General features: G+C 64.1%; 52 protein-coding genes (2 of these 52 only partly in view). 22 read left to right on the top strand and 30 right to left on the bottom strand.

Going from position 1 to position 57,242, the window contains the following annotated elements:
- Positions 1-2,321 carry the 3' portion of a penicillin-binding protein 1A gene (locus GYK42_RS06835; RefSeq protein ID WP_205711296.1) on the top strand. It extends 7 nt beyond the left edge of the window, so only the last 2,321 of its 2,328 coding nucleotides appear in the window; its start codon lies beyond the left edge, outside the window; it ends in the stop codon at positions 2,319-2,321.
- Between the two features lie 63 nt (positions 2,322-2,384).
- Here the strand turns inward: GYK42_RS06835 and GYK42_RS06830 are convergent, their stop codons facing one another.
- Positions 2,385-3,065, bottom strand: a complete 681-nt coding sequence (locus GYK42_RS06830) for a TetR/AcrR family transcriptional regulator (protein WP_166446857.1) — start codon at positions 3,063-3,065, stop codon at positions 2,385-2,387.
- Between the two features lie 364 nt (positions 3,066-3,429).
- Here GYK42_RS06830 and GYK42_RS06825 point away from each other — a divergent pair, with 364 nt between their 5' ends.
- Both GYK42_RS06825 and GYK42_RS06820 read left to right on the top strand, forming a co-directional pair.
- Positions 3,430-4,344, top strand: a complete 915-nt coding sequence (locus GYK42_RS06825) for a lipase family alpha/beta hydrolase (protein WP_166446856.1) — start codon at positions 3,430-3,432, stop codon at positions 4,342-4,344.
- A 10-nt stretch (positions 4,345-4,354) separates the two neighbouring features.
- The gene (locus GYK42_RS06820) at positions 4,355-5,266 is read left to right on the top strand and encodes a lipase secretion chaperone (protein ID WP_166446855.1); all 912 of its coding nucleotides are present in this window, start codon (positions 4,355-4,357) and stop codon (positions 5,264-5,266) included.
- 3 nt (positions 5,267-5,269) lie between these two features.
- Here GYK42_RS06820 and GYK42_RS06815 read toward each other — a convergent pair whose 3' ends face one another.
- The 4 genes from GYK42_RS06815 to GYK42_RS06800 form a co-directional block, all read right to left on the bottom strand.
- Positions 5,270-8,047, bottom strand: a complete 2,778-nt coding sequence (locus GYK42_RS06815) for an ATP-binding protein (RefSeq protein WP_166446854.1) — start codon at positions 8,045-8,047, stop codon at positions 5,270-5,272.
- A gap of 51 nt (positions 8,048-8,098) precedes the next feature.
- On the bottom strand, positions 8,099-8,917 hold the full coding sequence (locus GYK42_RS06810) for a putative bifunctional diguanylate cyclase/phosphodiesterase (RefSeq protein WP_166446853.1): 819 nt from the start codon (positions 8,915-8,917) through the stop codon (positions 8,099-8,101).
- 71 nt (positions 8,918-8,988) lie between these two features.
- A complete protein-coding gene (locus tag GYK42_RS29540) occupies positions 8,989-10,584 on the bottom strand; it encodes a methyl-accepting chemotaxis protein (RefSeq protein WP_277346570.1) in 1,596 nt (531 codons plus the stop codon).
- A gap of 356 nt (positions 10,585-10,940) precedes the next feature.
- Positions 10,941-12,716, bottom strand: coding sequence for a methyl-accepting chemotaxis protein (locus tag GYK42_RS06800; protein ID WP_166446852.1), 1,776 nt, complete (start codon positions 12,714-12,716; stop codon positions 10,941-10,943).
- A 340-nt stretch (positions 12,717-13,056) separates the two neighbouring features.
- Here GYK42_RS06800 and GYK42_RS06795 point away from each other — a divergent pair, with 340 nt between their 5' ends.
- From GYK42_RS06795 to GYK42_RS06765, 7 genes are all read left to right on the top strand, one after another.
- Positions 13,057-14,001 carry a 5'-nucleotidase gene (locus GYK42_RS06795; RefSeq protein WP_046683016.1) on the top strand — a complete coding sequence of 315 codons (945 nt, stop codon included), beginning with the start codon at positions 13,057-13,059 and terminating at the stop codon, positions 13,999-14,001.
- Between the two features lie 87 nt (positions 14,002-14,088).
- Entirely contained in the window at positions 14,089-17,532 is a 3,444-nt protein-coding gene (gene mfd / locus GYK42_RS06790; RefSeq protein WP_166446851.1) for a transcription-repair coupling factor, read from the top strand.
- A gap of 55 nt (positions 17,533-17,587) precedes the next feature.
- Positions 17,588-18,430, top strand: coding sequence for a phosphoserine phosphatase SerB (gene serB / locus GYK42_RS06785; RefSeq protein ID WP_166446942.1), 843 nt, complete (start codon positions 17,588-17,590; stop codon positions 18,428-18,430).
- Between the two features lie 109 nt (positions 18,431-18,539).
- Positions 18,540-19,268, top strand: a complete 729-nt coding sequence (locus GYK42_RS06780) for a nucleotidyltransferase domain-containing protein (protein ID WP_166446850.1) — start codon at positions 18,540-18,542, stop codon at positions 19,266-19,268.
- Positions 19,265-20,185, top strand: a complete 921-nt coding sequence (locus GYK42_RS06775; RefSeq protein WP_166446849.1) for a TIGR04222 domain-containing membrane protein — start codon at positions 19,265-19,267, stop codon at positions 20,183-20,185. The genes GYK42_RS06780 and GYK42_RS06775 overlap by 4 nt, the downstream gene beginning before the upstream one ends.
- Complete coding sequence (locus tag GYK42_RS06770) at positions 20,175-21,029, top strand: multinuclear nonheme iron-dependent oxidase (protein ID WP_166446848.1); 855 nt, start codon at positions 20,175-20,177, stop codon at positions 21,027-21,029. The genes GYK42_RS06775 and GYK42_RS06770 overlap by 11 nt, the downstream gene beginning before the upstream one ends.
- Positions 21,026-21,283, top strand: a complete 258-nt coding sequence (locus GYK42_RS06765) for a hypothetical protein (RefSeq protein ID WP_166446847.1) — start codon at positions 21,026-21,028, stop codon at positions 21,281-21,283. The genes GYK42_RS06770 and GYK42_RS06765 overlap by 4 nt, the downstream gene beginning before the upstream one ends.
- A 4-nt stretch (positions 21,284-21,287) precedes the next feature.
- On the opposite strand, the gene GYK42_RS06760 is transcribed toward GYK42_RS06765, so the two are convergent.
- The gene (locus GYK42_RS06760; RefSeq protein ID WP_166446846.1) at positions 21,288-23,165 is read right to left on the bottom strand and encodes a serine hydrolase domain-containing protein; all 1,878 of its coding nucleotides are present in this window, start codon (positions 23,163-23,165) and stop codon (positions 21,288-21,290) included.
- Between the two features lie 86 nt (positions 23,166-23,251).
- On the opposite strand from GYK42_RS06760, the gene GYK42_RS06755 reads away from it, so the two are divergent.
- On the top strand, positions 23,252-23,614 hold the full coding sequence (locus GYK42_RS06755; protein ID WP_046683021.1) for a DUF4870 family protein: 363 nt from the start codon (positions 23,252-23,254) through the stop codon (positions 23,612-23,614).
- Positions 23,615-23,652: 38 nt separating this feature from the next.
- Here the strand turns inward: GYK42_RS06755 and GYK42_RS06750 are convergent, their stop codons facing one another.
- The 4 genes from GYK42_RS06750 to phaC form a co-directional block, all read right to left on the bottom strand.
- Positions 23,653-24,819 carry a cystathionine beta-lyase gene (locus GYK42_RS06750; RefSeq protein WP_166446845.1) on the bottom strand — a complete coding sequence of 389 codons (1,167 nt, stop codon included), beginning with the start codon at positions 24,817-24,819 and terminating at the stop codon, positions 23,653-23,655.
- A 96-nt stretch (positions 24,820-24,915) separates the two neighbouring features.
- The gene (gene rimO / locus GYK42_RS06745; RefSeq protein ID WP_180979539.1) at positions 24,916-26,271 is read right to left on the bottom strand and encodes a 30S ribosomal protein S12 methylthiotransferase RimO; all 1,356 of its coding nucleotides are present in this window, start codon (positions 26,269-26,271) and stop codon (positions 24,916-24,918) included.
- Between the two features lie 194 nt (positions 26,272-26,465).
- A complete protein-coding gene (gene phaR / locus GYK42_RS06740; protein WP_010399000.1) occupies positions 26,466-27,029 on the bottom strand; it encodes a polyhydroxyalkanoate synthesis repressor PhaR in 564 nt (187 codons plus the stop codon).
- Between the two features lie 225 nt (positions 27,030-27,254).
- Positions 27,255-28,970 (bottom strand): class I poly(R)-hydroxyalkanoic acid synthase, encoded by a 1,716-nt coding sequence (phaC, locus tag GYK42_RS06735; RefSeq protein WP_240943488.1) that lies wholly within the window; start codon positions 28,968-28,970, stop codon positions 27,255-27,257.
- A 114-nt stretch (positions 28,971-29,084) separates the two neighbouring features.
- Between phaC and GYK42_RS06730 the strand changes: the two genes are divergently transcribed.
- Positions 29,085-29,309, top strand: coding sequence for a hypothetical protein (locus tag GYK42_RS06730; protein ID WP_240943487.1), 225 nt, complete (start codon positions 29,085-29,087; stop codon positions 29,307-29,309).
- Positions 29,310-29,325: 16 nt separating this feature from the next.
- Here the strand turns inward: GYK42_RS06730 and pgeF are convergent, their stop codons facing one another.
- Entirely contained in the window at positions 29,326-30,111 is a 786-nt protein-coding gene (pgeF, locus tag GYK42_RS06725; RefSeq protein WP_166446843.1) for a peptidoglycan editing factor PgeF, read from the bottom strand.
- Positions 30,111-31,136 carry an RluA family pseudouridine synthase gene (locus GYK42_RS06720; protein ID WP_046683027.1) on the bottom strand — a complete coding sequence of 342 codons (1,026 nt, stop codon included), beginning with the start codon at positions 31,134-31,136 and terminating at the stop codon, positions 30,111-30,113. Before GYK42_RS06720 ends, pgeF begins: the two co-directional genes overlap by 1 nt.
- Before the next feature lie 89 nt (positions 31,137-31,225).
- Between GYK42_RS06720 and GYK42_RS06715 the strand changes: the two genes are divergently transcribed.
- Positions 31,226-32,029 carry an outer membrane protein assembly factor BamD gene (locus GYK42_RS06715; protein ID WP_046683028.1) on the top strand — a complete coding sequence of 268 codons (804 nt, stop codon included), beginning with the start codon at positions 31,226-31,228 and terminating at the stop codon, positions 32,027-32,029.
- A 35-nt stretch (positions 32,030-32,064) separates the two neighbouring features.
- On the opposite strand, the gene yaaA is transcribed toward GYK42_RS06715, so the two are convergent.
- Positions 32,065-32,835 (bottom strand): peroxide stress protein YaaA, encoded by a 771-nt coding sequence (yaaA, locus tag GYK42_RS06710; RefSeq protein WP_166446842.1) that lies wholly within the window; start codon positions 32,833-32,835, stop codon positions 32,065-32,067.
- A 30-nt stretch (positions 32,836-32,865) separates the two neighbouring features.
- Between yaaA and GYK42_RS06705 the strand changes: the two genes are divergently transcribed.
- The 3 genes from GYK42_RS06705 to GYK42_RS06695 all read left to right on the top strand — a co-directional run bounded on the left by GYK42_RS06705 (position 32,866) and on the right by GYK42_RS06695 (position 35,707).
- Positions 32,866-33,300 (top strand): putative toxin-antitoxin system toxin component, PIN family, encoded by a 435-nt coding sequence (locus GYK42_RS06705; RefSeq protein ID WP_166446841.1) that lies wholly within the window; start codon positions 32,866-32,868, stop codon positions 33,298-33,300.
- 83 nt (positions 33,301-33,383) lie between these two features.
- The gene (locus GYK42_RS06700) at positions 33,384-34,562 is read left to right on the top strand and encodes a pyridoxal phosphate-dependent aminotransferase (RefSeq protein WP_166446940.1); all 1,179 of its coding nucleotides are present in this window, start codon (positions 33,384-33,386) and stop codon (positions 34,560-34,562) included.
- A 41-nt stretch (positions 34,563-34,603) separates the two neighbouring features.
- Positions 34,604-35,707 carry an HD-GYP domain-containing protein gene (locus GYK42_RS06695; RefSeq protein ID WP_166446840.1) on the top strand — a complete coding sequence of 368 codons (1,104 nt, stop codon included), beginning with the start codon at positions 34,604-34,606 and terminating at the stop codon, positions 35,705-35,707.
- A 38-nt stretch (positions 35,708-35,745) separates the two neighbouring features.
- Here GYK42_RS06695 and GYK42_RS06690 read toward each other — a convergent pair whose 3' ends face one another.
- The gene (locus GYK42_RS06690; RefSeq protein ID WP_166446839.1) at positions 35,746-36,204 is read right to left on the bottom strand and encodes a nuclear transport factor 2 family protein; all 459 of its coding nucleotides are present in this window, start codon (positions 36,202-36,204) and stop codon (positions 35,746-35,748) included.
- Positions 36,205-36,312: 108 nt separating this feature from the next.
- On the opposite strand from GYK42_RS06690, the gene GYK42_RS06685 reads away from it, so the two are divergent.
- Positions 36,313-36,639 carry a hypothetical protein gene (locus GYK42_RS06685; protein WP_166446838.1) on the top strand — a complete coding sequence of 109 codons (327 nt, stop codon included), beginning with the start codon at positions 36,313-36,315 and terminating at the stop codon, positions 36,637-36,639.
- 49 nt (positions 36,640-36,688) lie between these two features.
- Here GYK42_RS06685 and GYK42_RS06680 read toward each other — a convergent pair whose 3' ends face one another.
- The 16 genes from GYK42_RS06680 to GYK42_RS06605 all read right to left on the bottom strand — a co-directional run bounded on the left by GYK42_RS06680 (position 36,689) and on the right by GYK42_RS06605 (position 50,857).
- Positions 36,689-37,606 (bottom strand): alpha/beta hydrolase, encoded by a 918-nt coding sequence (locus GYK42_RS06680; RefSeq protein WP_240943486.1) that lies wholly within the window; start codon positions 37,604-37,606, stop codon positions 36,689-36,691.
- Between the two features lie 25 nt (positions 37,607-37,631).
- Positions 37,632-38,705 carry a tetratricopeptide repeat protein gene (locus GYK42_RS06675; protein ID WP_166446836.1) on the bottom strand — a complete coding sequence of 358 codons (1,074 nt, stop codon included), beginning with the start codon at positions 38,703-38,705 and terminating at the stop codon, positions 37,632-37,634.
- Between the two features lie 17 nt (positions 38,706-38,722).
- On the bottom strand, positions 38,723-39,625 hold the full coding sequence (locus GYK42_RS06670) for an ExeA family protein (RefSeq protein WP_166446835.1): 903 nt from the start codon (positions 39,623-39,625) through the stop codon (positions 38,723-38,725).
- On the bottom strand, positions 39,626-41,410 hold the full coding sequence (mshL, locus tag GYK42_RS06665; protein ID WP_166446834.1) for a pilus (MSHA type) biogenesis protein MshL: 1,785 nt from the start codon (positions 41,408-41,410) through the stop codon (positions 39,626-39,628).
- A 38-nt stretch (positions 41,411-41,448) separates the two neighbouring features.
- Complete coding sequence (locus GYK42_RS06660; protein WP_166446833.1) at positions 41,449-41,850, bottom strand: MSHA biogenesis protein MshK; 402 nt, start codon at positions 41,848-41,850, stop codon at positions 41,449-41,451.
- Positions 41,835-42,533: a type II secretion system protein GspM gene (gene gspM / locus GYK42_RS06655; protein WP_166446832.1), complete on the bottom strand. Its 699-nt coding sequence runs from the start codon at positions 42,531-42,533 to the stop codon at positions 41,835-41,837. Before gspM ends, GYK42_RS06660 begins: the two co-directional genes overlap by 16 nt.
- On the bottom strand, positions 42,533-43,201 hold the full coding sequence (locus GYK42_RS06650; protein WP_166446831.1) for a PilN domain-containing protein: 669 nt from the start codon (positions 43,199-43,201) through the stop codon (positions 42,533-42,535). The genes gspM and GYK42_RS06650 overlap by 1 nt, the downstream gene beginning before the upstream one ends.
- Positions 43,198-44,157: an agglutinin biogenesis protein MshI gene (locus GYK42_RS06645; protein WP_166446830.1), complete on the bottom strand. Its 960-nt coding sequence runs from the start codon at positions 44,155-44,157 to the stop codon at positions 43,198-43,200. The genes GYK42_RS06650 and GYK42_RS06645 overlap by 4 nt, the downstream gene beginning before the upstream one ends.
- A 130-nt stretch (positions 44,158-44,287) precedes the next feature.
- Positions 44,288-44,740, bottom strand: coding sequence for an agglutinin biogenesis protein MshP (locus GYK42_RS06640; RefSeq protein ID WP_166446829.1), 453 nt, complete (start codon positions 44,738-44,740; stop codon positions 44,288-44,290).
- Complete coding sequence (locus tag GYK42_RS06635; RefSeq protein ID WP_166446828.1) at positions 44,737-45,630, bottom strand: prepilin-type N-terminal cleavage/methylation domain-containing protein; 894 nt, start codon at positions 45,628-45,630, stop codon at positions 44,737-44,739. The genes GYK42_RS06640 and GYK42_RS06635 overlap by 4 nt, the downstream gene beginning before the upstream one ends.
- Positions 45,627-46,184 carry a type IV pilus modification PilV family protein gene (locus tag GYK42_RS06630; protein WP_166446827.1) on the bottom strand — a complete coding sequence of 186 codons (558 nt, stop codon included), beginning with the start codon at positions 46,182-46,184 and terminating at the stop codon, positions 45,627-45,629. The genes GYK42_RS06635 and GYK42_RS06630 overlap by 4 nt, the downstream gene beginning before the upstream one ends.
- The gene (locus tag GYK42_RS06625) at positions 46,174-46,770 is read right to left on the bottom strand and encodes a pilus assembly FimT family protein (RefSeq protein ID WP_431190155.1); all 597 of its coding nucleotides are present in this window, start codon (positions 46,768-46,770) and stop codon (positions 46,174-46,176) included. Before GYK42_RS06625 ends, GYK42_RS06630 begins: the two co-directional genes overlap by 11 nt.
- A 104-nt stretch (positions 46,771-46,874) precedes the next feature.
- Positions 46,875-47,333: a type II secretion system protein gene (locus tag GYK42_RS29535; protein WP_166446826.1), complete on the bottom strand. Its 459-nt coding sequence runs from the start codon at positions 47,331-47,333 to the stop codon at positions 46,875-46,877.
- Positions 47,334-47,410: 77 nt separating this feature from the next.
- Positions 47,411-47,917, bottom strand: coding sequence for a type II secretion system protein (locus GYK42_RS06615; protein WP_166446825.1), 507 nt, complete (start codon positions 47,915-47,917; stop codon positions 47,411-47,413).
- Complete coding sequence (locus tag GYK42_RS06610; protein WP_166446824.1) at positions 47,917-49,152, bottom strand: type II secretion system F family protein; 1,236 nt, start codon at positions 49,150-49,152, stop codon at positions 47,917-47,919. The genes GYK42_RS06615 and GYK42_RS06610 overlap by 1 nt, the downstream gene beginning before the upstream one ends.
- Before the next feature lies 1 nt (position 49,153).
- On the bottom strand, positions 49,154-50,857 hold the full coding sequence (locus GYK42_RS06605; protein WP_046683043.1) for a GspE/PulE family protein: 1,704 nt from the start codon (positions 50,855-50,857) through the stop codon (positions 49,154-49,156).
- Between the two features lie 207 nt (positions 50,858-51,064).
- Here GYK42_RS06605 and GYK42_RS06600 point away from each other — a divergent pair, with 207 nt between their 5' ends.
- The 5 genes from GYK42_RS06600 to GYK42_RS06580 all read left to right on the top strand — a co-directional run.
- Entirely contained in the window at positions 51,065-51,793 is a 729-nt protein-coding gene (locus tag GYK42_RS06600) for an ABC transporter ATP-binding protein (RefSeq protein ID WP_166446823.1), read from the top strand.
- A complete protein-coding gene (locus tag GYK42_RS06595; protein WP_240943484.1) occupies positions 51,790-53,163 on the top strand; it encodes an ExeA family protein in 1,374 nt (457 codons plus the stop codon). The genes GYK42_RS06600 and GYK42_RS06595 overlap by 4 nt, the downstream gene beginning before the upstream one ends.
- Positions 53,164-53,270: 107 nt before the next feature.
- The gene (locus tag GYK42_RS06590; RefSeq protein WP_166446822.1) at positions 53,271-55,223 is read left to right on the top strand and encodes a type II secretion system protein GspD; all 1,953 of its coding nucleotides are present in this window, start codon (positions 53,271-53,273) and stop codon (positions 55,221-55,223) included.
- A complete protein-coding gene (locus tag GYK42_RS06585; protein WP_166446821.1) occupies positions 55,220-56,623 on the top strand; it encodes a tetratricopeptide repeat protein in 1,404 nt (467 codons plus the stop codon). Before GYK42_RS06590 ends, GYK42_RS06585 begins: the two co-directional genes overlap by 4 nt.
- 7 nt (positions 56,624-56,630) lie before the next feature.
- Positions 56,631-57,242, top strand: partial view of a GspE/PulE family protein gene (locus GYK42_RS06580; protein ID WP_166446820.1) — the 5' portion only. 1,092 nt of this gene lie beyond the right edge of the window; only the first 612 of its 1,704 coding nucleotides appear in the window; its start codon is at positions 56,631-56,633; its stop codon lies off the right edge, out of view.

Raw genomic sequence — 57,242 nt, 5'->3', positions numbered from 1 at the left:
CCAAACGAACCGGATTTCCCTGGCCTTCCCGCCGCGCCACCGTGCGCGGCTTCATCATCGCCGGCTGCGCCGCGCTGGCCGCTGCCCTGCTGCTGGCCGCCTACCTGTTCCTGTACGTGCGCCCCCGCCTGCCCGAACTGGGCGTCATTACCGACTACCAGCCGAAGATACCGCTGCGCGTGTACACGGCCGACAATGTACTGATCGGCGAATTCGGCGAAGAACACCGCGACTTCGTGCCGATTGCACAAGTGCCGGAAATGATGAAAAAAGCCTTGCTGGCCATCGAGGATGGCCGCTTCTACGAGCACCACGGCATCGACTTCGTGCGCGCAGGCGGCGCCGTGCTGTCGAACCTGCGCCATGGCTTTGGCCACGGCGGCGGCTCCACCATCACCATGCAGGTGGCGCGCAATTTCTTCCTGACGCGCGAAAAAGTCGCCTCGCGCAAGCTCAATGAAATCATGCTGGCCCTGAAAATCGAGGCGGCCCTGTCGAAAGAGCAGATTCTCGAGCTGTACATGAACCAGATGTACCTGGGCCAGCGCTCGTTTGGCTTCGGCAGCGCGGCGCAGACCTACTTCGGCAAGCCCTTGTCCGAACTGTCGATCGCGGAAATGGCCATGCTGGCCGGCCTGCCGCAAAACCCGTCGCGCCACAACCCGATCAGCAATCCGAAAAAGGCGCACGCGCGCCAGCGACTGGTCTTGAAACGCATGCGCGAACTCGATTACATCAGCGAAGGCCAGTACCAGCAGGCGCTGGCGCAACCGCTGCATATCAATAGCCGCGGCAAGCAAGGTTTCGATACGCACGCCGAATACGTGGCCGAACTGGCGCGCCAGGCCGTCTACGCGCAATTCAAGGAAGACAGCTACACCAAGGGCATCAGCGTCTACACGACGATCCTGAAAGCCGACCAGGACGCGGCCTACGCGTCGACGCGCCGCAACGTCATCGCCTACGACCAGCGCCACGGCTACCGCGGCCCGGAAACCTTCATCGACATGCCAGCAGACCCGGAACAGCGCGACGACGCCATCGACGCCGCGCTGCAAAAACGCCCGGACAGCGACGGCCTGATCGCCGCCGTCGTCACGGAAGTGGCCGGCGGCAAGGTGGTGGCCGACACGGGTGACGGCGACGCCAAGGCCATCACGGGCGACGGCTTGCGCTTTGCCGCTCCTGCGCTCTCAAGCAAAGCGAGCGCCGGCATCAAGCTGCGCCCGGGCGCCGTGATCCGCATCACCAGGGATGGCAAGGACAACTGGGCCATCACGCAAGTGCCGCTGGTGGCCGCCGCGTTTGTGTCGCTCGACGCGGACACGGGCGCCTACCACGCCATGGTGGGCGGTTTCGATTACAACCTGCAGAAGTTCAACCACGTCACGCAGGCATGGCGCCAGCCCGGTTCGGCCATGAAGCCGTTCGTGTATTCGGCGGCGCTGGAAAAAGGCTTTTCGCCGGCCACCCTGATCAATGACGTGCCTTTGGCACTGCAGGCGGGCGGCAAGGTGTGGGCGCCGCAGAATGACGACTTCAAGTTCGACGGCCCCATCACCATGCGCTATGCGCTGGCGCAATCGAAGAACGTGGCCTCGGTGCGCATCCTGCGCGCGCTGGGCGTGTCGTACACGCACGACTTCCTGGAAAAATTCGGCTTCGACCCGGCCCGCCAGCCAAACAACCTGACCATGGCGCTGGGCACGGGTTCCGTCACTCCCGTGCAGATGGCGGGCGCCTACGCCCTGTTCGCCAATGGCGGCCACCAAGTGGAACCCTACCTGATCGACCGCATCGTCGACGCCAAGGGCACCATCCTGATGCAGACCAAACCGCCCGCGCCGAACGACGACAAGACCCTGGCGCTGGACCCGCGCAACGCCTTCGTGATGGACAGCATGCTGCGCGAAGTGGCGCGCACGGGCACGGGCGCGGCGGCGACGAAAAAACTGGGCCGCAGCGACATCGCCGGCAAGACGGGCACCACCAGCGACGCCGTCGACGGCTGGTTCGCCGGCTACAGCGGCGGCATCGTGGCCGTGGCGTGGATGGGTTATGACGAGCCCAAGTCCCTGGGCGGACGCGAATTCGGCGCGACCCTGGCCATGCCGATCTGGATCGACTACATGCGCACGGCCCTGTCGACGCGCCCACAAATCACGCGCGCCGTGCCGGCTGGCCTGAGCCAGGTCGACGGCGAGTGGCTGTACGATGAATTCATCGACATGAACGGGATCAGGACCCTGGATATGGACATGGAGACGCCGACGGATCCGGCGGCCGTGCCGGAGACGCTGCCGGTGGAAACCACGAACTGATCAGTAGGTCGGGTTAGCCGGAACGGCGTAACCCGACAAGCACCGCCGTCAACGCCTGTCGGATTACACTGCGCTAATCCGACCTGCCTCCGGCGCCTTGACCATGCTCAGATACCCGCGCGCCGTACTGACGACACTGTCGGCGAAATCGTCGACATTGACCTTCGCGGCGCGGTACTTCCAGCGTTTCACGTACCAGTCCTGGAACAGGGCCAGGCAGTGCGCGGCAAGCAAGGTGGGATCTCCCTGCGGCTTCGGTTCGATTTCGGCGATGGTGGCGGCGATCAGGGTCTGCACATACAGTTCCGAATTCTTCGCCATGCTGCGCTGCTCGACCTGCAGCACGCGCGAATCCATGAAGACGAAATAAAACCACGGCTGCAGCACTTCGGACAGGTAGATCGACGAGCGTATCATCGCCTCCAGGCGGTCCAGCGGCGACTTCACGTCGGCAAACAGCAGCGGCAAGGCTTGCGTGGCGTGGCGCACCACGTCCTCGATCATTTCGGCCAGTTGATCCTTGCTGGTGATGTAGCCATACAGGCCTCCCATCGACAGCCCCGTCTCGCGGCACAGGTCGCGCAAGCTCATGGCGCGGAAGCCCACGTCATTGGCCAGGCGGAAGGTGGCGACGAAGATGCGTTCAAGATTTTCCAGCGCCGGTTTGCGGCGCTTGACGCCGATACGTTTCGCGTGGCGGTCAAGAATATATTCCCAGATGTTTTCGCCATTTAAAGGCGTCATCTGCTGAAACTGTTCAAAATTAAAATGGGTCGACAAGTGCATTCCCAAATAACGGTGTAAGAGCGATATCCATGCAATGCCTGGGCACGGCACTGCAAGACGGCGGGACGGCTGATGCGGGGCCGATTATAGCTCAGGAAAACAACTATTTTACTTTTCAAGTATGCAATGGGCGCATAAGCAACGCCAAATTCCCACAGTTATTGCGCTGCATCATGCAATTCAAATGCAATTTAGATCCAGCGGTGCTACATTCAAAAAACCGAGCGCTCGCTATATTTAATGCATCGATAGAATGTGAAGGCGCGCACGGCACATCGCTACAGCATCGACATTTCCATACTATTCAAATAACGGAGACAAAATGAAGACTCGCTTTTGGCAACTGCTATCGACCCTGCTCCTCGCCCTCGCCATCCTGCCCGGCAGCGCCAGCGCCGCCGGCTACACGCAAACGAAGTACCCGATCGTGCTCGTGCACGGCCTGTTCGGCTTCGACAAGCTCGGCCCCGTCGAGTATTTTTATGGCGTCCCCGATGCCTTGCGCAGCGGCGGCGCGCAAGTGTATGTGACCACCGTGTCGGCCGCCAACAGCACGGAAGTGCGCGGCGAGCAGCTGCTGTCGCAGGTAAGGCAAATCCTCGCCGCCACGGGGGCAAGCAAGGTCAATTTGATTGGCCATAGCCACGGCGGCCCCACGGCCCGCTATGTCGCTTCCGTGCGCCCCGACCTGGTGGCGTCCGTCACCAGCGTGGCGGGCGTCAACAAAGGCTCCAAGGTGGCAGACATCCTCAGCGGCGCCATTCCCAACACCAGCAATGCGCTGGGCAATGCGCTCGCCTCGCTGATCGGCATTTTGTCGGGCAACAAGGGCTTGCCGCAGAATGCGGGCGCCTCGCTGGCGTCGCTGTCCACCGCCGGCTCGCTGGCCTTCAACAGCCGCCATCCGCAAGGCGTGCCCACCTCCGCCTGCGGCGAAGGCGCCTACGAGGTGCAAGGCGTGCACTATTTTTCCTGGAGTGGCGCGCAGCCGTACACGAACGTGCTCGACGTGGGCGACCCGCTGCTGGCCGCCATCAGCCTGGCCTTCGGCGGCGTGAAGAACGATGGCCTGGTCAGCAGCTGTTCCAGCCACCTGGGCAAGGTGATCCGCGACGACTACGCCATGAACCACCTCGATGAAGTCAACCAGTTCGTCGGCATCGTCAACCTGTTCGAAACGAACCCCGTCACCGTCTTCCGCCAGCAGGCCAACCGCCTGCAAGGTCTGGGACTGTAAGGAGAAGCGCATGCACGCGAAATGGATCATCGGCGGCAGCCTGGCAGTCCTGGCCCTGTACCTGGCGCTGCGCCCGGGCGAGCCGCCCGCCCCGCCGCAGGAAAAGGCGGAACCGGACCTGTTCGCGTTCGTGCGCTCGATGGAAGGCACGCGGCCCGACGGCAACGTGACGGTGGCCGCCGGCGACAAGCTGGTGGTCGACGCGGAACTGGGCCACCTGTTCGACTACTACCTGGCGGGCCTCGGCGAAAAGCCGCTGGCCGCTATCCGCAGCCAGATCGAGGTGGAACTGGACCGGCGCCTGGCGCCCGTCCCCGCCCGCGAAGCCAAGCGCCTGCTGGGCGCGTATCTGGCCTACAAGCAGGCGCTGGCCGGGGCCGAGCAGGCCTTGCCGGCGCAAGCCGATGCGGCCCTGGCGGCGCGCGCGCGCCTGCAAGCCATGCGCGCCTTGCGCGGCAATTACTTTACGCCCGAGGAAAGCGCGGGCCTGTTCGGCGCCAGCGACGCGTATGACGACGACGCCGTGGCGCGCATGGCCATCCTCGGCGACACCACGCTCGATGAGGCGCAGCGCCAGGCGCAACTGATGGCGCTGGACCAAAAGATGACGCCCGCCCAGCGCGCCGCGCGCGATGCGCCGCTGCAGGTGGCGCAGCTGGACGCCTCCGTCAAGAGCTTGCGGGCACAGGGCGGCGGCGACAATGAAGTCTACCGCCTGCGCGCCAGCACCTTCACGCCGGCGGCGGCGGCGCGCCTGGCGGAACTGGACCGCGAAGAATCGCAATGGCAGCAGCGCATCATCGCGTATCAGGCACAGAAAGCCGCCCTGCCCGGCGGCGCGCAGGATGCGGCGGCCCTGCGGCAGCTGCGCGACGCCAGTTTCACGCCGGACGAGCAGCGCCGGCTGGGCGCCTACGAATAACGATCAAGCCAGCTGCGCCAGCAAAGCCGCCGCCGCCATCACGTCCGCCGTGCCGCGCCCCTGCCGGTAGCCCGCATGGACGGGGGCCAGCACCGCATGCGCCGCGGCGCGGCGGCCTTGCGCCTGCAGCACGGCCGCCAGGCTGGTGGCGCAGCGCAGTTCCCAGCCCGGCGCCTGCTGCTCCCTGGCCAGCTGCAGCGCTTCTTCCAGCTGTACCCGCACCGCGTCCAGCCCGGTGACATCTTCTTGCGCCAGCGCGCGCCAACGGTAGTGCGCGTCGCGGCGCAGCACTTCCGGCGCGCTCCATGGCGCCTGGCCCATGCGTGCGCGCCGCAGCGCCTGGCTATCGGCGGCAGCGTCGTGCAGGGTGGCCATCAAGTCAACCTGTATCGGCCAGCTACGCACCGAAGGCCAGGGAAACTGTGTCAGCGCCTCGTCCGCATCAAGCAGGCGCTGGTAGGCTGCGCCCCAGGCGCTCCAGTACAGCAAGCCATAGCGGGTCGCATGCTCGCACAGCAGGCAAGTCCACGCATGCGCCAGTTCCCGCTGCCCGCACCACAAGGCGACGGGAATGGCATTGATGGCCAGCGCCACGCACAGCGTGACGCCATTGTGCTCGAACCCCACCGCCACCGCCTCGCGCATCAGGGCCAGGGCGTCGTCGGGGCGGCCCTGCGTCCACAGGCAGCGCGCCAGCGTGCCGCGCAGGCAAACCTGGTGGTCGGCCAGCAAGACATTGTTGAAGCCAAGCTGGCATTCGCCCTCGGGATGCGCGAGCACCATGCGCGCCAGCGCCGCCGACTGCGCGTAGCGTCCCTGCACATACTCGCCGACCGAACGCATGCGCGTCAGCACCAGCCGCATCGGCGTATCGTCGCGCGCGTCGCACAGGACGGCAAGCTCGGTGACATAACTGTCGGCGCGCTGGAAATCGGCCAGCTTCAGGCAGCATATCCACATGCCGCAAATCGCCTCAAATCGGCGACCGTCATCGTCCGTGCGCATCGCCAACGCATAACCGCGCTGGAACGAACGCAGCATGGTGCCGGTGATGCCCTGCGTATGCAGCAGCAGGTGCGCCTGCGAGGCATGCAGCCGCATCTCGCTGTCCGGGTCGTCCAGCGCATGCGCGGCCATGCGCTCAAGCGCCCGCTCGACGCGCACGCGGTACTCGTCCATCAGCGACAGCTGGTAAAACAGGGTTTGCGCGGCCAGGGTCAGGGCCACGCCCAGCGCCACGTCGCCCTCCTCGCCGAAGGCCCAGTCGATGGCGGCCCGCAGGTCATCGACGTGGCGGCCATAGCGCGCGTTCCAGTGGGCCGGCGGCATGCTCGCCCAGTCGGCGCCGATGCGTCCGGCCAAGCCCAGGCAATGGCGTGCATGGCGCAGCAGCACGGCGCCCGCGTCCCCGCCCGCCGACAGCTGCGCGCCAGCATAGGCGCGCGTGGTGTCGAGCAACCGGTAATACACGTGCTGGCGACAAAACTCGATGCTGACGAGGGACTTGGCCGCCAGGTCGGCCACGGTGTCGAACACATCGCATCCGGCCACGGCGCTGGCCGACTCGAGGCGGAAGCGGCTCCTGAACACGCTCAGCGCCTGCAGTACCTGGCGCTCTTGCGCGTCGAGCAGGCCATAGCTCCAGTCAAGGGTGGCACGCAGGGTCTGGTGGCGCAAGGGCATGTTGCGCGCGCCCCGCGTAAGCAGGCGAAAGCGGTCATCGAGCTGGCGGCGCAATTCGTGCAAGCCGAAATGGCCGATGCGCCCGGCCGCCAGCTCCAGCGCCAGCGGGATGCCATCGAGCCGCCGGCAGATATCGACGACGACGGGCACGTCGGCGTCGGCCAGCACGAAAGCATCGTCGACGGCCGCGCAGCGTTCGCAAAACAGCTGCACCGCAGAGAAATGGCGGGCTGCCGCCGCATCGGGCACGGCATCGGCCGGCGGCAATTCCAGCGTGGGCAGGCGCTGCAACTGCTCGCTGGTGAGGCGCAGCGGCTCCCGGCTGGTGGCCAGCACGTGCAGCAGCGGCGCGCCCTTGAGCAAGGCGTCGGCCAGCGTGGCGGCCGCGCCGATCACGTGTTCGCAGTTATCGAGCACGATCAGCATGTGGCGCGGGCGCAGGTAGGCCAGCAAGACCGGCATGGCGTCGTCGGCCGCGCTGGCCACGCCCAGCGCCGTGGCCAGCGCCAGCGGCACCAGGCGGGCCTCGTCCAGCGGCGACAGGTCGACGAAACACACGCCGTCGGCATAGCGGCGCAGCACGCGCGTGGCCAGGCCGACGGCCAGGGTGGTCTTGCCGATGCCGCCCGGACCGGCAATGCACAGCAGGCGCAATTGCAGCAGCTGGTTGGCCATCGTTTGCAGCACCTCGGCGCGGCCCAGCATGCGCGTCAGCATGACGGGCAGGTTGTGCCGTGGCTCGGCGCCCGCCGCACCGGGCGCCGGCCGGCCCGTGTGCGCCAGCGGCGCCAGGAAGCCGTAGCCGCGCCCGGGAATGGTGGTGATGTAGCGCTGGCCATCGCGGCCGTCGCCAAGCGCCTTGCGCAGGGCCGCCAGGTGCACGCGCAAGGTCGCGTCGTCGACCACGGCGTTGGGCCAGACGATGGCCACCAGTTCGTGCTTGTCGACGATGTCGCCGGCGCGCTCCAGCAGGGCCAGCAGCAAGTCCATGGCCCTGCTGCCCAGGCGCAGCGCGCGTTCGCCCTCGAACAGCACGCGCTCCAGCGGCAAAAGGCGAAACGGGCCGAAGACATAGGCCGGGGCAGGACTGTTTATCATTCTTGCGTGGGGGAGTAGGTGTTAAAGCACGCGGCTTGCAGTGGCCATATTCTACTGAGCATCCGCGCCATGCCGCATGGCGCCATGTTTCGGCACTGTTACAGGGCCGGCCGGCGCGCCCGCGGCCAGCAGCGCGGCCACGTCGGCCGCGGGCGCCGGGCGGTGCAGATAAAAGCCCTGTACCTGGGGGCAGCCGAGCCGCCGCAGCTGCGCCAGCTGTTCACCGTTTTCCACGCCCTCGGCCAGCGCCTGCAAGCCCAGGCTCCGCGCCAAGGCAAGGGTCGAGGCGACGATGACGGCGTCGCGGCCACCGCTGGCCACGTCGTGGATGAAGCAGCGGTCGATCTTGATGGTATGAATCGGCAGCATCCTGACATGGCTCAAGCCCGAATGGCCGGTGCCGTAATCGTCGAGCGAAATGGCCAGGCCCAGTGCGCGCAGCTGGCGCAATACCTGCGTCGCCTGCGCCATGTCGTCGATGCAGCAGCTTTCCGTCACTTCCAGCTCCAGCAGGCCGGCAGGTATGGCGTGGCGCCGCAGGCAGCCCAGCACAAAGTCTGGCAACTGCGGCTGGCACAGCTGGCGCGCCGAGACGTTCACGGCGACCGGCACCACGGGCAGCCCCGCCGCGCGCCACTGCGCCAGCTGGCGGCAAGCGGCGTCGATGCCCCAGTTGCCCAGCGCGGCAATGGCATTCGTCCGCTCGGCCAGGCCGATGAATTCGTTCGGATAGACGAGGCCGTGGCGCGGATGGTTCCAGCGCAGCAGCGCTTCCAGGCCGACCAGGCGCAACTGCGCCGTATCGAACTTGCCCTGGTAGTGAAAGCAGAATTCGCCGTCGACGATGGCCCTGTCCAGGCGCCCCTGCAACTCCCGGCTGCGCGCCGGCGCCCGGCACATCCGCGCCAGCGCGCCGTGCCAGAACCTTGCCAGGCGCGCCACTAGGCCAGCAGGCGCGGTACGGCCGGCGCAGTGCGGCCCGCCAGAACCGCCGGCCCCTGGCGCAGGCGAAACACGCTGACCACCTGCAGCAGCCTGGCCGCCTCGCCTTCCAGCGATTGCGAAGCGGCCGCCGCCTCTTCCACCAAGGCGGCGTTCTGCTGCGTCACTTCGTCCATCTGCACGACCGCCTGGCTGACCTGGCCGATGCCCGTGCTTTGCTCGGCGCTGGCCGCCGTGATGTCGGCCACCATCTGGCTCACGCGTCCCACGGCCGCCACCACGTCCCGCATCGTGGCGCCGGCCTGTGCAACCAGCGCCGCGCCTGCGTCCACCTGCTGCGTGGAGGTGGCGATCAGGGCGCGGATATCGCGCGCCGCCGCCGCGCTGCGCTGCGCCAGATTGCGCACTTCCGTTGCCACGACGGCAAAGCCCCGCCCCTGCTCGCCCGCGCGCGCCGCTTCCACGGCCGCATTCAGGGCCAGGATATTCGTCTGGAAGGCCAGCATGTCGATCACGCCGATGATGTCGGCCATCTGCGCCGACGACGCGCTGATGGCGTCCATCGTATGGATCACCTGGCCCACGGCTTGCCCGCCGGCGCCGGCGATGTTCGCCGCCTCGACGGCCAGCACGCTGGCATGGCGGGCATTGTCCGCGTTCTGCTGCACGGTGGAGCTCAGTTCCTCCATGGCCGACGCAGTCTGTTCGAGCGAGCTGGCCTGCTCCTCGGTGCGCGAGGACAGGTCGACATTGCCGGCCGCGATTTGCGACGAGGCCGTGGCGATGGTGTCGGTGCCGCTGCGCACCTGCTGCACGATGTCGAGCAGGTTGCCGTTCATGATGCACATCGCGTCGAGCAGCTTGCCCGTTTCATCGCCGCCGTGACGGCCGAAGGTCGACGTCAGGTCGCCGGCAGCCACGGTCTGCGCCACTGCCAGGGCATGGCGCAGCGGATCGACGATGCTGCGCGTGACCAGCCAGGCCGTGACGAGCGAAAAGAGCACGGCCAGCGCGCTCAGCGCCAGCATCATGTTGCGCGCCGTGGCGTGTTCCGCGCGCACCTGGGCGCCCGCCTCCTCCATCAGCCCATGCTGGTGCGCGATCAGGCTTTCCAGCGCCGCCATGTAACGCAGCTGGTCGCCGCGCACCGTACCGAGCAGCAAGCTGGTCGCTTCATCGCGCGCGCCCTCTTCCAGCAAGGCCAGTACCTTGTCGCGCCCGCCGTTGAACGCGGCGCGCGCCTGCGTCACGGCCGCCATCAGCTGGCGGCCCTGCGGCGACGTTACCACCTGTTCCAGCTGCGCCAGCCCCTTTTCCGTTGCGCCGCCCGCCCTGGCGATAGTGGCGCGTTCCTGCGCCAGCTGCTGCGGCTCCGTCATCAGCAGCAGGTTGCGCGAGGAGCGCGCGATGATATTGACATTCTTGATGATGTCGTTGGCCAGCACGGTTTTCGGATATTTGTCATTGATCACGTCGCGCATGCGCAGCTCCAGGCTGGACAGACGCAGCATGCCCAGCACGGCAGTCGCCAGCAGCAGCAAGGTCAACAATGCAAAGGCGCAGCGCAGGCGCGTGCCGATTTTCATATTTGCCATCTTTATTCGCATCCTTCAGTGTGGTGCATCGGTCATCACGCCGGGCTCGCATGCAAGGCTGACGGCAATGGCTGCCGCCTGCCATGAATGGCTGGACGCAGCAGGCGGAAGGGTCAGCCGGGATGTGGCCGAGGCGGGAACAAGGGTGGTACGTCAGGCAGTGTGAGTTATCTCACAGGCAATGTCGCGTTAAGTTTTGAAAAGATTTGCTTAGATGGCAAAACAGCTATTTTTATAACGCTGTTTTTTTAGTAAGTAGTAACCGCAGTGCGAACCGCAGTGCGACCCTCCGTACGCATGCAAAAACGGCCGCGCAAGGCGGCCGTCCGGTAGCGCATGCTGGCGCCGTCAATCGATCAGAACACTTCCCACTCGTCGTCGCGCGGCGCGCTCTGGCGCTGCGACGGCACGGCGTGCAAGGCCGGGCGGCCCGCGGCTGGACGCGGCGCAGGCCGCGATGCGGGACGCTTCAGCGCCGCGCTGACCGCCACGGCGCGCGGCGCGGCCGGCTTTGCGTTCGCGTTTGCCCGCGCGGCAGGCGCCTGGGCGCCATCGAGCTTGAAGACGCTGACCACCTGGGCCAGCTGGCCCGATTGCTCCTGCAGCGATTCGGCCGCGGCGGCCGCCTCTTCCACCAGGGCCGCGTTTTGCTGCGTCACCTGGTCCATCTGGCCGATGGCCTGGTTGATCTGGTCGATGCCCGAGCTTTGTTCCTGCGTGGCCAGGCTGATTTCCGCCATGATGTCCGTCACGCGCTGCACGCTCGAGACGATTTCGGCCATCGTGCTGCCCGCCTCGGCCACCAGCTTGCTGCCCGCATCCACTGCCACGACGGAGTCGCCGATCAGGGTCTTGATTTCCTTCGCTGCGGCGGCCGAGCGTTGCGCCAGATTGCGCACTTCCGTGGCCACGACGGCAAAGCCGCGTCCCTGCTCGCCCGCGCGCGCCGCTTCCACGGCCGCATTCAAGGCCAGGATATTCGTCTGGAAGGCGATGCCGTCGATGACGGAAATGATGTCGACGATCTTGCGCGACGAGTCGTTGATGGCGTCCATGGTCTCGACCACCTTGCCCACCACGGCGCCGCCCTTGACCGCCACGCCCGAGGCGCTCAGCGCCAGCTGGTTCGCCTGCTGGGCGTTGTCGGCATTCTGCCGCACAGTCGACGTCAGCTCTTCCATCGACGACGCCGTCTCTTCCAGCGAACTGGCTTGCTCTTCCGTGCGCGAGGACAGGTCCAGGTTGCCGCTGGCAATTTCCGACGACGCCGTGGCGATGGTCTCCGTGCCGCTGCGCACCTGGCCGACGATGCTGACCAGGCTGGAATTCATGTCCTTGAGCGCCTGCAGCAGCTGGCCCGTTTCTTCCGTCGTGTGTACCTCGATGTGGCTCGTCAGGTCGCCCGAAGCCACCGTTTGCGCCACTTTCACGGCCGAATTGATCGGCTGCGTGATGGCGCGCGTGATATAGGCGGCGCAGCCGATGCCCAGCGCGGAGGCCAGCAAGCCAAGAATGACCATCAGGCTTTCCGCGCGGATCACGGCCGCGCTGCCGTCCTTGACGCTGGCATCGGCAACGCCGTTATTGAGCTTGATGATCTCGTTGAGCGTGCCTTCGGCCTTGCCGAACAGGCTGCGCGAGTCCTGGTACTGCTTGTAGAACGCCGCGAACAACTCTTTCTGCCGCGGCTCGTCGCGGTTGTCGGCCAGCTGGCGCAAGATGGCGCGCACCTTGTCGTCGTCCGCCTTCCATGCAGTCCACTCGCCCTGGAAGCGCTTCCACAGCACGGCTTCTTCGGCGGTTTGCGGCAGCGGTTCGTACAGCTTGCGGCCCGCCTCGATATTATTCCAGGCCTTGGTGCGCAGCTGCAGCGCTTCCGCGAACTTGTCCTGTGCCTGGTAATTGTTTTCATACATGGCGGCCGTCAGGGTGGCGGCGGCAACGGCCGTCTGGCCTTCGTTGATCATCATCAAGCCCTGGATCGGCGGCAGACGCACCACGCCGATTTCATTGACGGCGTTGCCCACGGTGGCGATGCCCGTGTAGCCGCTGATGCCCACCACCAGCAAGGCCACCATCATCACGGCGACAAGCGTCGCCAACTTCCATTTGATCAGTAAATTCTTAAACATGGCGAGGTCCTTTATAAAGTCACGAAGACTGCTGGCGAAGTTGGGGCTGGCATGTTCGAGTAAAACAGCTGACACTTGTATAAAGGTGGCGGGGATAGGGCGTACGCTTCGTTACAATTGGCGAGATTTTATAAGTGGAAGCATAGTGGAAAACAGGCGCGCTGGCTGTCAAATACTTGATACAAAACAATATTTATTTCTTTACTGTGGCGCGCATTGCACAGCGGTCAAAAAAATTGACAGAACGCCCCGCTTTGGTGCAAAAAATCCCCATGCCTCACTATTGGCTACGCAGTTGATAGTCGTATAAGATGCGCAACAAGCAAACAACAGGCAGACCATGGCTTATCCTATCGAACACAAACTGGTGATCGGGGTCGCTTCCAGCGCCCTGTTCGACCTGGCCGAATCGCACCAGGTCTATCTCGACAACGGTCCCGAGGAATACCGCAAGTACCAGGAAACGCATATCGACACGGTCTTGCCGCGCGGCGTGGCCTTCCCCTTCATCCGCCGTTTCCTGAACATCAACAAGCACTATCCGCGCCAGTCGCCCGTGGAAGTGGTGCTGTTTTCGCGCAATTCGCCGGAAACGGGCTTGCGCGTCATGCATTCGATTGCCCACTATGGCCTGGATATCTCGCGCGCCGCCTTCATGACGGGCAAGTCGCCCTATCCCTATCTGCCCGCCTTCAACGCCTCGCTGTTCCTCAGCGCGAATGAAGACGACGTGCGCAGCGCGCTGGCCTGCGACTATCCGGCCGGCCTGGTGCTGCCGTCGCGCACGGAAGACGACGAAAACGACGAGGAACTGCGCGTGGCCTTCGATTTCGACGGCGTGATCGCCGATGACGAAGCGGAAACCGTTTTCAAGCGCAACAACGACGTCGATGAATTCCACGCCCATGAAACCCTGAACGTGGGCACGCCGCACCGCCCCGGCCCGCTGGCCGGCCTGTTCCAGAAGCTGGCCACCATGCAGCGCCTGGAAGAAAGGGCCCAGCGGCGCGACCCCGGTTATAAAAAGATCCTGCGCATCGCCATCATCACGGCGCGCAACGCGCCCTCGCACGAGCGCGTCGTGACGACCCTGAAAAGCTGGGGCGTGGCGGCCGACGAGACGTTTTTCCTCGGCGGCATGGACAAGTCGCGCGTGCTGGCCGTGTTCAAGCCGCATATCTTCTTCGACGACCAGCTGAGCCACCTCAAATCGGCGGGCGGCACTATCCCGATGGTGCATGTTCCTTTCGGTGTCGCGAATATGCGCGCGGGCGATGGTCTATAATCCTGCCTGTCAGCGCCGTCACTGGCGGCGCTGCGCGCACCACAGCTGTCCCATTCAACTGCCTCTGCCACTAGTGTCATCGCCTGCATGTCCTTAGACTTAACAAAAGCCCTCCCAAAGCCCGGCAACCGCTATGCGCTGCCCGCCCTGTATGGTTCATCCGACGCCTATGCCCTGGCGCTGGCCGCTTTGGCCTTGAAAGCGCGGGGCCAGATGCTGGCCGTGGTGGTGGCGCAGGCCAGCGACGGCCAGCGCCTGCTCGATGAAATCCCTTGGTTTGGCGGCAAGGAACTGCGCTGCCACCTGCTGCCGGACTGGGAAACCCTGCCCTACGACGCATTTTCGCCGCATCAGGACCTGGTCTCCGAGCGTCTGGCCACCCTGCATGAAATCCAGACGCGCCAGTGCGACGTGCTGATCGTGCCGGCCACCACGGCGCTCGTGCGCCTGGCGCCGCCGTCCTTCCTGGCCGCCTACACCTTCTTCTTCAAGAAGGGTGAAAAGCTCGACGAGGCGCGCCTGAAGTCGCAGCTGACCCTGGCCGGCTACAGCCATGTTTCGCAAGTGATGTCGCCCGGCGAATACTCGGTGCGCGGCGGCCTGCTCGACTTGTTCCCCATGGGTTCGGCCCTGCCCTACCGTCTGGACCTGTTCGGCGACACCATCGAAACCATCCGCACCTTCGACGCCGACACCCAGCGCTCGCTGTATCCCGTGCATGAAGTACGGCTGCTGCCGGGCCGCGAATTTCCCATGGACGAAGCGGCGCGCACCACCTTCCGCAACCGCTGGCGCGAGCAGTTCGAGGGCGATCCATCGCGCTCGGTCGTCTACAAGGACATCAGCAGCGGCATCGCCTCGGCCGGCATCGAATACTACCTGCCCCTGTTCTTCGAACAGACGGCCACCCTGTTCGACTACCTGCCGCCCGACGCTTCGCTGGCCCTGGTGGGCGAGATCGACTCTGCCATCGGCCGCTTCTGGACCGATACCCAGTCGCGCTACCGCTTTTTAAAAGCGGACCGCGAACGTCCCATCCTGCCGCCCGAATCGCTGTTCCTGTCCGACGAGCAGTTCTTCGGCCTGGCCAAGCCGTATGCGCGCCTGGCCATTGCGAAGTCGAACGATGCGCTGGCGTCCGAACTGTCGGCCCCCGTGCCGAACATCGCCGTCAACCGCCGCGCCGACGATCCGCTGGCCAACCTGCGCAGCTATTTGCTGCAATCGGGGCGCCGCGTGATGATCTGCGCCGAATCGAACGGCCGCCGCGAAACCTTGCAGCAGTACTTCAGCGAATACGATCTGCACCTGACGCCGGTGGAAGGCAGCGACGGCTTTTTGCAATCCGACGCCAAGCTGATGCTGGGCGTGGCGCCGCTGCATGCGGGCTTCGAGCTGTTTACGCCGGAAGGAAATCTATCCTTCATCACCGAGACGGAGCTGTATGCCGGTTCCGGCCGCCGGGTCGGCACCAAGAAACAGGAAGGCGTGACGCAGGTCGAGTCGATGGTGCGCGACCTGTCGGAGCTGAAAATCGGCGACCCCGTCGTGCACATCAATCATGGCATCGGGCGCTACATGGGCCTGACCAGCATGGACCTGGGCGAAGGCGAGACGGAATTTTTGCACCTGGAATACGCGAAGGACACCAAGCTGTACGTGCCCGTGTCGCAGCTGCACGTCATTTCCCGCTATTCGGGCGCCTCGCCGGAAGACGCGCCGCTGCACTCGCTCGGTTCGGGCCAGTGGGAGAAAGCCAAGAAGCGCGCCGCCGAACAGGTGCGCGACACGGCCGCCGAGCTGCTCAACCTGTATGCGCGCCGCGCGCTGCGCCAGGGCCACTCGTTTGAATTCTCGTCGCACGACTACCAGCGCTTCGCCGACAGCTTCGGCTTCGACGAGACGCCGGACCAGGCCGAAGCCATCCACAACGTCATCAAGGACATGACTTCCGGCAAACCGATGGACCGCCTCGTCTGTGGAGACGTCGGCTTCGGCAAGACGGAAGTGGCGCTGCGCGCAGCCTTCATCGCCGTGATGGGCGGCAAGCAGGTAGCCATCCTGGCGCCCACCACCCTGCTGGCCGAGCAGCATGCGCAGACCTTCGCCGACCGTTTCGCCGACTGGCCCGTGCGCATCGCGGAACTGTCGCGCTTCCGCAGCGGCAAGGAGATCACGCAGGCGTTCAAGGGGATGGCAGACGGCACCATCGACATCGTCATCGGCACGCACAAGCTGCTGTCCGACGACGTGAAGTTTACCCGCCTGGGCCTCGTCATCATCGACGAGGAACACAGGTTCGGCGTGCGCCAGAAGGAAGCGCTGAAAGCGCTGCGCGCGGAAGTGGACGTGCTGACCCTGACGGCCACGCCGATCCCGCGTACCCTGGGCATGGCGCTGGAAGGCTTGCGCGACTTTTCCATCATCGCCACGGCGCCGCAAAAGCGCCTGGCCATCAAGACTTTTGTCCGCAGCGAAGGCGAAGCCATCATCCGCGAAGCGTGCCTGCGCGAGCTCAAACGGGGCGGCCAGATCTACTTCCTGCACAACGAAGTGGAAACCATCCAGAACCGCCTGGCCATGCTGACGGAACTGCTGCCCGAGGCGCGCATCGCCGTGGCGCACGGCCAGATGCACGAGCGCGACCTGGAAAAGGTCATGCGCGACTTCGTCGCCCAGCGTTTCAATATTTTGCTGTGCACGACCATCATTGAAACCGGCATCGACGTGCCGACGGCGAACACCATCATCATGCACCGCGCCGACAAGTTCGGCCTGGCGCAGCTGCACCAGCTGCGCGGCCGGGTGGGACGCTCGCATCACCAGGCCTACGCCTACCTGCTGGTGCACGACGTGCAGGGTCTCACCAAGCTGGCGCAGCGCCGCCTGGACGCCATCCAGCAGATGGAAGAACTGGGCAGCGGCTTTTACCTGGCCATGCACGACCTGGAAATCCGCGGCGCCGGCGAGGTGCTGGGCGAGAGCCAGTCGGGCGAAATGACGGAGATCGGCTTCCAGCTGTATTCGGACATGCTCAACGAAGCCGTGCGCTCGCTGAAGGCGGGCAAGGAGCCGGACCTGGCCGCGCCGCTGGCGTCGACGACCGAGATCAACCTGCACGTGCCTGCCCTGCTGCCGGCCGATTTCTGCGGCGACGTGCACGAACGCCTGTCGATCTACAAGCGCCTGGCCAACTGCGCCACGCAAGAGAAGATCGACGATATCCAGGAAGAGCTGATCGACCGCTTCGGCAAGCTGCCCGACGCCGTCAAGGCCCTGGTCGAGACGCACCGCCTGCGCATCGCCGCGAAAACCGTGGGCATCGTCAAGATCGATGTGCATGGCGAGGCAGCCACCCTGCAATTCATGGCCAAGCCGCCCATCGACCCGATGCGCATCATCGACCTGATCCAGAAAAACCGCCATATCAAGCTGCATGGCCAGGACAAGCTGAAAATTACGGCCGCCATGCCGGACCTGGCCGCGCGCGTGACGCAGATCAAGACCACCATCAAGCAATTGACGGTGTAGACCATTTCGATAATTAATGCAGGACTGCCCCATGACCAATACCAAGACCATCACCATGAATCTGATCCTGCAGGGCCTGGACGGCGATAGCGCCCGTCTCGAACGCATCGCCGCGCTGGCCGCGCCGACGTCCGTCACGCGCCTCGGTCCGAACGCCGTGCGCTGCGAGCAGATCGCCTACTCGCCCGCGCTGCGCCCCACCATCGAAGTGGCGGCCCAGGCGGCGCAGCTGGACGCCACCTATATGATGGGACAGCGCGAACTCAGCGAGTTCAAGCTCGTGGCGATGGACATGGATTCGACCCTGATCACCATCGAGTGCATCGATGAAATCGCCGACATGCAGGGCCTGAAACCGCAGGTGGCAGCCATCACGGAAGCGGCCATGCGCGGCGAACTCGATTTTGCCGCCAGCCTGAAACAGCGCGTGGCCCTGCTCGAAGGCCTCGATGCATCGGCCCTGCAACGCGTCTACGACGAGCGTTTGAAACTGTCGCCGGGCGCGGAAGCCATGCTGGCGGCCGTGCAAAAGACCGGCCTGAAAACTCTGCTGGTGTCGGGCGGCTTTACCTTCTTCACCGAGCGCCTGAAGGAACGCCTGGGCCTCGACTACACGCATGCGAACGCACTGGAAATCGTCGACGGCAAACTGACGGGCAAAGTCCTGGGCGGCATCGTCGACGCCGAGGAAAAGCAGCGTACGGTGGAGCGCGTGTGCGCGGAACTGGGCATTTCCCCGTCCGAAGCCATCGTCATGGGCGACGGCGCCAACGATTTGAAGATGATGGGCATCGCCGGCCTGTCGGTTGCCTTCCGCGCCAAGCCCGTGGTGCGCTCGCAAGCCGACGTGGCGCTGAACTTCGTGGGACTCGATGGCTTGCTCAACGTCTTGAGCTGAATCGGCCCCAGGTTAGGGCTATCGGGCGGGCGGTGCGCGCGCGATGGCATAAGTTTGCTATATTGCAAACTTGTGATCATCCCGCCAGCCCATCGTGAAAGAGCTCCGCATGCCGCCACCGCTGCCAGAAGAAATACAACGCCACCTCGATATATTCGTCGCCGCCGCGCAAAAGGCCTTCGGTGCCGACCTGGCCGCCGCCGTGCTGTTTGGCTCTGCCGCCGATGGTCAGTTGCGCGCCACCTCAGACGTCAACCTGCTGTTGCTGCTCAAGCGCTTTACGCCGCAGGCGGCCGATGCGCTGCGCGGGCCCTTGCGCCTGGCGCATGCCGCCATCGATTTGCAGGTGATGTTCCTGCTTGAAAGCGAATTGACGCAGGCCGCCGACGCCTTTGCCGTCAAGTTCGCCGACATCATCGCGCGCCACCAGGTGCTGCATGGCGTTGACCCTTTCGCCAGCCTGCACACGAGCCGCGACGCCGTGCTGCGCCGGCTGCGGCAAGTGCTGCTGAACAAGCAGGTGCGCATGCGCGAACGGTATATGCTATTGAGCCTGAATGAAGAACAGCTGGCCGGCGCCATCGCCGACGCGGCCGGTCCCCTGCGTTCGGCCGCGGCCTCGCTGGCGCAGCTGGAAGACAAACCTGCGCAGTCCGGCAAGCAGGCGCTCGAAGCGTTTGTCGACCAGCTGGGCGAACCGGCCCTGCACGCTGCCCTGCAAGCCATGTCGGCGGCGCGCGAAACGGCGCGCCTGGCGCCGGGGCAGGCCCTGCCCGCCTTTACGGGCTTGATGACGATTACCGAACGCTTGCGCGAACACGCGGAGCAGATGCGGTGAACGGCGTCAACCCGTTCGACTGGAGCGGGCCATCGTTCCTGCTGGCCTACCTGATCTTCGGCGCGCTCGTATACTACCTCGTACGCGAGCTGCTGATCCGCCAGGAATTGCGCAATCCGCACGCCCAGCTGTCGCTGGCCGACGATCCCTACCGCATCGCCTTCCTGCGCGGCGGCGCCCTCGAAGCCGTGAAAATCGCCGCCATCGTGCTGGTCGACCGCGGCTTGCTGCGCGCCGATGGTCCGCTGCTGGAAACGGCCAGCGCAGACAGCCTGCGCTTCGCCAGCCACGACATCGAACGCGACGTGCTGCGCCTGTATCTGGGCCGCCAGGGCCACAGCAAGGAACTGGCCGTGCAAGCCGAGATGCTGCCGTCGTGCCGCGCCTACCAGGAGACCTTGACGCAGCAGGAATTGCTGGTCGGCCCGCAGTTGCTGCGCCGGCGCGCACGCATCACCTGGGCCGCGCACTGGCTGCTGCTGACGGTGGCCGCCGTCAAGGCCGTCATCGCCATCAGCCGCCAGCACTACAACCTGCTGTTCCTGGCGGTCCTGCTGGCGATTTTTCTCCTCATGCTGCGCGGCCTGCGCACCCAGGCGACCAGCTGGAGCGCGCAGCGGCTGCTGACCGACCTGCGCATGCTGTTCGGCCGGCTGAACATGCGCTCGGCGCGCCTGCAGGCGGGCAGCAGCAGCGCCGACATGGCCCTGCTGGCCGCCATCTTCGGCATCGGCGCCCTGCCCTTGTCCGTGTACGCGTATGTCGCCGAGCTGTATCCGGTGCCCCGGCAAAATGGCGGCGGCGACTCCTCGTCCAGCAGCACGGGCGACTCGGGCGACTCGTCATCGGGCAGCGGCGGTGACGGCGGCAGCAGCGGCTGTGGCGGTTGCGGCGGTGGCGGCGGCTGTGGCAGTTAGCCGGGAGACCACGCGCGACCGCGTCGGCCTGGGCTGGCGCGGCGAACTGGCCGCCGGCATCCTGTCCAACCTGGCGCGGATCGACGTGCTGGAAGTGATCGCCGACGATTATTACCGCACCTCGCGCGCCGGTATCGCCGCCTTGCGCAGCCTGGCGCGCCAAGTGCCGGTCAGCCTGCACGGCGTGGGCATGGGGCTGGCGTCGACGATTCCCGCCGACCCGCGCCGCCTGCATGCGATGGCGCGCCTGATGAAAGAAGTGCAGGCGGAGTCCTGGTCCGAGCACCTGAGTTTCGTGCGCGCCGGCGGCATCGAGATCGGCCACCTGGCGGCACCGCCGCGCACGCCGCACAGCGCTGCCGGCGCGATTGACAATATCGCGCTGGCCACGCGCATCGTCGGCAGCGCGCCGCTGATGGAAAACATCGCCACCCTGGTTCAGCCGCCGGCCAGCACCCTGAACGAAGCGGCATGGGTGGCGCAAATTATCCACGGCGCGCAAGTGCCGCTGCTGCTTGACCTGCACAATCTGTATGCGAATGCCGTCAATGCCGGCGAGGCGCCGCAGGAACTGCTGCTGCGCCTGCCGCTGGACAGGGTGGGCGCCGTACACCTGAGCGGCGGCCACTGGATCGCTGCGCCGGGCGGCGGCCAGCGGCTGCTGGACGACCATCTGCACGACGTGCCGCCCGAAGTCTTTGCTTTATTGACGGTGCTGGCGCGCCATGCGCCGCAACCGTTGACGGTGATCGTCGAACGCGACGGCAATTATCCGTCGTTCGAGCATGTGCTGGACCAACTGGATTTGGCGCGCGCGGCCTTGCGCGCGGGGCGCAGCGCATGAGTTCCCCCGCACTGGAAACCTACCTGGCAAGGCTGTACACGGACGACGCCCTGCGTGCCGCCTTCCTGCTTGAGCCCCTTGCGCAAGCCCTGCGGCATGGCTTGTCGCCGCAGGAAGCTGAGGCGATGGCGGCGATGGACCGCATCGGCCTGCAGATGGCGGCGGCCAGCTATCGTTCCAAGCGCACCGCACACGGTACCCGGGCCGCACCGGCGCAACGCTGGTGGCGCCGGCTGCTGGCCATCTGGACCTGACGGCCTACAGCTGCCACAGGCGCAGCGGCAGCAGTCCCCACCAGGCCAGTACCAGCAGCAGTTGCAGGGCCGCCAGCAAGGCCACCCAATCCCATTTCGCCCACGAGCCCGCCTCGGCCGCCGTGCCGCGGCTGCGCCAGCAGCGGGCCAGGCCGAATGCCGTCGCCAGCGGCAGCGCGCCCGTCACCAATACCAGCAGCACGCTGGCGATGGTGATGTCGCCCAGGCGCAGGTAGGACTGGAAATAGAAAAACGGCAGCGGCAGGAGCAGCGCCAGCATGGCCAGCAAAGGCGCGAACAGATGGTCGCCCCGCCCCAGGCTGCGCAGCGCGGCGCGCCACACGCCCACCACCAGCACGTACAGCAAGCCGGCCGCACCGAGGGCCAGGCTGCCCCACAGCACCAGCATGCGCAGCATCGATGCGCGCTCATAGCTGCGCAGGCCGTCGCTGAGCACATGCTTGCCATCTTCCTGCATCAGCACGTGCGACGGCGTGCTGCGGTCGCTGGCGCGGAACAGCAGGCCGCCCACCGGCTCCAGTTCCTTCGGTTCGCCCTGGAACGGGATCAGGAACAGCGACTCGCCATCCCATTTCACACGCGTAAAACCGAAGACGGCGTCGACCCAGGCCATGCTGGCCATGGGGCTGGGCGACGGCACGTAGACGCCCTGCCAGTTTTCCACCGTCGGTGCGGGCGTGCCGCGCGGGGCCGGCGCGCGCAGCGGCAGTTCCAGGTCGCGCAGCAGCAGGCGGTTGAAGCGTTCATAGTCGGCCTGCTCGGCATCCGTATTGAAGGCCACGAAGAACGCGCTGTCCTGTTCCGGATAGATGCACAGCATGGCGCGGAAACCCACGGCCGTGCCAGGGTGGCAAGCGCCCACCACGTTATGGCGATCGCGCACGGCCAGCGCCAGGCCGTGTCCCGTTGCCAGGCCAGCCTGCGCCGCATCCGTGCCGGCCGGCTCGGACAAGGCGCCCATCAGCGCCAGGTCGATGAATTGCGCGCCCTGCAGCTTGCCATCGCCCATCAGGAACTGCGCCAGCTTGCCCATGTCGGCCGCCGTGGTGGTAAATTGCGCGGCCGGACGCAGATACTGGTGCACGGCCGGCTGCGCCAAGCCATGCTCGAAGTGGCCCATGGCCAGGCGCGGGTCCGCGAGCGATCCCGCCTGGGTGCTCATTTGCGTAACATAGGCAAACGTGCTGTCCGCCATGCCCAGCGGTTGCAGCAGCTGCGCATCGAGGTAGCGCTCGTACGGCTGGCCCGTGACCTTCTCGATCACCATGCCCAGCAAGCCATAGCCCATGTTCGAATACGCATAGCGGCTGCCGGGCCGGGCGCGCACGCGCAGCAGATTGCGGCCACCGTCAAACGCCTCGGCCAGCGGCGTCTCCGGCGCCGGATTCAGGCTGAACGCCTGCCAGAAGCGCACGTTATCGAGGCCCGAGGTATGCGCCAGCAGGTGGCGGATGCGCACGGGGTCGCTGGCCTGCCACGGGTTTTTCAGCGCCAGTTCCGGCAGCACCTGCTGCAAGGGCGTGTCGAGCGTGAGCTTGTCTTCGCTGACGAGGCGCAGGACGCCCAGCGCCAGCGCCACCTTGCCCACGGAGCCCACCTGCATGCGCGTATCCGCCTGCATGGGTATTTGCTTGGCGGCATCGCGCAAGCCGGACGCGCCCGTGCGCACTGAGCCATCGGGCAAGACTTCGCTCCAGACGGCGCCGGCCAGGCCTTCTTCCTTCAAGCCGGCGGCAAACTCCGCTTCCAGGGGCGCGCCGGCGGCATGGGCCACCGTGACGCACAGCAGCAAGGCCGGCACAGCGCGCTGCAGCCATGCTCTGGCGCGCGCGGCCAGGGTAGGATATCGATCTCGTTTCAACAATGTATTCTGCCTTTTTCCATGGACTGCGCTGCCGCGCCGCTTTGCTTGTTACAATTAAAAATTGAGCAACGACGGGAGCTTTCATGTCACAAGATATTATTTTGGACACCCAACTTCAGCAGACCAAAAAACTGGCCTGGTGGTTGTACCTGATACATGGCGCCAGCTTCGTGTTTTCGCTGGGCGCGTTTTCCTTCATTCCGCTCATTATCAATTATGTGAAGCGGGATGAGGCGGCCGGGACCTTCGTGCACAGCCATCACAGCTGGATGATCCGTTCCTTCTGGTGGTACGTGGTCTGGATCGTCGTCGGCGCCATCCTGTGGGTCACGCTGATCGGCATTCCGCTGGCGCTCATCGTGTGGGGCGTGGCCTGGCTGTGGAAAGCCTACCGCCTGCTGCGCGGCTTCATCGACCTGAACAACAACAGCCCCGTCCCCATGTAAATGCTCGTGGGCAAGCCATCGTGCTTGCCCGCACACGGCTACATCGCCGCGAACGCCCGTTCGATATCGGCGATCAAATCCTGCGGATCTTCCAGCCCCACGTTCAGGCGCACCAGCTGGCCCGGCAGTTGCCAGCCCTTGCGCATGGCGGCGATACGGTACGGCATCACCAGGCTGTTCGCGCCGCCCCAGCTGTAGCCGATCTTGAACAGCTGCAAGGCATCGACGAAACGGTCCGTCTGCGCCTCCGTGTAGCGGGCATCGAACAGCACGGAAAACAGGCCGCCCGCGCCCGTAAAGTCGCGCTGCCAGATGGCGTGGCCAGGGCAATCCTCGAACGCCGGATGCAGCACCGTGGCGATCTCGCTGCGCCCCTTGAGCCAGGCGGCCACCGTGCGCGCGCCCGCATCGTGGGCGTCGAAACGCAGCTTCATGGTGGGCAAGCCGCGCAGCACCAGATAGGCGTCGTCCGCCCCCACGCCCATGCCCAGACGCATGTGCGCCTGCGCCAAGCGTTCGTGCAGCGCCCTGTCGCGGGTAATCAAGGCGCCCATCAGCACGTCCGAGCCGCCCGACTGGTATTTCGTCAGCGCCTGCATGATGATGTCCACGCCCAGGTCGAAGCCGCGCAGGGCCAGGCCCGCCGACCAGGTGTTGTCCAGGGCCACCAGCACACCGCGCGCATGGGCGGCCGCGCAGATGGCGGGCAAGTCCGGCACCTCCATCGTCACGGAACCGGGCGCTTCCGTCCAGATCAGTTTGGTGTTTGGCTGGATCAGGGCGGCGATGCCGGCCCCGATCAGCGGGTCGTAATAGCGGGCCGTGATGCCGAAATCCTGCGCCAGCCAGCGTCCCAGTTCGCGGTTCGGGTTGTATATATTTTCCGGCAATAAAACGTCATCGCCCGTTTTCAACAGGGCAAAGTCCGCCATGGCGATGGCCGCCAGGCCGGACGGCGCCAACAGGCAATGCTTGCCCCCTTCGATCTCGGCCAGCCGCGCTTCCAGGGTGAACGTGGTGGGCGTGCCGTGCAAGCCGTAGGTATAGGCGTTCTTCTCTTTCCAGTCGCCCGAGCGCATGGCCGCCACGTCCTTGAACAGCACGGTGGACGCATGGTGGATGGCGTTCGGAAACGCGGCGAAGCCTTGCGGCGCCTGGTAATCGCTGTGGATCAGCGCGGTTTGCGGAGATTTGGTCTGGGTCATGGCGTCGGGAAATAAAAAAAGGCGGATCAGCAATTGCCGATCCGCCTTGATTGTAAGGGCTTTACGCCCTGCACGCCGTACGACTGTTACACCTGCTTACTCGGCGGCGCCCCACAGGTCGTGCGCATCGGCCGAGGTAATTGTCACGTCGACGAACTGGCCCACGGCCAGCTTGCGGTGCGGCTCGAATGGCGGCTTCACATACACGACGCCATCGATTTCCGGCGCATCGGCGGACGAGCGGCCCACGCCGCCGGAGCGGGTGACTTCATCGATCAGCACGCGCACGGTCTTGCCGACCTTGGCTTGCAGGCGTTTCTTGGAAATTTCTTCCTGCAGCAGCATGACGCGGCCGCGGCGCTCTTCGCGCAACTCTTCCGGCACGGGGTTGGCAATTTCGTTGGCCGTCGCGCCTTCGACAGGCGAATAGGCGAAGCAGCCGAGACGGTCGATCTGCGCTTCCTTGAGGAAGTCCAGCAGGTATTCGAATTCCGCTTCCGTTTCGCCCGGGAAACCGGCGATGAAGGTCGAGCGGATGGTCAGGTCCGGATTGATGGCGCGCCAGGCCTGGATGCGGTCGAGGTTTTTCTCGCCGCTGGCCGGACGCTTCATGCGCTTCAAAACGTCAGGATGCGCGTGCTGCATCGGAATGTCGAGGTATGGCAGGATGTGGCCGCCGCTCATCATCGGGATGATCTGGTCCACGTGCGGGTATGGATACACGTAGTGCAAGCGCACCCAGGCGCCGTAGGACTTGGCCAGCTCGCCCAGCGCTTCCGTCAGCTGCGTCATGTGGGTTTTCACGGGACGGCCATTCCAGAAGCCGGAACGGAATTTCACGTCCACGCCATACGCCGAGGTGTCTTGCGAAATGACCAGCAATTCCTTGACGCCGGCCTTGAACAGGTTTTCCGCTTCGATCATCAGTTCGCCAATCGGGCGCGAAACGAGGTCGCCGCGCATGGACGGGATAATGCAGAAGCTGCAGCGGTGGTTGCAGCCTTCGGAAATTTTCAGGTAGGCATAGTGCTTCGGCGTCAGCTTGACGCCTTGCGGCGGCACCAGGTCGAGGAACGGTGCATGCGGTTTCGGCAGGTGCAAGTGGACGGAATCCATCACTTCGGCCAGCGCGTGCGGGCCCGTGACGGACAACACTTTCGGGTGCACCTTCATGATGATGTCGTCGCCAGCAGCATCTTTCTTGGCGCCCAGGCAACCGGTGACGATGACCTTGCCGTTTTCAGCCAGCGCTTCGCCGATGGCGTCGAGCGACTCTTGCACGGCAGCATCGATAAAACCGCAGGTATTGACGATCACCAGATCGGCGCCAGCGTAGGATTTCGCCGTTTCGTAGCCTTCGGCGCGCAGTTGGGTCAGGATTTGTTCGGAGTCGACCAGCGCTTTTGGGCAGCCGAGCGAGACAAAGCCCACTTTCGGCGCCGCACCTGGCATGGCCAGCATGGCCTCGGGCTGGGCGGAAGGAACGGGAATACGGTGAATTTCAGACATAGTTGGCAGCTAGTAAAATGGTGAGGCGAATCGGCTATTGTACCCCGAGCCGCCCTTAGCTGGCAGAACTATGCTGTTTTGATGACGCCGATACAACTCCCGGGCGATCAAATCGCCCGGTGAGCCTCTGGCATTGATTACTTTTTGTCGGTTGGAGGAACCGGCGGAACGAACGGGAACGTGCCGAACAGATTCTTGCTCTGGCTCTGCATCTGTTCCTGCATCTGCACGAACAGGCTCTTGCTCTGGTCGATGTAGTTGTTCATCATGCCTTGCATCATCGGGCCCTGGACATTCATGAACTGGGTCCACATTTCCGGGCTAAATGGCTTGCCTTCGAAGCTGCCGGCCGACGTGCCCGTGAATTTGTGCTGGATATCGGTGAACGCTTGCACGTTCTTTTCCAGGTAGGATCCCATCATGCCCTGCATGGCGTGGCCATAGTAGCGGATGATCTGCGACAACACGCTGCTCGAGAACATCGGTGCGCCGTTCGCCTCCTCTTCCAAAATGATTTGCAGCAAGATGCTGCGCGTCAAATCTTCATTGGATTTGGCATCAACGACGGTAAACACCTCATTGTCCAACACCAGTTGCTTGACGTCCGTCAAGGTGATGTAGGAACTGGTTTGCGTGTCATACAGACGGCGGTTAGGATATTTTTTAATCAGGCGGTCTATACTTTTTTTTGCACTACTCATCACAAGTTCCACTTATTGCGCCGCAGCGCATACTGAGTTAATCCGAAAAAAAAGCGAACGTGGGTCCGCTTTCGCACCTGCCTACGTTTTCCATTATAGAGTGGAAAACGGCTCCATTGCACATCAGGGTAGTAGATTCCCACATTTATTGCAACGCAACTAAAAGTAGATTCCTGACAAGACCGGAGATTACGCCGCTCTTGTCAGGCGAGAAGCTTTTGTAAACTAGTCTGCCCTGACTTTAACATACCGCCCTGGCGCCGGCTCGATTGCCGCGTGGCGTTTGTTGCCAGGCTTGCTTGGCGCCTTCACTTGGGCGCCGCCGTGTTCGGCCAGGAAGGCAGCCCATTCGGGCCACCAGCTGCCCACGTGTTCCGTCGCGCCTTCCATCCATTGCTCGGCAGTCAAAGGCTTGGCTTTCGCCGTGCGTGGCTGGTCATTGCTCCAGTAACTGCGCTTTTTCTTTGAGGCAGGATTGATCACGCCGGCGATATGGCCCGAAGCACCGAGGATAAAACGGTTGGCTTTCGGCTTTTTCGGGTTCAGCAGGGCAGTGCTGGCGTAGGCCGCGCCCCAGGGCACGATATGATCTTCGCGCGAACCGTAGATGAAAGCGGGCGCGTCAATGCTGCTCAGGTCGACCTTTTCCCCGGCCACCGTCAGCTTGCCCGGCACTTTCAGGCTGTTTTCCAGGTAAGTGTTGCGCAGATACCAGCAGAACATGGGGCCTGGCAAGCCCGTGCCGTCGCCATTCCAGTACAGCAAGTCGAACGCGGGCGGCTCCTTGCCCTTCAGGTAATTCGACTGCACATAGTTCCACACGAGATCGTTCGGCCGCAAGCTCGAGAAAGTGCTGCCCAGGTCGCGGCCCGACATCAGCCCCCCCTTGGCCAGAGACTGCTCGCGCAGCGCCACTTGTGGCTCGTCGATAAAGACGTTGAGCGCGCCCGTGTCGCAGAAATCGAGGAAAGTAGTCAACAAGGTCAGGCTGGCGGCCGGATTCTCGCCGCGTGCCTTGAGCACGGCCAGCGCCGTCGAGACGATGGTGCCGCCCACGCAAAAGCCGAACATATTGAGCTTGTCCTGGCCGGAAATTTCCTGCGTGACCTTGATGGCTTCGATCACGCCCTGCTCGACGTAATCGTCCCACGTCAGGTGCTGCATGCTCATGTCCGGATTGCGCCAGGACATCAGGAATACGGTATTGCCCTGCTCCACCGCGTAGCGCACGAGCGAGTTTTCTGGCTGCAAGTCAAGGATATAGAATTTATTGATGCACGGAGGCACCATCAACAGCGGACGCTGGTGTACCGTGGCCGTCATCGGCGTGTACTGGATCAGCTGGAACAAGGCGTTTTCAAACACCACCGTGCCCGGCGTGGTAGCCACGTTGCGGCCCACTTCGAAGGCCGATTCATCGGACTGCGAAATGCGTCCCTTCTGCATGTCGGCCAGCATATTGCTCAAGCCCTTGGTTAGGCTTTCGCCCTTGGTCTCGATCAGGGTTTGCTGGGCATCGGGATTGGTGGCAAGAAAATTGGCGGGCGACATGGCGTCGACGATTTGCTGCACGGCAAACGCAATCTTTTGCTTCTGGTGCGGCGTCGCTTCCACGGCGTTGGCCATGGCGCTGAGAAACTCCGCGTTCAGCAGGTAGGCCGCCGCATTGAAGGCCGACAGGGGGCTGGCGTGCCAGGCGGGCGCGGCGAAGCGGCGGTCTTTCAGCTCCGGCGCCTTGCCGGCCATGAAGTCTGCCCACAAGCCCGTCAGCTTGGCCACGTAGGCATTCTTCAGTTGCTCGATCGCCTCCGGCTTGATGCTGGCGCCCGCATCCTGCAAAATGCCGGCAATCGGATTGCCCTGGGGCTGCGGTACCATGTTGAACCATGTCTTCCACTGTTCAGGATTGCTGATCTGCGCCATCCATTCCTTGGTCATCATTTGAGGATCGGGCATATTCATAGGTATATGTAAGTCCATTCAAGAATTAATAAATAATTACTTCCGGGCCACCTGCATGCAAACTCTTACTGATTGCCACTACTTATGATGCTCATGACCGCTGTCGCCTGGATCTATGTCGTCGGCCTCATGGCGCTGACGGAACCGTCCATCGTCGCCGGGGTGATGACCTTCTTGCTGTACTGCGTCATTCCCCTGTCCATCCTATTCTATCTGACGGGCTCGCGGCGACGCAAACGCAAGGCCGTGCGCATCGCGGAACAGAACGCGCGCGCCCAAGCCTCAGCAGACGATAAAACAAAAACGGCAGACACATAAGTGTCTGCCGTGCAGATTATTTGCGCCAGATCAAGCTGGCCTGTCTTCCCGTGACGCCATCGCGCCGGTACGAGTAAAACTGCGCCGCATCGCTGACGGTGCAATATTCCCCGCCCGCCACTTGCGCCACGCCATCGCGCAGCAGCATGGTACGCGCCAGCGCATAGATGTCGGCCAGGTACTTGCCCGGCTTGCCATCGATAGCGGCGAAGGCCGCGCTCAACACTTGCCGCTCGGCATCGTCGCGCGCACCGTCGCGTAACGCTTGCAGCACATCCTGCCCCACTTCGAATTGCTGCGGACCTATGGCAGGCCCCAGCCAGGCGAGGATATCCGTCGCGCCCTGCGCCCGCATGGCTGCAACCGTGCGCTGCAAGACGCCGTTGGCCAGGCCGCGCCAGCCCGCGTGGGCCGCACCAACGACCAGGCCATCCGTCGAACAGAACAGTACCGGCAGGCAATCGGCCGTCATCACCACGCACACGGCGCCCGCCTGCGTGGCGATGCTGGCGTCGGCATCGGGTACACAACCGCCCAGGCTGACCGCATCCACCACAACCACGCCATGCACCTGCGACAGCCAGGCCGGCTCGGCAGGCAAGACGGCCGCCAGCCGCGCGCGGTTGGCGGCCACGTGCGCGGGGTCGTCGCCCACGTGCGTGCCCAGGTTCAAGCCACCGCCACCCTGCCCGTCACCATACGGCCCCTGGCTTACGCCGCCTGCGCGCACGGTTGCCAGCGCGCCCACGTTTGCAGGCAAGCCGGGCCAATCGGGTATAAGGCAAGGCAACGGCGACGTCATCAGACCTGTTCCGGCTCGGGAATGCCGGCGGTGGCGATCAATTGCGCGAAATCATCGGCCAGCGGCACGATCCATTCGCACGCTTCCAGGGTACCCGGATGCACGAGGCCCAGGCGGCGCGCCTGCAGCGCCTGGCGCGAGAAGACGGACACCAGGTGCTGCTTGCCGTACACGTAATCGCCGACCAGCGCGAACCCCAGATGCTGCATGTGCACGCGGATCTGGTGCGTGCGGCCTGTTTCCAGGCGGCATTGCATCAGGCTCACGGGACGGCGGTCGAGTTCGCCGCTGCCGATCAATTCATAGTGCGTGATCGCGGGCTTGGCCGTGAAATTCTCCGAGACGGCCATCTTGACCCGGTCGCGCGGGTGGCGCGCGATCGATGCATCGATGGTGCCCGCCATTTTCGGCGTGCCCCACACGAGCGCGAAATACTCGCGCTTGACGGTGCGCGCCTGCAACTGGCGCACGAGGTCCGTTTGCGAAGCGAGTGTCTTGCCGACGACCATCAGGCCGCTCGTATCCTTGTCCAGCCGGTGCACGATGCCCGCGCGCGGCACGCCCGCCAGCTGCGGACAGTGGTGCAGCAAGCCGTTGAGCAAGGTGCCCGACCAGTTGCCTGGGCCCGGATGCACGACCAGTCCGGCCGGTTTGTTGATGACGATGATATGCTCATCTTCGTGCACGATGTTCAATTCCATCGCTTCCGGCTTAAAAGCCTCGTCTTCCGGCGCGCTTTGCGGCAGAATGACGATCTTCTCGTCGCCATAGGCGGTCATGTTGCGTTTGGCAACTTTTCCATCGACGGTCACGAAACCGGCTTCCAGCCACAATTGCAGGCGGCTGCGCGAGTATTGCGGCACCAGCTTGGAGATGACTTTATCGAGGCGGTGGCCGCAGGCGTCCGGCGTCAGTTCCAATGTAATCGGGGCCATTTCCTCGAAGACGTCGTCGGCGGCAAAATCGCCGTCAAACGCCTCTTCGGCAGCATGGTCAGAAAGGGAGTCAAACGCGGGGTCAGCCAAATTAGGCTTCGGAGTTAATATCACAGCATTCCCATCGGCTATAATCAGCCTATTGTAAAATCTTGGTTAAAACCTTCTTGCAAAACGTCATGCAAAAAAAATTATCGTTGGTAGTCGCTTCAGTCGTTCTGCTCGGCATGTCCGCTTGCAGCTTGTTGCCTGAAAAAGTGGATGAGACCAAAAACTGGTCCGTTACGAAATTATACTCGGAGGCGCGTGAAGAAATGACCGGGCAGCACTATGAAGCTGCAATCGGTCTGTTCCAGAAGCTGGAGGCTAACTATCCTTTTGGCAACTATGCTCTGCAAGCGCAGATGGAGATCGCTTACGCGTATTATAAGTCGGGAGACCAGGCGCAGGCACTGGCTGCCGTCGAACGCTTCATCAAGTTGCATCCGAACCACGCCAATGTGGACTATATGTACTACTTGCGGGGCCTGATCAGCTTTAACGACCAGATCAGCTTCCTGAACTTCCTGTACGAACAAGATCCGACCGAGCGCGATCCGAAAGCCACGCGCGAAGCGTTTGCGGCCTTCAAGCAACTGGTCGACAAGTTCCCAAATAGTAAATATGCGCCCGATTCGCTGGCCCGCATGAACTATTTGATCGATGCCATGGCGAAATACGAAGTGCACGTGGCGCGCTATTACTACCGCCGCGGCGCCTACCTGGCCGCTGCCAACCGCGCGCAAACGACGGTGAGCGACTTTGCCGCCTCGCCGGCCATCGAAGAAGCGCTGTTCATCATGTACCGCTCGTACGACAAGCTGGGCTTGACCGACCTGCGCGACGATGCCTTGCGCGTGCTGACCAAGAACTACCCGAACACGGCATTCCTCAGCCCGGAAGGGGTGAACAAGGAGCGCAAGTGGTGGAAATTCTGGCAGTAAGATAAGAAAAAACCGGGCTAGCCCGGTTTTTTTACTTATTCACCTACCTTGCGCCGGAACACCCAGCTAGTATCGTTCGATGCTTCCGGCACATACGCGTAACCGTCGACATCGAACTGCTTCAGCTGCTGCGGATCGCGGATATTGTTGACGGCCGCATAACGGGCCAGCATGCCGCGCGCGCGCTTGGCGTAGAACGAGATGATTTTATACTTGCCGTTCTTCCAATCCTCGAACACGGGCGCGATGACGGGCACGTCCAGCTGGCGCGGCTTAACGGATTTGAAATATTCTTCGGAAGCAAGATTGACCAGCACTTGCGCGCCCTGCTCCTTGGCCGTGCGGTTCAGGCCGTTGGTGATGGTGTCGCCCCAGAACGCATACAAATCCTTGCCGCGCGCGGTCGACAGCCGCGTGCCCATTTCCAGGCGGTGCGGATGGATCAGGTCCAGCGGGCGCAGCAAGCCATACAGGCCCGACAGGATGCGCACGCGCGACTGGGCATAGTCGAGCTGGGCCGGCTGCAGGCTGCGCGCCTCGAAACCGGCGTACACGTCGCCATTGAAGGCCATGATGGCCTGGCGCGCTTCCGTCAGCGTCGGTGTCCACGACGCATAGCGGGCCACGTTGAGGGCGGACAAGGCGTCGGAAATACCCATCAGGCTGCCCACTTCGGCGGGCGAAAACTGGCGCATGCGGTCGATGAGCTGGGCGGAATGGTCGAGAAAATCAGGGGTGCTGTGCAACGAGGTTGTTGGCGGCGTCTCCAGGTCGAGACTCTTGGCGGGCGAAAGCACGATCAACATAAATTATCACTACAGAATAGAATTGCCGACATGATACCTGCTCCACAAAAACTCGTCCTCGACACCAACGTTTGCCTCGACCTGTTCGTCTTCAACGACCCGCGCTGGGCGGGCCTGCTGGCGGCCATGGAAAGCGGCGCCGTGCACGCCATCACGCGCGAAGATTGCCGCGCGGAATATCTGGTCGTGCTGCACTACAAGCATCTGCCGCTCGATGAAGCCAGCCGGGCCGTTGCCGCCGCCCGCTTCGACGCCCACATCAGCGTCGTGGCGCCACCCGTCTCCGGCGTGCGCCTGCCCGTCTGCACGGACAAGGATGATCAGAAATTCCTCGAACTGGCGCGCGACGCCAACGCCGACATCCTCATCACCAAGGACAAGGCCCTGCTGAAACTGGCCCGCAAGACGGCCAAGGCCGGCATGTTCAAGATCATGGTGCCGGAAGGCTGGACCTTGCCAGGCTGAGCCTTTAAAGCCCCACACGCAACGTGGCGCGCTGCGCTAGAATGGGACACGATTCCACTTTCCGCACCGCGCCCCTACCGTTCATGAACAGCCCGTCCCTGCCCTACACGACTCCCGCCCTGACCACCCGCTTGCCTGCTGTCGGCACCACCGTGTTTACCCGCATGTCCAGCCTGGCGGCCCAGCATGGCGCCGTCAACCTGGGCCAGGGCTTTCCCGACTTCGATTGCGCGCCTGACCTGGTCGACCGCGTCAGCGACGCCATGCGCGCCGGCCACAACCAGTATCCGATGATGACGGGCGCCGCGCCTTTGCGCTGCGCCATTGCCGCGAAGATCGCCAGCTTGTACGGCCACAGCTATGATGCGGGCACGGAAATCACCGTCACGGCCGGCGCCACGCAGGCGCTGACCACGGCCATCCTGTGCTGCGTGCATCCGGGCGACGAAGTCATCGTCATCGAACCGGCCTACGACAGTTACCTGCCCGCCATCGCGCTGGCCGGCGGCGTGCCCGTGCTCGTCTCCATGGAGGTGGGGGAACAGGGCTACAGCGTGCCGTGGGACCAACTGGCCGCGGCCGTCAGCAACAAGACTCGCCTGATCATCATCAACACGCCGCACAACCCGACGGGCACGATCTTGCGCCCCGCCGATGTGGCCGCGCTGGCCGACATCGTGCGCGGCACGCAAATTTTGATCCTATCTGACGAAGTGTATGAGCACATGGTGTACGACGGCGTGCCGCACGCCTCGCTGAGCCGTAATCCGGAACTGGCGGCGCGCAGCTTCATCGTTTCCAGCTTCGGCAAGACGTATCACGTGACGGGCTGGAAGGTCGGCTACGTGGCAGCGCCAGCGGCGCTGACGGCGGAGTTTCGCAAAGTGCACCAGTACAACGTGTTTACCGTCAATACGCCGATGCAGCACGGCCTGGCCGGCTACATGGCCGACCCGCAGCCCTACCTGGACTTGCCCGCCTTTTACCAGCGCAAGCGCGACTTGTTCCGCGACGGCCTGGCAGGCAGCCGCTTTACCCTGCTGCCGGCCGACGGCACGTATTTCCAGTGCGTGCGCTACGATGCCATTTCGCAAGAGACCGAAGCGCAGTTCGCCGAATGGCTGACGACGGACATCAAGGTGGCGGCCATTCCCGTCTCCGCGTTTTACGCGCAGGCAAAAGAATCAGGCATCGTGCGCTTCTGCTTTGCCAAGAAGGACGAGACCTTGCGCCTGGCGCTCGAGCGCCTGCGCAGCATTTAAATCAAGCATGGCTCCGCCACGGCGAAGCAAAGGATGACAGCATGGTACAGCGTCGCATCGGCCCGGCCGACCTGGTTCCCGGCGAACCCCTGCCCTGGGATCTGTTTCTGGCTGACCATAGTGCCGGCCCGCAACTGCGCAAGGGCCAGATCATCACGGATGGCGCGCAGCTGGGGCGGCTGATGCAGCTGGGGCTGTATGTGGGCGCGCCGGAGCAGCCGTCCGTCTTGCGCCTGCTCAATGAGGCGGCGCAGCGCCTGGAACGGCTGCTGCTGGCCTTGCGCAGCGAAAACAATGCCGAGCGCGACGTGCGCGACATCGCCCGCGAACTGCTGCGTGCGCTCGAACACGATGCCGATATCGCCCTGGCCAGCATCTTGCTGAACCAGATCGCCGGCAGCTACGCCGTGCGCCACTGCATCGAAACGGCCTTGCTGGCCATGCTGGTGGGCCGCAGCATGCATAAATCCCACGATGAATTGCTGTTGATCGGCGCGGCCGCGCTGACGATGAACGTGGGCATGCTGCGCCACCACGACAGTTTCCAGGACCGGCGCGGCCCCCTGAATGACGAAGAAATGCGCATCGTGCGCCAGCATCCGCAGGAAAGCACGGAACTGTTGCGCTGCGCCGGGGTCGACGACGAGGAATGGCTCAGTTGCGTGCTCCTGCACCATGAAAACGACGACGGCAGCGGCTACCCGCAAGGGCGCACGGCCGATGAGATCCTGCAAAACGCCAAGCTGATCGGCCTGGCGGACCGCTATTGCGCCCGCGTCTCCGCGCGCAACTACCGCCGCTCCATCGTGCCCGACCAGGCGCTGCAGCACATCTTCCTCGACCAGGGCGTGCCCATCGATCCGCTGCTGGGAGAACAGTTCGTCAACCTGCTGGGCAAATATCCGCCCGGCACCCTGGTGCGCCTGCGCAGCGGCGAACTGGGGGTGGTCACGCAACGGGGCGCCGGCCACGTGCATCCACTCAGCGACCCGCTGGGCGCGCCGCTGGCCGCCGCAGAGCTATCGCAGATGACGCCCCGCGACACGGCAGACAGCCAGTTCGCCATCGTCTCGTCACTGCACGAAGACGATGCCGGCCTGCATTTCAGCATGCGCCATGTGTGGGGGGATGAGGCGCGGCTGTAGCCTGGCTGGGCAAGGCCGGTGCCAGAGCAAATGCCAGCTTACGGTTTCGGCGGACGGATGCCCGTGTACTGTGCGCTGACGAGCAGCCATTGCTTGTCAACCAGCCGGGCGACATACCCTGCGCGCATGGCGAAGGTACGGGCCGCTCCTTCCTGGTTGACGCGGTAGGACAACCGGGCCGAGATGAGCGCCGTATCGCCAAAGAGGCGCACCGCCGGCTCATCGACCTGGACTTGCGGACTCGGCCGCTTCTGCTCGGGCGCATAGAAGGACAGCATTTTTTCACGCCCGTCCACCTCGCCGACCGGCGATATTTCCACATAGTTCTCGGCCGTGACGGCTTTCAAGGTGGCTTGATCGAAGCTGCTCTGGGCCTGCGCATGGCGCTGCACCAGGACCAGCAGTTCCGCATCGGCGGGGGCCGCCTGCGCACCAGCCATCGCGCCCAAGGCGCCCAGCAGGCAGGTGGAAAGAAGATATGAAAGGGGTAATTTCATGCGTATTTCATCCTGATCGAGGTCATTGGGAAGCATCCGTTGATGACGGCGCTACCGTCAGCATCGAACACTCGCTTGCGGGCAGCCCATCATGAGGAAACCCAGCACATGCTATCGCCTTGCCGTTTTCTCGCCCATGCCATTGCGACAAACTGCTGGATCAGGGGATGGAAACGCCATTTCACCGGCTCGATTGGCCATGCCGGCGATTCGCGGCAAGCTGCCTTAGCGCCCACTCACAGGCGCATCCAGCAACTTTTGTTGCAGGTCAAGACTGAGCGCCCACTGCTGCTCGTCCATGGCTCGCCAGGCAAGGGCAATCCGTCAAGAAAAACATGCCCGCAGCCGCAACCTTCGGCACTGCTTATGTCAGGGGAAGCCTGCTATTTAACAAGATCGCTATTCATTACTATTTCTCTTATTTTTATTTCATAATAGTAATGCAATCCGCTATCTTCGCTAAACTGGTTTTTCAAAACCGGTTTCACTTCGAGGACTCCAAGTATGCCCGCAAGCCATGCGTCAGCACAAAGGGAAACACGCTCGCATGGTCTTCATCCTCGAACACGCGCAATCGCGTCTTCAGGCCCGGGTACTTGTGCGATTTCAGCTTGCCGTCGAACTCGCGCAAGTCGGCCAGCATGTCGGCCTCTTCCTCGGAGCGCGAACGCTTCTTGCCTGGCGCCAACTTTTCCAGGCCGCCGATGCCGAAGAACACGGACGCAGGCAAGTCCTTGTGGCTGGCGGCATACGCCTGCTCGCGGTCGAACATGACGCCGGCGTCGTACCACAGCGACGGACTGCCGAGAATGTAATGCTCGAAAGTGCGCGGTTCGGTCAGCAAAAATTGCAGGCCCAGCAGGCTGCCGTAGGAATGGCCGATAAACACCTTGCGCTGCATGTTGACGCGATAGTTACTGGCGATGAAGGGAAACACTCCGCCCGAAATGAACTGGCCATACGCCTTCGCTTCGCCGAAAGCCGGTTGCCGTCCCGGCATGTCCGAACGGTAGTCATGCTTGCGCGGCGTGGTCGGCGTGTAATCGCGGCGGCGGCTGTACACCCCGCCATCGCCGTTCGCGTACGACAGGCCGACCACGATCACTTCTTCCATTCCGGCATGCTTGTTCAGGCGCTGCGCGATATTGCGCACGATGGCAAACGAATAATTGGCGTCCACGACGAACAATACCGGATAGCGTTTTGTCCCCTGCCGATAGGAATCGGGCAAGGCGACATAGAGCTGGTAGTCGCGTTTCAGGGCTTGCGCACGAATGTCGCGCACTTCCGTATTTTCCAGCACGTAGCTGGCAGGCGGGCTGGCGGGCGCGGCCAGTGCATTGCTGGCCAGGGTGCTGCTGGCCAGGCAGCAAAGGACGATGAGCAGATTGAGAGGCTTCAAGCTGGTTTCTTTCATTGAGGTAAAGTTATTTCGCCGCAGCCGCCGTCAGCTGCACCAGCTTGCGCTCGACAAACGCCTGCAATTGCGGCGACAGCGTCTGCAAGCCCTTGGCCCGCTCGAACGCCTGGCGCGCCTGGGCCGGGTGGTTATCCGCTTGCAAGGCGATACCGAGACCCATCCACCAGACGCTGTTATCGGGCGCCGTCTGCAGGGCCAGCTGGTAGTGCTCGGACGCTTCGCGATAGCGCTGTTCGCGCTGCAGCACGCCGGCCAGGAAGGCGTGGTATTCACCATTGTCGGCAGCGTACGGCAGGCTGCGCGTGAGGGTATCGAGGGCGGCCGCGCCGCCGTTGGTTTTGTCCAGCTGCAGACGGGCCAGCATCATGGCTTGCGCCGGCTGTTTCGGGTCCAGCGCCAGGCTCAGCTGCAACTGGCGGGCAGCTTCGTCCGGGCGCTGCGCTTCGAGCAGCAATCGCACCAGCGTTTCGCGCGCGCCCTGGTGGCGCGGATCCAGTTGCAGGGTCTGCTGCAAGCCGGCCAGCGCCTCGAAGACGCGGCCATCCTGCAACTGGGCCAGCGCGCGCCGGTATTCATTTTCCACGCGCTGCTGCGCAGTGACTTGCTTGCCGTCGATAATGCGCTCGCTGGCGGCCGGCAATGCCATCTTCACGACGGGCGCGGCGGCAGGCTTGGTGGCCTTTTCCGTGATGCGGCGCAATTCGGCGGGCCGCGCCGTGGCTGGCGCGGGAGCAACTTCCTCGGCCTGGAACACGGGCTCGGGTTCCGCCGCCGCGACGGGCGCCGCCGGGGCGGCCACCACCGGCGCTGGTACAACGGCAGCAGGCGCGGGGACCGGGATCGGAACCGGTGTACTGGCCACATTGACCAGCATGGGCGGCACGGACGGGCGCTTCAGGTAGACCCAGCCCAGGGCGATGGCGGCGGCAGTCAGGCCGGCGGCGCAGCCAAAGACCAGCGCGCGCGAGACGCCCCGGCCCCGCTCGCGTTCGGGCACGGAGCGGATGCCGGCCGCGTCGCCGCGTCCATCGGGGGTGCCGCGCGCATCAAGGTCTTGCAACATCTTGTTAATCAGGCTCATCTACAGGCTCATCTTCGTCATCGGTTCAATAAAGTCCAGCTCACGGCACCGGCGGCGACCAGTACGCCGGCGCCGGCCAGCCATGGCCAAGGCCTCCGCCAGAAGCGCGGCTTGCTGGCCAGGGTATCGCTGGCGGCCAGCGCCACGTGGCGCCCGCTGACCTGCTGCCGCCCTTCCCCATACGCGACCATCAGCGCCTTGTGCGCCATGATGTTGATCAGGCGCGGTATGCCGCCGGAAGCCTGGTACAGCTTGCGCACGCCGCCACGACTGAACAGGCGCGCGCCGTCGAAGCCGGCCACGCGCAGGCGGTGCGCCACATAGAAATCCACGTCGTCGCGCGACAGCGGACCCAGGTGGTAGTGAAAGGTGATGCGCTGCGCCAGCTGGCGGATTTCCGGCAGGGCCAGCTTGACGTCGAGTTCCGGCTGGCCAAACAGCACGATTTGCAGCAGCTTGCGCTTTTCCGTTTCCAAATTCGTCAGCAGGCGCAGCGCTTCGAGGCTGTCGACGGGAATCGCCTGCGCTTCGTCCAGGCACAGCAGCACGCGCTTGCCCTGCGCCGCCAGGTTGAGCAGGCGCAAATTCAGGGACTTGAGCAACTGATGCTGATCCGCATCTTTCTCCAGCAGCACGTCAAGGTCGTCGGCCAGCGCCAGGATCAGCGAACGGGGCGGCAAGTTCGGATTCGGGATGTAGGCCGTGACGAAGTCCGGCCCCAAGGATTGCATGAACTTGCGGCACAAAAAGGTTTTACCAGTCCCCACTTCGCCAGTGATCTTGATGAAGCCCTCGCCATTGCGCGCCGCCACCAGCAAGGTGTTGAGCGCCTTTTGCGACTGCGGGCCGTTAAAGAAGAAACTGGTATCGGGCGTGAGGCCGAACGGCGCCTCGCGCAAGCCGAAATGGGTCTGGTACATTTAGCGCCGCTCCGACGGACGGCGCGGGTCGAGCGCCTCGATGCGCTTGCCCGAATCGAGCAAGTCCTCGTTCCAGCTATTGGCGCCATCGACGATGGTCGGCTTGATCAGCACCACCAGCTCGCGCTTCTGGATCACCTGCCCCGTGTTGCGGAACAACGCGCCCAGCACGGGAATATCGCCCGCGCCCGGCACTTGCGAGCGGTCCGCCGTGGTGGCTTGGCGCATCAGGCCGCCAATCGCGACGATGCGGCCATCCTGGCTGCGCACCATGCTGTCCATCTCGGACGTGCTGGAGGCGGCCAGCGGCAGTTTCAGCGAGCCGGCGCTGCCCAGGTCGATTTCCTTGCTGATGGTCGACACCTGGCTGACGGATGGGTGCACGTGGAGGATGATGTTGCCATCCGCATCGATCTGCGGCGTCACGTCCAGCACCACGCCGGAAAAGAACGGCTGCAGGGTCACGTTGGGGCTGGTCGTCGCACCGCTGGCCGTCGTGTTCGTTGTGGTCGACACGCCCGTCACGTAAAACTCGTCCGTGCCGATCTTCAGCACGGCCTTCTGGTTATTCATGGTGGCGATGCGCGGACTCGACAGCACGTGCACGGAACCTTGCGATTCCAGGAAGGAAATCATGGCGGCGAAATTGGCCGTCTGGAAAGCCAGGCCGAACATGGAACCGGCCGCGTTGGCCGCCGAACTGAGGCCAAAGCCGCTGCTGGCCGTCAAGCCATTGCCGGTGGTCATGTTGGGCGGCTGGCCGCCATTGAACGGCAGCGGCGCCAAGGTGCCGCCCGGCTGGATGAACCCGGTCGAGATACGGTTCGTGTGGCCGCTCTTGATCGAGGCGAACGAGGCCCAGTTGATGCCCGTCTGCGTGTTGTTGTTGAGCTCGACTTCGAGGATTTTCGCTTCCAGGATCACCTGGCGGTCAACGGACAGCTGCGTTGCCTTCAGATACATGTCGACATTGCGCAGCTCATCAGGCATGGCACGGATGACGATCACGCCCGACTGCGGGCTCAGTACCACTTGCCGCCCCCCTTCGGTGCTGCCGACGATGGCTTCCAGCGCCGCTCTCAATTCCGGCCAGAAATCTGCCGTGGACGAGGTGGTCAGGTTGCTGCTGTCCAGGGTACGGCCGCCCTGGCCATTATTGGTTTGCTGGTTCTGCTCATTATTCTGGTTGTTGCCCTGGTTGTTATTGCCGCTATTGCCGGAGCCGCCAGAATTGGTCGAGCCCACCGAACCCACGGACGTCGACGACACGCGCAGGTTGGAACTGCCGCGCCGCGCGCCCGTCAGGTAATTGACGTGGAACAAACGCGTCTGCATGGTCAGGGGCTTGATGTAGATCTGCGTGCCCTCGACCTTGTAATCGTAGCCATACAGTTCGCGCACGGCGTCGAGCGCCTGGAACAGGGTCACGTCCTTCAGGTTGGCGGAAATCGTGCCGCCGATGTCGGGATGGACCAGCATGTTGTAGCGCGTGCCGGCCACGATGGAGGTGAAGAACTGGCGCGCCGGCACATTGTTGAAAGCCACGTTGAAGCGCTCGTCGAGCGCGACGCGGGCCTTCGGCAATTGCTGGGCCAGGGCCGCCACGGGCGGCAGCAGCGCCGCTTCCACGGCGTCCGGCTGGGCCGCTGGCGCCGTGGTGGCCGCCGCGCCCTTGACGGCGTCGGTGATCGCATTGTAGGTGTCGCGCTTGACGGGCGCGACATTGCAGCCGCCCAGGCCCAGGCTGACGCTGATGACAGCCGCCATCGTACTGATCTTGAACATGCTCGCCTTGTGTTGATTGAGTTGCTTGGCCACTTCTTCTACTCCTGCTTGCGGCCGGTCTTGCGATCGGTCTCGTTGTCGGTCTTGTTATCGGTCTTGCTGTTCGGGTACAGCTTGAAGGTTTCCAGTGATTTGCCACGCCGCAACAGCACCGCCGTGTCGTGGATCTCCGTCACCACGGCGTCACCCACCTTGCTGCCGACCTTGACCGTCTGGCCATCGATGACGGCCAGGCGGCGACCGCCCGGCTGGGTGGAAATGAGCACCGATTGCAGCTGCGGCCGGGCCGCGACGACGGGCGCGGCGCTGGCGGGCGCCCACAGGGCCGCCGGCGGGCGCGTCGGATCGTCGAGCGTCTGTGCCTGCGCGCCCGGCCATGCCAGGCCCAGCATCAGCAAAGGCGCCAGCAGCGCGGGAGCAAAGGTCAGAGTGCGATCCATGTATCGTCCATGCTGAGGGTATGTAAGGTCAAGGTCAGGGTGGCGCCAGGGTAAGTGGCCGCGTCGAGGTGGGCGGCGCCCCAGAACACGCGCGTCGGCATCGCTTGCAGCGCCTGCATGTATTGCACCATGTCGGCATAGCTGCCTTGCAACACCACTTCCACGCCATGCTGATGCAGCAACGGCGCCGGGGCCGGCGCCTTGGCGGCATCCGCCTTGGCCGCCGCGTCGCCGTTTTCGGCATCGGCCTGGTGGGCGCCGACTGCGCTGCCGGGCAAGGTTTTCAGCGACACCACGCGCAGTCCCGCGTGCCGCCGCAGCAGGTGCTCGAGCAAGGTGACCATGCGCTCGGGCGCCACCAGGCCATGCTGCTTCTCGCGCAGCGCCCGCGCCAGGGACGCCGTTTCCGCCTGCAAGGCCACCAGGCGAGTGCGCGCTTCCCGGTCGGGATCGGTGGCATGGGCGAGCATGGTCAGCTCGATTTCCTTGTTCGTCGCGGTCAACAGGCTTTGCTTTTGCGCAATGCTCGCTTCCAGCGCGGCGCGTTTCGCCAGCAAGGGATTGAAGCTCATGAAATAGAACACGAACAGGACGGCGGCCGCAGCGGCGCCAAACACCATCAGCCGCTCGCGCAGGCTGAGGGCGTCGAAGGCGGTGGCCCATTTCTTCAGCAAGGGCAGCATCAGCGTGTTCCTCCCGCAACAGGTTTTGCCGGCGGGACAGCACGCTCCGCCGACTGCAGGCTGAACGCGACATAAGGCAGGCTGGCCGCCTTGCCTTCAACCACCGCCCCGGCCGGCTGCTCGGGCTGGCCGATGTCGAGGCTGGCAAAGCTCTTGCCTTTGAGTACTTCCTGCTGGCCCAGGCGCGTGATGTAGACGGGCAGCAGCGACGCATGCAAGGCGCGGCCCTGCAAGCCGAAGTCATTGCCGGCGCCGACGATATCCACGCCCGTCAGCCATACGCCGTCGACCCTGGCCTGCGCCAGCGCGCGGAAATAGCCGGCATAGCCGAGGGTATTGCCCAGCTTGCCACTGTCCAGCACGCTTGACGCGTTCTGCAGCAACTGGCGCTGCGCTTCGACGGCCTCCAGTTCCTGCGCCAGGGCCGGATCTTTCTTGCGTAGAGGATAATCGCGCAAAATCTGGTCGCGCTTCGCCTCGACTTGCGCCAGCGCCGCCTTGACGCCCGCTTCGCGCTGTTCCAGGCTGGCCATTGCCTGCTGGGCCAACACGCCCAGGGCCAGCAAGACCAGCGCCAGGCCGCCCAGGCCCAGGCTGGCCGTGCGCGCCGACATGTGGTGTTTTTTCAGTTCAAACTGGGGATTGAACAGGTTGATCTGCTGGCTCATGCGCCCTTCCCTTCGTGCTTGCCCGGGTGCAGGCCAACCTCGCGCAAGGCAGCGCCGATGGCCAGGAAGTAGCGCGCCTGCATGGCGGGGGCGCGCAACTCGGCAGCCTGAGAAAAGTCCAGCACCGTGGCCAGGTCCAGCTGCTCGACGGGCATGTAGAGATTGTCGGCCAGGTAAGCGTGCAAGCCGTCGCTGGCGCCCGTCATCAGCATCAACCGGGCCAGCGAAATGAAATGAAACTGGCGGTCGAAGTGATCGAACGAGCGCTGCAGTTCCAAGGTGACGCGGTCGTAGTACTGGCTGGCGTCGGGCGACTGCAATTGCGTCAGGGTCACGTCGATACGGCGAGCCTGATACAGCTCGCCATTGAAGCTCATGGTCAGCAAGCCGCCGTCGCCATCGAAAAACAGCACGGCGATGCCGCGTCCCGGCGTTTCCAGCAAGGTGGCGATATTACGCTGCGCCATCTCGGGGATATCGATCACGGACAGGCCGATCTTGCATTCGGCGTACAGCGCCTGGCGGCGCGACACGGCGCTGTTGCGCGCGGCAACGGCAAACACGCTGCTGCCCCGCTGGGTACCGTTCGGGTCGCCGGGAATGTCGAACACGTCGATGGTGGCGTCGGCCAGGGGAAAGTCCAGCATGTCCTTCAAACGCCAGCCCACGGCCGTCTTCAATTCCTCGCGCGGCACGGCCGGCGCTTCCAGCGACAGCAGCTGGTATTCGCCGCCGGCCAGCACGCTGGTGCAGTGGCGCGTGACCGCCTGCAACTCCTTGCCCAGTTTTTCCAGCACCTCGGCCGGCGCCGGCCGCGCGGCCGCCTGGTAGCTGGCACCCCGCACACGCGGCATGCCGCCGCCGGAACGCTCGACAACGACAGCGCTGACGCCTTCGCGGCCAAACGCCGTGGCCAGCCAGCCATCGTACTTCCTTGCTCTTGCGAATAAACCCATGCGAACTATCCAGTGTAAGTGCCTGCCCGATCTTGTCGCGCAGTGATGCATCCAGCTAATTTTAATTCATGAAGCCAACTTTATTGTGTAAAAACAATAAATTAGCGATCTTTTTTGCACGCTGTTGACCTTACTGCGACAGCACGGCTTGCAGGCGGCGCTGGACGTAATCGGCGTTATTGCCCGGGTTCGGGCAGCCGGCAGGTCCAGGCTGGTTGCAAGCCGTGGCCGTGATGGTCCAGCTGGTCAAGGTGCCGGGCCCCGTGGCCGAGCTGCATTGCACGCTGACGCTGAACGCCGACAGCGTCGTGCCCGCCGGCAAGCTGAACGTGGTGGCGCCGATGCACGCCGCGCCGGCGGTCAAACCGGCGCTGATCTGCCGCTGCAACCCCCATTCGAGGCCCGCGCGCGCGGCCTGTTCGGCGCGCACGCCCTGCACGTCCAACGCCGATTCCGTCTGCTGGAAGGTGGAGATATTCACCATCACGGCCGCCAGCGCGGCCAGCACCACCAGCAGGAAAATCGCCGTGACGAGGCTGAAACCGCGCATGCGGCGCGTGCGATGGCGCGGCAAGCGCGTCATGGCGTATTCCTCGCCTGCACCTGTTGCACCAGGCGCAGCACACCCGTATTGCTGTTCGCCGCGCCCAGGCTCAGGTCGATATTCACCAGGCCCCGCTGCACATTGGCCAGCACCGTGTAGCTGAAGGCGCACGCCGTCACCTGGCGCGCCAGCAGGGCGCCATTCGTCAGGAGCGTACTCCCAGCCTCCGGCTGGGTGGCCGCGATGGCATAGCCCGCGTAGCGGGTCAGGGTGGCGTTCTTCAGGTCGCACGCATAGGTGACGGGCGTCGTCACCACCTGGAAACGGTTCGACGGCGATGGCAGCGGCGCCGGTGCCGTCGTGAAAGGATAGCTGCCCAAGGTGACGACACTGCCGGCCACGCCCGTCACGGGCGCTCGGTTGCAGCCAGTCGCCGGACTGCATGCATACGCATTGTTTGGCGCGTAGGCGCCGCCCAGGTTGTAGACGACGATCTGGTCGCCCACGCTGATCGCCTGGCGCGCGCCCAGCGCATTGGCGGGCATGGCGCCGACGACGCTGAAGTTCAACGGCAGGCCGGCTCCGGGAGGCGTCTCAAAGCTCAGTACATTGCCCAGGCCTGCCGGGTCGCTGTCGCTCAGGTAACGCCCGCCCGTCTTGGTCAGCAGCAGTTCCAGGAACAGGCCGTCGTTCGACACGCGCACGCTGTTGGGCAGGGCCAGGCGCACGTCGCGCGTCAGGCGGCGCGCCGCCGTATCGGCCGTATCGGCCAGCGCCGCGCGCGCCGTGACATCCATATAGCCTTGCACGGGCACGCGGATGAAGACGGCGACCATGGCGCCGATGATGCCCGTGATTACGATCACGATGACCATCTCGACGAGGGTAAAGCCGCGCGCGCGGCGCCTGGCGTTGAGGAAGTTTTTCATGGGATACTGTTCGGCGCATAACGCACGCGATAACCGTCGAGCAAGATTTCCTTGTCGGCGTACGGCACGCGCACCTGGATGCGCAGGCTTTCCGTGGCAGGCAAGCCGTTCAGGGGCGCCTGGGTGATCGTCACCCAGGCCGTGTAGGCCGGGTTGGCGCCCGGCACCCATACGCGGCCCTGCGCGTCTGTCGTATAGGCAACAGCCGTGCCATACGCAGCCACATAATCATTGACGTTATCATAGGGCCGCCCTGCGCCATCCGCCTCCTCGCCCGGCCCTTCCGGGATGGCACAGCCAGCCGGACTGGCCGCCGTTTCCGCGGCCGGGTCTTGCGGATCGCAGTACGTGAAGCGCGCCAGCGCGATTTCTTCCAGCATGCCTTCGGCAATCGCCAGCGCCTGCTTGCGCAGCTGCGGATCGGCGCTGTGTTGCGTCGTCAGGCTTATCACGCCCAGGATGGCGGCCGAAGCCAGGCCGACGATGACGATGAACAGCACCAGTTCGATCAGGGTCACGCCGCGTTCCCGCTGGCGACGCTGGCTAATGGACATAGCCGGTCTCCCCTTCGACGATGACGTCGCGCTTCATGCCGTCGCCCTGGATACTGATCGTCAGCTGCGCCGGGAATGTCGATGCGGCCGGAAACACATCGCCCAGCGCATACGGTTTACCCAGCGCATCGAAATAAAAGGCCGCCGTAGCGGCCGGAATGGTGGACAGGGCCACGCCGGACGGGCGGCCTTCGCACAGCCAGTTGGTTCCCGCGCAATACTGCAGCGTTTCCTTGCTGCCGCTGTTCCTGCCCGTAGGCGGCACCACCTTCTGGGCGGCGCTACAACCGTCGTCGAAGCACAGGGCCACGCTTTTATTGTCAATGATGAGTACATATACGGCACGGTTTTGCGCCACCGCCAGCTTTTGCCCGTAGCGCACGATATTCGTCACCTGGTCGGCAAAACCGCGCGCGTCGAACGTGTCGCGCTGGAAAAACCGGTTGACGGCAAAGGTCGCCAGCAAGCCCGCGATCACCATCACGGCCACCAGTTCGATCAAGGTAAAGCCGCGCGCAGCCGTACGTCGCAGCTGACCTGGTGGCTCTGCGTAACGATGCGGAAAGACTATCGGTGGCTGCTGCAATGGATGGCCCGTAAAAAAGCCCAACGGGCTGGCGCCTGGGGTTGGGCTGGTGGTGCGCAAGGAAGGCCGGGTATTACCTGGTCATCCTTGCAAGTCAGTACAAATTATTTACAATCTGCAGTCGCCAGAGCGGGCGTAATGCTCGGCGGGTCGCCGGCCTTGGTCGGAGCGACATAGGTAACCTTGCACGCTGTACGCGTTGCATCTGGCGTCACGACACCACCGGAAAACTTGTAATCAGGATCGGTCAAGCCAGCCGCCTCGATGATACCGGCAGTTGTCGGGTAGCCAAATGCACCCTCGATATCCTTGCCTTCCATCTGCACCTTCGGCGTATCGACGGAACCCTTGACCAGCCACTGTGCATGGTACAGGGCCGAGCCAGCCTTCATGGCGCCTACCGCCGCATTCATCTTGGCGATGCGCGCATCGGTCGACATGTCGATGAATTTAGGAATCGCCGTCGCAGCCAGGATGCCGAGGATCACGATGACGACGATCAGTTCGATCAGGGTAAAACCTGCCTGGGCGCCGCTTTTCATACTACGTAAAGACTTATTCATTCTTGCTTCTCCAAAATCAAATAAAAACATCAAAACCAACGCCATGAAACTGTCGCCGCACCGGGCCTCAAAGAGCCTCAGTTCGCTATCGAGTCCGCCGATTTCCACACCACGATATCGGGCTCCCGGGAAAGCTTGTCAAGATCGGCGTCCGCACCCGGCAAGATTACCTTAAATTTCACTGAATCAACCCTTGTAATGGGAAAAATATTGCCATTGCTAAACAAATAGATAATTTTTTGTTCTTTTCTGTCGTATAACCAATTCCCCGCCGGCAGTTTTTCAAGGTCTGGCTGCGCGAACTCGCCCAGGTAATTGACCGGCTTATCCATCAGCCAGTCGAACGGGTTTTGCCGCGCCAGCGCCGGGATTTTGTCGCGCCGGTCCTTCAGGTACAGCTGCAGCACCTGCACGCGCAAGCTGGTGCGCAAGACGCCGAGCATCTGCGCCACGGCCACCTGCTGCGCCTGCTGCTGGTAATAACTGACCCTGTTCAAAAACACCGTCACCAGGATGGCGAACACGCCCGCCGCCACCGCCAGTTCGAACAGCGTGAAACCGCGCTGGCGGAGCGGCTTTCTCATCAATGCAGGGCCGCCCGGCCCAGGTCCCAGATTGGCAGGAAGATGCCCAGCGCCAGCACCAGCACCATGGCGCCGAGGAAGACGATCAAGATCGGCTCGATCTGTGCCGACAGGGTCTTCAATTCATAGTCGACTTCGCGCTCGTACATGTCCGCGATCTCGTCCATCAGGTCGTCGAGCGAACCGGATTCCTCTCCCACGGCGATCATCTGCAGCACCACGGGCGTAAACACGCCGGCCGCGACCGAGGTACGCAAGATGCTTTCGCCGCGCTCGACGCCGTCGCGCATCTGCTCCACGCGTGCGCTCAGGTAGGTGTTGTCGACCGTTTGCGACACCACAGTCAGCGCCTGCACGATAGGCACGCCGCTCGTGCTCGACAAGGCGAAACTGCGCGCGAAGCGGGCCATCGTGCCCTTCAGGATGATCTTGCCGGCGATCGGCAGGCGCAGCTTGGCGCGGTCCCATTTATACAAGCCCTCTTTCGTGCGCAGCCAGGCGCGCCAGCCGAAAAAGCCGCCCACGCCCAGCATCAGCAGGATGGGCCAGTACGCCACCGTAAAGCGCGAAGTGCCGATCAGGATGCGCGTCATCAGGGGCAGCTCCGCATGGAAGCTGGCAAACACTTTCTCGAACTGGGGAATGACGAAGATATTCACCACGATCATGGCGGCGAGCATGGCGAAGACGACGAAGGTCGGGTAGCGCGTCGCCGTTTTCACGCGCGCGCGCATGTCGCGGTCGAATTCCAGGTGGTTGAACAGGCGCAGGAACACTTCGTCGAGGCGCCCCGTCATCTCGCCCACGCGCACCATCGACAAATAGAACGGCGTGAAGATCGTCGGGTGGCGCGCCATGGCCGCCGACAGCTCGCGCCCCGCATCGAGCGACTCGCGCACGTCCTTGATGATGCGCCCGAACGCGGGGCTGATGGCGGACTCCTGCAAGCCGGCCAGGCCGCGCATGATGGGCACGCCCGCCTTGAGCAAAGTGTACAGCTGGCGGCTGAACAGCTGCACGTCCATGGGCGTGACTTTTTTCTCCGTCAGCTTCTCCCACCAGCCCAGCTTGCTGGCGCCGGCGCCCGTCACCGTTTGTTTGGTGGCGCTGATATCGACGGGCGTGCTGCCGCCCGCCATCAACTGGTCGGCCACGGCGCCGCTGTCGGCGCCTTCCATCACGCCGGTCAGCAGTTCGCCACTGGCGCTGCGCGCCTTGTAGGAGAAAAACGGCACTTCAATCCTCGCTCTGGTTGCTGATGCGCATCGCTTCCATCACCGTCGTGCGGCCCTGTACCACCAGTTGCACGGCGTGGCGGCGCAAGGTTTCGCCCGCCATCTGCGCCGTCGCCACTTTCATGAAGTGGGACGGATCGGCATGGTTGGCGGCGTCGGCCACGGCGCGCGTAATTTCCAGCAATTCGTACACGCCCGTGCGGCCCCGGTAACCCATGCCATTGCAATGCGAGCAGCCCTTGCCATGGAAATACTGGTTGCGCTCGACCAGCTCGCCCAGTTCCATGCGCAGCCATTCATATTCGTTCGGCGTGGGCTGGTACGGCGTGCTGCAGCTTTCGCAGATCACGCGTACCAGGCGCTGCGCCAGCACGGCTTGCAGCGAGCTGCCCACCATGTAGCGGGGCACGCCCATGTCCATCAGGCGCAGCGGCGTGCTGATGGCGTCGTTGGTATGCAGGGTCGACAGCACCAAGTGGCCCGTCATGGCGGCGCGCAGGCCGATCTGCGCCGTTTCCTGGTCGCGCATCTCGCCGACGAGCACGATGTCGGGATCCTGGCGCAAGGCCGAGCGCAGCACCCTGGCAAAGTTCAGCTCGATTTTCTCGTTCACTTGCACCTGATTGATGCCGGGCAAACGGTACTCGACCGGGTCTTCCACCGTGATGAGCTTTTTTTCCACGGAATTGAGTTCGGACAAGGCGCAGTACAAGGTCGTCGTCTTGCCGCTGCCGGTCGGGCCCGTCACCAGCACGAGGCCGTTCGGGCGGCTGACGATGGCGCGGAACTGCGCCACCAGCGCAGGCGGCATGCCGATGGCGTCCAGGCGCAAGGTCGTGCCGCCCTGGTTCAGCAAGCGCATCACGACGGATTCGCCATACTGCGTGGGCATGGTGGAAATACGCACGTCGATGCGCTGGTTTTTCACGCGGATGGCAAAGCGGCCATCCTGCGGCAGGCGCTTCTCGGAAATATCGAGGTCCGACATCAGTTTCAGCCGCAGCGCCAGCGAACTGGCGATCTTGCTGTCCGCTTCCGTCTGCAGGTGCAGCACGCCGTCGATACGGAAACGGATTTGCAGCCGGCCTTCCTGCGGCTCGATGTGGATGTCCGAGGCGCGTACCTGGGTGGCATCCTCGAACACGGATTGCAGCAGCTTGACGATGGGCGCTTCTTCCAGGCCCGGATTGGCGGCCAGCGCGCCAAAGTCGACGGACACGTCGCCCAGGTCCTGCTCCAGCTCGCGCGTCAGCGTGGAGATGTCTTCCGTGCGGCGGTAGATGCGGTCGATGGCGGCCAGCACTTCCGTTTCATTGACCACGGCCAGTTCGATCTGGCGCTTGACCAGGCGCGAAATTTCATCGTACGCAAACAGGTCGGTCGGGTCGGACATGCCGACCAGCAAGCCCTCGCGGCGGTCTTCCAGCACCAGCGCGCGAAAGCGCCGCGCCTGGGTTTCCGGCAGCAGCCGCACCAGTTCGGGATTGATGTTGAAAAACTTCAGATTGATGTAGGGGATGTCGAGCTGGCGCGCCAGCGCGCCTGAAATCTGCTCTTCCGTGACGAAGCCGTGCTCGACAAAAACGCGGCCCAGCTTGCGTCCCGAACGCTTCTGTTCCGTCAAGGCCTGGCCCAACTGTTCTTCCGTCAGCAATTTCTGCTGCACCAAAATTTCACCGAGCCGGACTTTCTCTGGCCTTGCCATGCTTGCTCCTCGACAGTTCAACAGACGATGCACGCCAGCGGCGCGCGGGAGTATTTTATTCCAGAACCTGTTGTTTCTTAAAGAAAATACATTCCATCGTTTGATTTTTGCGCATTTCAACACACTGCAAGGAAACGCTTGCCGCCCGCCTGCGCCCATGGCAATAATGGCGGTCGTTCCCCGTCCTCCCTGCCGACCATTGCCCCTATGAACGCCTGCGCCATCGAGTTCCACAACGTGCATCTGCAATTGGCGGGCAGCGCCGTGCTGCGCGGCGTTGACCTGCAAGTGCGTGCGGGGGAACTGTTCGGCCTGGTCGGCGTGAATGGCGCGGGCAAGACTTCCCTGCTGAAATGCCTGCTCGACTTTTGCACGCCCGAGCGGGGAGACATCGCCATTTTCGGCCAGCCGCACCGGCACGGCGCGGCGCGCCAGCCGCTGTCGTTTCTGCCGGAACGTTTCCAGGCGCCGTATTACCTGACGGGCGGCGATTTCCTGCGCTACCTGTCGCGCCTGCACGACGTACGCCCCGATGCGCAAGCCTTGCAGCAAGTCGCGGGCGCACTGGACCTGGCGCCGGACGCCCTGCTGCGCCCCGCGCGCGACTATTCGAAAGGCATGATGCAGAAACTGGGGCTGGCCGCCTGCCTGCTGTCGGGTAAGCGGCAACTGGTGCTCGATGAACCGATGAGCGGACTCGACCCGAAGGCGCGCGCGCAATTCAAGCACGTGCTGCGGCAAGCGCGCGCGCAGGGCCGCGGCGCCCTGCTCACCTCGCATGCGCTGGCTGACGTGGAAGAATTGTGCGACCGCATGGGCATCCTGCATGCGGGCCGCATCGTGTTTACAGGCACGCCCGCCGAATGCCGCGCCCGCCATGGCGGTGCGGCCGACGCCAGCCTGGAGCAGGCTTTTCTCAATTGCATCGCTGCATGAACGCCGACACACAGATCGCCAGCCACTACGCGCCGTCGCCGCACGGCATGTATCTGCGCCATTTCGGCTTGCGCACGGCGCCGTTCGGCATCACGCCGGACCCGGCCTTCTTTTATACGGGCAATACACGGGGTGAACTGCTCGATGCGCTGCTGTATGCCGTCACGCAAGGCGAAGGCATCATCAAGCTGACGGGCGAAGTGGGCAGCGGCAAGACCATGCTGTGCCGCATGCTGGCCGAGCGCCTGCCGCCCCGGGTCGACGTACTGTATTTGCTCAATCCCCGCCTGGAGCCGGACGAAGTCCTGCACGCCATCGCCGCGGAACTGGGCCTGGCACTGGACAGTTGCCGCACCGACGCCGTGCTGCGCGCCCTGCACGGCGAGCTGATCGCCCGGCACGCGGCCGGGCGCCAGGTGGTGCTGCTGGCCGAAGAAGCGCAAGCCATGCCGGGCGCCACCCTGGAAGCGCTGCGCCTGCTGACGAACCTGGAAACGGCCAGCCACAAGCTGCTGCAAATCGTCCTGTTCGGCCAGCCGGAATTGCAGCACACGCTGGACTTGCCCCAGTTCCGCCAATTGAAGGAACGCATCACCCACAGTTTCACCGTGCCGCGCCTGCCGCAAGCCTTGCTGAACGATTATCTGGCCTGCCGCCTGGCCGCCGCCGGCCGCACGGCGCCGCTCGTCTTCACGCCGGCCGCGCTGCGCCGGCTAGCGCGCGCGGCGCAGGGCATCGTGCGCAGGGTCAATATCCTGGCCGACAAGGCCCTGCTGGCCGCGTTTGCCGATGATGCGCAGGAAATCGGCGCGCGCCACGTGCGCCTGGCCATTGCCGACAGTCCCTTCCACCGCCCGCCCTGGCATGCGGGTAAGCTGCTGGCGGGCGCCTTGAGCGCGCTGATGCTGCTGCTGGCCGCTGCGCTGCTGTGGCAATGGCTGGCGCCGGGCCAGGCAACAGTTCCAGCTGCACCGTTGCCAGCGCTGCCAGCAGCCTCGACGCTGCTCGACAGCAAGCTGGCAGAATCGCGCAACTGGCTGGCAAGGCAAGGACCACAGCAACTGGTGCTGCACATCGCCAGCCTGCCCGCCAGCGAAACTGCCGCGGCGGAAACTTTCCTGCGGCAGGCGCAGCAAGCCATCGGCCTGCGCGACGTCCACGTGTTTCGCCTGCCTGGCGCTGCGCCCGCGAACGCCACCGCACGGCTGGACATCGTCTACGGCAGCTTCGCCGACCGGGCCAGCGCCGAAGCTGTCTGGACGAGGCTGGCACCCACGTCGCCACAGAAAATATTGCTGAGCGACATAGATAGTATCCGCACGGAAATGAAAGCCATGACCCCGGCAAAAACGGGGCGTGGCCTCCCCTGACTTTATTTCGGTATATTGCCACCCTGGCCCGCACAGCCGATTGCTTTTAGGCGATCATGCTGGGTAAAATTACAAAAGCACAACACGACTTCAAGGGCGAACTTTTCATGAATCAACACCCTATTCCTGTGCTGGCCTCCTGGGTCGCCCTCGCCTGCAGCACCACGCTGTCCGGCTGCGCCACGCATCAAACGCCGCTGTCGCCTGCCCACCTCAATGCCCCGCCCCGCCCCGTCGGCGCCATTCCCGAACCGGTGCAGCAAAGCAGCGCGCTGGCAGCGCCGCTGCCCGCGCCCAAAGTGGAAACCTACAGCGTCACCGTGCACAAGGTGCAGGTGCAATCGCTGCTGTTTGCGCTGGCGCGCGACGCGGGCATGAATATCGACATCCACCCGCAGATCGAAGGCAGCGTCACCCTGAATGCGCTGGACCAGACCCTGCCGCAATTGCTGACGCGTATCGGCAAGCAAGTCGATATGCGCTACGAAATCGATGGCAAGAACCTGACGGTGCTGCCCGATGCGCCCGTGTGGCGCAATTACAAGGTCGATTACGTCAACATGGCGCGCAGCACCAACAGCAGCGTGAATATCGCCACGCAAATTTCCACGGCGGGCGGCGGCTCCAACAACGCCAGCAACCCCGTTGGCAACACGCAAGGCAGCGGCGGCAATGGCAATAACAATTCAACCACCCTGGTCGTGAATCGTTCGGAGAATAATTTCTGGTACAGCCTGGAAAAGAATATCCGCGACCTGCTGCGCGAGACCACGCTCAACGACGTGCAGGTGGACCCGCTGGCGCAGCTGAACCAGCAATTGACGAGCATGCCCGGCCAGCAGGGGCAGCCGGGACAGCAGGGACAGCAAATTCAGCAAGGCCAGCAGCAGAATCAGGTCGGCAATCAATACGGCAGCCAGGCGCCGATGCAGACTGGCGGCCAGTATGCGCCAGGCCAGCAGCAGGCGCCCATCCAGAACGCGAATCCTGGCCAGCCGCTCGATGCGAACGGCATGCCGCTGCTGAAACTGGCCAACAAGGGCAGCCCGTCGTCGGTGGTCGTCAACGTGGAAGGCGGCTTGATCGCCGTGCGGGCTACGGGCCGCCAGCACGAAAAAGTCGCCGAATTCCTCGACGCGGTATTGCACAGCGCCAAGCGGCAAGTACTGATCGAGGCCACCATTCTCGAGGTGCGCCTGAGCAATGAATACCAGCAAGGCATCAACTGGTCGCGCCTGACGGGCAGCCTGAGCCTGACGCAGAAGCAGGTGGGCACCCAGGCGCTCAGCAGCGGCGTCACGCCTGGCTCCACGCCCGGCATCTTCGTGCTCGATTACCTGAAGGACAGTTTCAGGACCACCATCCAGCTGCTCGAATCGTTCGGCAAGGTGAAGGTACTGTCCAGCCCGAAGATCAGCGTGCTCAACAATCAGACGGCCATGCTGAAGGTGGTCGACAACAATGTCTTCTTTACCATCAAGGTGACGCCTGCCGTGGTCAGCTCGACGGGCACCATCACCACGCCCGCCACCTATGAATCGAAGCTGGAAACGGTGCCCGTCGGCTTCGTCATGAGCGTCACGCCGCAAATTTCCGACAGCGATGAAGTGACCCTGAACGTGCGCCCCACCATCACGCGCATCGTCGGCTACGTGCAAGACCCGAATCCGGCCCTGGCCACGGCCAGCGTGATCAGCAAGGTGCCCGTGATCCAGGCCCGCGAGCTGGAGTCGATCATGAAAGTAGGCAATGGTCAGATCGCCGTGATGGGCGGCCTGATGCAGGATTCCGTCGACAATGCCAAGGATGGCGTACCGGGCCTGTCCAGCCTGCCGCTGGTCGGCAATCTGTTTACCTATCGTAACGAGGCAAGCAGCAAGACGGAACTGGTGATCTTCATGCGCCCCGTCGTGGTCAAGGATGCCAGCATCGATGGCGATTACCGCGACTACCGTTATTTGCTGCCCGGCCAGGCGCCGCTCAACAGCCAGCCGTACACGGAAGGCGTGCCGGCGCCGGCCATCCAGCCGCAGGCACGCCTGCAGGGAGACGTCCCATGAGCTTGCTGATGCAGGCGCTCAAGAAAGCCGAGCGCGCCAAGCAGAACAGCCTTTCCGACGAGGAACTGGAAAAGCCGTCCGAAGCCTACGACCAGGTGCTGGAACTGGCGCCGGCCGACGCCCTGCCGCCGCGTCCCGCGCCAGTTACACCGCCGCCCGTGCAGCCGGCAAGCACCTTGCGCCTGGAACCGCTGCCGGACGCTCCCGCGCCGCCGCCCGAGCCCAGTGGCGCGCAGTCCGGTCCGCAAGCTGGCCCGCCCCCCGAGCCGCCGCGCGCCCGTCCGGAACCGCCGCCCGTCAAACCCCGCGCCAGCCGCAGCAATCCGCCGCCGAAAGGCCCTGCCGGCCCCATCAGCGTCGACCCGGCCACCGTGCGCCTGGCCGTGCTGCTGGCGATCCTGCTGCTGGTGGCCGGTTCCATGGCGTACTGGTACTGGCGCGCCAGCAGCAGCCCCGGCGCGGGCGCCAACCTGCCCGGCGTACCCATGCCGCTGACGGACGCCCCGGGAACGGCCGGCGTTGCCGGTCCCATCGTGGTGGTGCCCGGAAGCGGCGGCGCTCAGCCGGAAGCCCCGGCGCCCTCGCCGCTGCCGCAGGACGTGCCGCGCGAACAGCGCCAGCCAGCCGGCGCGGCGGAACAGCAGGCGATGATCCAGGCCGCCGCGCAAGCGGCCGTGGCCGCCCAGCTGGCGCAACTGCAGCCGCCTGCTCCGCCCAGTCTGCCACCGGTGGCCGCGCCCGACAACAGCCAGATCCAGGTAGTACGCAACGATACGGCGCCGCAAATCAACCCCGGCGTGCAGCAAGCCTACCAGGCCTTCAACGGGGGCCAGCTGGGCGCGGCGCGCCAGCAATATGAAAGCGTGCTGCGGCAGGATGCCAACAACCGCGACGCACTGCTGGGCCTGGCGGCCGTGGCCCAGCGCGAGAACCAGGGCGCGCAGGCGGCGTCGCTGTACGTGCGTTTGCTGGAAATCAATCCCGATGATGGCGTAGCGCTGGCCGGCCTTATCGGCCTGCGCCAGGGCGACGTCGTGCAGAGCGAAGCAAAACTGAAAGCCATCCTGGCGCGCACCCCCGACAGCGGCCCCGTGCTGTTTGCACTGGGCAATGTGTATGCCAAGCAGCGCCGCTGGAACGAAGCGCAGCAGCAATTTTTCCGCGCCTACAGCGCCGCGCCCGGCAATCCTGACTATGCCTTCAACCTGGCCGTGGGCCTGGACCGGCTGAACCAGCCGAAACTGGCCGCCACGTACTACCAGCGCGCCTTGGCCCTGGCGCAAACCACGCCCGCCGCGTTCGACCAGGCCGTCGTGCAAACGCGTTTGCGCGAACTGGCGGCCCCCGCGCCGGCGGCCCAGGCTGACCCGGCCATCACCATCACACCTCGTCAGGAATAAGCATTACATGGCAGAACAGGCAAAACTTCCGCTGGGCAAATTACTGATCCAGAAAGGCGTGATCAGCGAAGACCAGCTGCGCATCGCCCTGATCGAGCAGCGGCGCAGCAGCGAACCGCTGGGCAAGCTGCTGATCACCCTGGGCTTCGTCACGGAAGCCACCGTGCGCGAGGCGCTCAGCGAGAACCTGAAACAGGTCAGCGCCGACCTGTCGAGTCTGGTGGTCGACGCCATCGCCTTGAAACTGATCCCGAAGGACGTGGCCAAGCGCTACCGCGTCTTCCCCATCGTCTACGAGCGGCAGGCGGACAACCTGATCCTGGCCATGGCCGACACCAGCAACATCGTCGCGCTCGACCAGATCAGCGCCATGCTGGTCAAGGGCATCACGATTTCCACCGTGCTCGTCAACGAATCCGACATTTCCCGCGCCATCGACCAGTACTATGGTTTTGAACTGTCGATCGACGGCATCCTGCACGAGATCGAAACGGGCGAAGTCAGCTATCAAAGCATGGCGTCGCCGTCGGACGAGTACAGCCAGCCCATGGTGCGCCTGATCGACGCGCTGCTGGCCGACGCCGTGCAGAACGGCGCGTCGGACATCCATTTCGAGCCG

Source organism: Janthinobacterium lividum, from assembly GCF_011601275.1.
Lineage (GTDB): Bacteria > Pseudomonadota > Gammaproteobacteria > Burkholderiales > Burkholderiaceae_D > Janthinobacterium > Janthinobacterium lividum_E.
This window is presented reverse-complemented; position numbering and strand designations above follow the sequence as displayed.

Coding starts and splice junctions, on each gene's coding strand:
- GYK42_RS06830 (WP_166446857.1), bottom strand. CDS start 3,065: ATGACGCCTTTAAATGGCGAAAACATCTGGGAATATATTCTTGACCGC.
- GYK42_RS06825 (WP_166446856.1), top strand. CDS start 3,430: ATGAAGACTCGCTTTTGGCAACTGCTATCGACCCTGCTCCTCGCCCTC.
- GYK42_RS06820 (WP_166446855.1), top strand. CDS start 4,355: ATGCACGCGAAATGGATCATCGGCGGCAGCCTGGCAGTCCTGGCCCTG.
- GYK42_RS06815 (WP_166446854.1), bottom strand. CDS start 8,047: ATGATAAACAGTCCTGCCCCGGCCTATGTCTTCGGCCCGTTTCGCCTT.
- GYK42_RS29540 (WP_277346570.1), bottom strand. CDS start 10,584: ATGGCAAATATGAAAATCGGCACGCGCCTGCGCTGCGCCTTTGCATTG.
- GYK42_RS06800 (WP_166446852.1), bottom strand. CDS start 12,716: ATGTTTAAGAATTTACTGATCAAATGGAAGTTGGCGACGCTTGTCGCC.
- GYK42_RS06795 (WP_046683016.1), top strand. CDS start 13,057: ATGGCTTATCCTATCGAACACAAACTGGTGATCGGGGTCGCTTCCAGC.
- mfd (WP_166446851.1), top strand. CDS start 14,089: ATGTCCTTAGACTTAACAAAAGCCCTCCCAAAGCCCGGCAACCGCTAT.
- serB (WP_166446942.1), top strand. CDS start 17,588: ATGAATCTGATCCTGCAGGGCCTGGACGGCGATAGCGCCCGTCTCGAA.
- GYK42_RS06780 (WP_166446850.1), top strand. CDS start 18,540: ATGCCGCCACCGCTGCCAGAAGAAATACAACGCCACCTCGATATATTC.
- GYK42_RS06765 (WP_166446847.1), top strand. CDS start 21,026: ATGAGTTCCCCCGCACTGGAAACCTACCTGGCAAGGCTGTACACGGAC.
- GYK42_RS06755 (WP_046683021.1), top strand. CDS start 23,252: ATGTCACAAGATATTATTTTGGACACCCAACTTCAGCAGACCAAAAAA.
- GYK42_RS06750 (WP_166446845.1), bottom strand. CDS start 24,819: ATGACCCAGACCAAATCTCCGCAAACCGCGCTGATCCACAGCGATTAC.
- rimO (WP_180979539.1), bottom strand. CDS start 26,271: ATGCCAGGTGCGGCGCCGAAAGTGGGCTTTGTCTCGCTCGGCTGCCCA.
- phaR (WP_010399000.1), bottom strand. CDS start 27,029: ATGAGTAGTGCAAAAAAAAGTATAGACCGCCTGATTAAAAAATATCCT.
- phaC (WP_240943488.1), bottom strand. CDS start 28,970: ATGATGACCAAGGAATGGATGGCGCAGATCAGCAATCCTGAACAGTGG.
- GYK42_RS06730 (WP_240943487.1), top strand. CDS start 29,085: ATGACCGCTGTCGCCTGGATCTATGTCGTCGGCCTCATGGCGCTGACG.
- pgeF (WP_166446843.1), bottom strand. CDS start 30,111: ATGACGTCGCCGTTGCCTTGCCTTATACCCGATTGGCCCGGCTTGCCT.
- GYK42_RS06715 (WP_046683028.1), top strand. CDS start 31,226: ATGCAAAAAAAATTATCGTTGGTAGTCGCTTCAGTCGTTCTGCTCGGC.
- yaaA (WP_166446842.1), bottom strand. CDS start 32,835: ATGTTGATCGTGCTTTCGCCCGCCAAGAGTCTCGACCTGGAGACGCCG.
- GYK42_RS06705 (WP_166446841.1), top strand. CDS start 32,866: ATGATACCTGCTCCACAAAAACTCGTCCTCGACACCAACGTTTGCCTC.
- GYK42_RS06700 (WP_166446940.1), top strand. CDS start 33,384: ATGAACAGCCCGTCCCTGCCCTACACGACTCCCGCCCTGACCACCCGC.
- GYK42_RS06695 (WP_166446840.1), top strand. CDS start 34,604: ATGGTACAGCGTCGCATCGGCCCGGCCGACCTGGTTCCCGGCGAACCC.
- GYK42_RS06690 (WP_166446839.1), bottom strand. CDS start 36,204: ATGAAATTACCCCTTTCATATCTTCTTTCCACCTGCCTGCTGGGCGCC.
- GYK42_RS06685 (WP_166446838.1), top strand. CDS start 36,313: ATGCTATCGCCTTGCCGTTTTCTCGCCCATGCCATTGCGACAAACTGC.
- GYK42_RS06675 (WP_166446836.1), bottom strand. CDS start 38,705: ATGAGCCTGATTAACAAGATGTTGCAAGACCTTGATGCGCGCGGCACC.
- GYK42_RS06670 (WP_166446835.1), bottom strand. CDS start 39,625: ATGTACCAGACCCATTTCGGCTTGCGCGAGGCGCCGTTCGGCCTCACG.
- mshL (WP_166446834.1), bottom strand. CDS start 41,410: ATGTTCAAGATCAGTACGATGGCGGCTGTCATCAGCGTCAGCCTGGGC.
- GYK42_RS06660 (WP_166446833.1), bottom strand. CDS start 41,850: ATGGATCGCACTCTGACCTTTGCTCCCGCGCTGCTGGCGCCTTTGCTG.
- gspM (WP_166446832.1), bottom strand. CDS start 42,533: ATGCTGCCCTTGCTGAAGAAATGGGCCACCGCCTTCGACGCCCTCAGC.
- GYK42_RS06650 (WP_166446831.1), bottom strand. CDS start 43,201: ATGAGCCAGCAGATCAACCTGTTCAATCCCCAGTTTGAACTGAAAAAA.
- GYK42_RS06645 (WP_166446830.1), bottom strand. CDS start 44,157: ATGGGTTTATTCGCAAGAGCAAGGAAGTACGATGGCTGGCTGGCCACG.
- GYK42_RS06640 (WP_166446829.1), bottom strand. CDS start 44,740: ATGACGCGCTTGCCGCGCCATCGCACGCGCCGCATGCGCGGTTTCAGC.
- GYK42_RS06635 (WP_166446828.1), bottom strand. CDS start 45,630: ATGAAAAACTTCCTCAACGCCAGGCGCCGCGCGCGCGGCTTTACCCTC.
- GYK42_RS06630 (WP_166446827.1), bottom strand. CDS start 46,184: ATGTCCATTAGCCAGCGTCGCCAGCGGGAACGCGGCGTGACCCTGATC.
- GYK42_RS29535 (WP_166446826.1), bottom strand. CDS start 47,333: ATGAATAAGTCTTTACGTAGTATGAAAAGCGGCGCCCAGGCAGGTTTT.
- GYK42_RS06615 (WP_166446825.1), bottom strand. CDS start 47,917: ATGAGAAAGCCGCTCCGCCAGCGCGGTTTCACGCTGTTCGAACTGGCG.
- GYK42_RS06605 (WP_046683043.1), bottom strand. CDS start 50,857: ATGGCAAGGCCAGAGAAAGTCCGGCTCGGTGAAATTTTGGTGCAGCAG.
- GYK42_RS06600 (WP_166446823.1), top strand. CDS start 51,065: ATGAACGCCTGCGCCATCGAGTTCCACAACGTGCATCTGCAATTGGCG.
- GYK42_RS06595 (WP_240943484.1), top strand. CDS start 51,790: ATGAACGCCGACACACAGATCGCCAGCCACTACGCGCCGTCGCCGCAC.
- GYK42_RS06590 (WP_166446822.1), top strand. CDS start 53,271: ATGAATCAACACCCTATTCCTGTGCTGGCCTCCTGGGTCGCCCTCGCC.
- GYK42_RS06585 (WP_166446821.1), top strand. CDS start 55,220: ATGAGCTTGCTGATGCAGGCGCTCAAGAAAGCCGAGCGCGCCAAGCAG.